Genomic DNA, 56,636 nt, shown 5'->3' with positions numbered 1-56,636 from the left:
CGGGGGGAGCGGCGCCGCCACAGGTTTCGGGCTGGCCCTGCTGACCGACCGCACGGTGCAGACGTGGGGCGCCAACGGGTCGGGGCAGCTCGGCGACGGCTCGGTGTTCAGCCACAACGCGCCCGGCCAGGTCGTCAACCTCTCCGATGCCACCGACGTCGCCGCGGGCGGAGTGCACAGCCTGGCACTGCTCGCCGACCGGACCGTGGTCGCCTGGGGGCGCAACAACTACGGCCAGCTCGGCAACGGCACCAACGCCGACAGCAGCGTCCCGGTCCGGGTCGAGGGACTCGACAAGGTGATCGCGATCGCCGCCGGACTCAACCACAGCCTGGCGCTGCGCGAGGACGGCACCGTGTGGGCCTGGGGCCACAACATCAACGGCCAGCTCGGGGACGGCACTTCGGCGAGCCGCAACGTGCCGTCCGCGGTGAACAACCTGACCGGTGTGACCCGGATCGCCGCCGGCGCCGACCACAACCTGGCCCTGGTCGGCCCGCCGAGCAGCTCCACCAAGCCCACCAGCGGCAACGCGGTGAAGGCATGGGGCTACAACTCCACCGGCCAGCTCGGCGACAACACCACCATCAGCCGCTTCACCCCGGTCGACACCCAGGGCAGCTGGCTCGGCGGGGTCTCCGGGATCGCGGCCGGAGCCCACCACAGCCTGGCCGTCACCGACAGCGGCAACCAGCTCAAGGCCTGGGGCCGGAACACCTCCGGCCAGATCGGCGACGGCACCACCGACTTCCGGGTCACCCCCGTCGCGGTCCCCGGCCTCACCGGCGTCCAGCTGATCGCCGGCGGCCGCGAACACACCATCGCCCTGCTCGGCGACAACACCGTCCGCTCCTGGGGCAACAACGGCTCCGGCCAACTCGGCAACGGCACCACCACCGACGCCAGCACCCCCGTCACCTCGCTCACCGCGCTGACCGGCGTCGACAAGATCGCCGCACCCCTCGGCGGCGACTTCAGCCTGGCCAACTGAACCCGGTGCGCGGCCCCGGCTCCCCGCCGAGGCCGCGCACGGCAGTTCGTCAACACGCTGCTGATCGATCGTCAATCCAGTCCTGGTGTCCTGGCCGCGTTCCGCTGTCGCATCCGCACGCGGTCCACCGACAACAGGAGATCCCCGTGTCCCACCCGTCCACCCGGACCCTCCGCCCCCGCCCGAGCGCCGGCACCCGCCGCCGCACCCGGCTGGCAGGCCTGGTGCTCGCCGTCTCCGCGATATCCGCGAGCAGCATCACGCTGCTCGCCGCGCCGGCGAACGCCGCCGTGGTCGAGCAGATGGTCACGATCCAGGACCACCAGAACCACAACTCGCTGGCCAGCTCCGACGGCGAGGGCTCCCGGATCGTCGCCCGCAACTACCAGAACGCCTCCACCTCGTTCTGGATCTCCAACAAGCCCGGCGACCGGGTCGACTTCGCCCGCAACGTCAACGGCACCGAGCGCGTGCTGGAGATGGACACCAACGACGGCCGGTCCACCCAGTTCATCCACTGGTGGGCGGGCGACAACCAGCAGTGGACCCTGGAGCCCGCCGCCGGCGGCGGCACCTACCTCCACAACGCCCGCGACAACCGCTGTCTGACCTACCACGGCCTCGACCGGGAGGTCACCGTCGAGAACTGCGACGGCAGCGTGGCCCAGCGGTTCGACCTGATCGGGTCGGGCACCGGCCCTGGCCCTGGCCCGGGTGCCTCCGTCGAGCAGCGCTTCCTGGACCGGCTCAACACCGTGCGCGCCCAGAACGGCAGGCCGGCGGTGCGCCTCAACCAGACGCTCTCCCAGGCCGCCAAGTGCAACGCCGACCAGATGGACCAGCGCCGCGTCTCCGGCCACTTCTGCGACTCGAACGGCATCGCGCACAACCTCGGCTACACCGGCAGGGGATTCGGCGAGATCGCCTTCTACGGCCCCACCGACATCGACGCCGCCGTCGACGGCTGGATCAGGTCGCCCCTTCACCTGGGGATCATGCTCGGCGACTACAACGAGGTCGGCCTGGCCCGCACCGGCAACGCCTCCTGGAACGCGGACTTCAGCACCCGCTGACCCTCGCCACGACCGCTCCGCCGGGGCCACCCACCCCGGCGGAGCGGTCGTGGGGGCGGCCCCGGCCAGAACCCCCGCCAGCGACGGCACTTCCGGGAGGCGGAGGCCGGAAACCGGGATGACCAGGATGGGGAGCGCTGTGAGACTGGGCGCCGTGACGCGACCTGAGCTTTCCGAGCTGGAGTACCTGAGGGAGATCGAGCGGCTCGCCCGTGCGGTGACGGGCGTCGCCTCGGTGGAGGGGTGGCTGTCGTACGGCCCCGAGGCGGAGGACGCGACGCGCCTGCAACGGGCGGTGAACGCGCTGGCCCGGGAGATCCGGCACTACCACTTCCCGGGGGACGGCTGCCTCGGCGAGGAGGTGGACCGGCCCGAGGTGAAGCTGGCCGGGGTGGCGATCCTGCGGCCCGGGGCGATGCCGGAGAGCATGGGGGAGAACTACGAGGAGGCGTGCTCACGCCTGGGGGTCGAGGCCAGGCCCGAAGGATGGGCCCTGTGGAACACCTGGGGTGACGGGAACCTCCAGGTGACGATGGTGGTTTCGGCGGTCGACACCACGGAGGGCCTGCTCGCGAACTGGTCGCGGGGCAGGGAGCTGTACCCGGTGATGCCGGTGCCCTCGCAGATCGCGCTGATCCACCGCGGCTGGGCCGCGCACATGGTCTTCTCCCCCTTCGGGGTGCGGAAGTTGGGGCTCGGCGGGCAACCGTGACACCACATGCCGACGCCGGCCAGCCCCTGGAGGGCATGGCCGGCGCCGGTGGAACCGAAATTGAGCGAATTCACGTCACAGAAAATTCGACGGCGATCAAAGCGCTGCGGGGACTTGCGGTGATACGGCCGGGCGAATTTCCGTTCGGGTCCCGCTCCGCCGGGTCGTCAGAGGATTTGGATGGAGTTGACCTTCGGCGGCCGGTTCGGGTACGTGATGTCGGTCCAGCGGTTGACCCTCACCGAGTCGCCGTTGGCGTCGGAGTAGACCAGGTCGTTGTTCCCCGTGGAGATCCGGTCGATCCACCACCCGCCGAAGCCGATCGTCCCCCCGTTCGCGTAGCAGTCGACGCTGTCACGGCCGTCGAGGTGCGACCAGATCTTCAGGAAGTCATTGCGGCTCCCGTCACACTGGACGTGGTCGATGGCGAAGGCGTTGCCGGACGGCACGGCCACGGTGAGCGTGGCCGCCGCGGCGAAGGCCATCGCCATCGAGCTCACGACCTTCTTCGCTTTCGAGATCATGGATTCTCCTCAACCGGATGAAATTTCGAATCGGAGTCCGCTTCGCAACGAGTTTCGGTTGCGTCGTGCTCGATCAGTATCCAGACCGACTTTGTGAGGGTCAATCGAACAAACCCCGACCTTACTCGTTCTCGGTCATTTCCATCCGAACTTTCGGCGAGGCGTGGGGCGCGTTGTTCTGGTGTGCCGCGAGTGGTTCCGGGGCCGGGCGGATGGGCCGTCGACCGAGATCGCCCACCGGCTGCTCTGACGTGGGGTGATGGCCCGACCGCCGACCGCGCGCGACCGGTGTGGGAGGCACCTGGCTGGGAGAGGGGGGTGGGGCTGGCGAGTTCGCGCATCACGTGTCGGGCGCTGCCGGGTGAGGGCGGAGTTGGCGTCCTCACGCCCCCGGCACGGTCCTGGGACCGGACTTCGCCGCCTACTCGCCGTGGGAACCCAACCAGAACCTCGGCCTCTACACGGGCATGGTCACCGGCGAATGGCGCACCCACGTCACCGCGTTCTCCATGGGCGAGTCCACCACCCGCACCATCATGGGCAGCCCCGTGGCCACGCCCGACTCGACCATCGCCGCACTGCACTTCTCCACCGGCATCACCCGCGAGTTCCACAGCCCGCTGCTCGACCGCCTGGTCCCCATGATCGTCATCACCCTGCTGGTCTTCGCCTCGCTGTTCGTCGTCACCACCGACTCCGACCGCTGTTCCCCGGGCGGCTGGTCCGAGGCAGGAGGTCTGGGCGAGGAATCTGCCGACCCGCACCGGGATGATCTCGTAGCCGACTCACTGACAGTCGGGCGGGAGCGTTGCGAAATCGCGGCTCCGATGGCGGGAATGCCGTGCTGTCCCTGCCACAAAGTGGCCAATCACCCGGACGAGTGACGCGAGTTCTGGGCCTCCTTGCGCATGATCCGCCCGAGGAGTTGGGAGAGCGGGCGCGTCAGTCGGCGAAGGCCCTCCCAGGATCGGCCGCAGCGACGGCTGGCGACGAAACACATGTAGCCGCTGTTGCGGACGGCGTGCCCAGCACATCGAGGAGTTGTCTGAGGATGTCCAAAATCACGACATCGGGAACCTGGACTGCCGTCACCCCTACCCCGGCCAACGTCTCGGGCCTCAACACCGGCCACATCACCTGGGGCGTCCCCGTCGCGGGCGGGAAGAGCGGCTACTTGTTCTCCGGCGGCACGATCGACGCGGAGACTGACGGTTCAGAGACGACGCTGGGAACCTTCACCCACCAGAACTTCCCCATCATGGGCGGCGGCATCAACCAGTTCGACGTCGACCTCGTGGTCCGCATCCGCTTCGAAGAGGACGACAAGGACCGCAACTTCAGCTTCAGGTTCCACCACTTCGAGACGCCCAACGACGGCCCCACACCCGACGACGAGGTCGATCTGCCCACGCGGGTGTCCCCGGAGAACGTGACCATCGACGGCGAGAAGTACGCCGCCGTGATCACCGGCTTCAAACGGAACGGAGAGATCGTCAACAAGTTCCTCAGCCCGGAGAACGGCGCCAACAGCGCCGACATCGTCGCCGTGCTCTCCCGCGTCGGCGTCTCGGACGTGGTCATCACCAACGTCCACCACAAGGGCGCTGTCAAGTACACCCAGGCCGACGAGTACGTCGAGATCGTCAACCAGGGCACGGCGCACGCGGACGTCTCCGGCTGGGTCCTCTACGCCGACGACCCCGGCCAGAACTTCACCTTCCCGCCCGGAACCACGCTCAAGGCCGGGCAGCGGATCCGTATCTACACCAATGAAGTCCATGCCGAGTGGGGCGGCTACTCCTACGGCAGCGGACGCGCCATCTGGAACGACAAGGGCGACACCGCGCACCTCTCCGACACCTCGGGCGCACTGGTCTCCGACTACAGCTAGGGCACTGCGGCTCGCTGAAATGCGGTCCCGGCCCAACCGGGGCCGGTCAAAATGCTTGCAAAGAACCAATGCTGAGACGATCTCGTAGGTCGACGCGCTGTCAGCCGGGCCAGAGCACAGCAAAGCCGGCTTCGGCCTGGGCAACGGCTTCGAGGCAGGCCTGGCACTTCTCGTGCCCAGCGAGCCCGCGGTAGGTGCCCGCTGGCCTGGCCGGGGTTCTGGTCCTCGCGCTCGCCGGTGGGGATGACCAGGGCCGGGGCGGACCTGCTCGACGTACTCACCATTGGCCCGGCAGCGGAGCACGGTGTCCAGCATGTCGACGGTGAGAACGGGTGCGGCCGCTGTCTTGACCGCGGGGGAGGAGGCGTCGAGTCCTTCGAGGGCGGCCTCGCGGATGTTCTCGCGCTCGGCCTCGGCCATGGTGGCGAGAGCCCGAAGCGGCCATGCTCGGATGGCGGTCGCCCAGGTCCTCGGTGTACGTGATCTGGAGGTAGTAGCGGCCTTCGGCGTACGGGGCCGGGAAGGCCGAGTTGCCTACCAGTCGTGGGGTTCGGATGCCGTTACGCCGCAACCACGAGCCGGTGCGGCCCAGGGGTGCGGCCCGGGCCCGTACGGCCGCCATGGGTCGGTGCGGTGGTGCGGGTGCTCGGTCGGCCGGGAGGGACGGCTCCTCCGGGGAAGGGGCCGGTGCGGCGGTTCTGCGGCGACGCGCTGCTCGCCGGTCGTGCGGCGCAGCAGCGCGAAAACCGGCTCGGAGGCGGGCGGCCTCGGGTGGAGGTGGTGGATGCCGTGGGCGGCGAGGGTGGGCAGCGCTGCGCCGCTATCCCTCTGCCGCCGCGAGCATCAGTTCGCCGTCGGTGGGGACCATGCTCGCCGCGTTGATGGCCAGGGCGGCCCGGATCAGGCCGTCGTGTGACAGGCCCTGTGGGTAGTTGCCGAGGTGGATTTCCTGGGCGGGGTCGTACTGTTCGGCGAGGAGGCCGAGGTCGCTGCGTACCGCGAGGAGGCGGTCGAGTAGGTCACGGGCGTCGGCGTCCCGTCCGATGAGGGCGAGGGCTTCGGCCATCCAGAACGCGGTGGCGAGGAATGCCCCCTCGTGGTCGGCGAGTCCGTCCACGTTGTCGGCGGCGTCGGTGTGGGTGGGGTAGCGCAGGAGCATGCCGCCACCGGCGGAGAGTTCGCGTCCCACTGCTTCGACGGTGCCGATCACTCGTTTGTCGTCCGGGGGAAGGAAGCGGACGCGGGCGATGTGCAGGAGGGAGGCGTCCAGGTCCTGGCTGCCGAAGTACTGGGTGAAGGTGTTGCGTTCAGCGTCGTAGCCCCGGGCGCACACCTCGGCGTGGATGGTCTCCGCGGTCGCCGCCAGCCGCACCAGGGTCTCCTTGTCGGCGGCACCGTGGCGTTCCAGCACGCGCACCGCACGGTCGAGGGCAACCCAGGCCCAGACCAGGGAGGAGACGTAGCGGCGGCGCGGGCCGCGGCTCTCCCACATTCCGTCGTCGGGCTGCTCCCACAGCGCCTCGACAGTGAGGGCGGTGGCGAGCAGCAGGCGGTCGGCGTCAGGGCACGGCGGGATGCCTGCGTCGTCCATCTGCGCGAGCAGGTCAGCGAGTTCGCCGTACACGTCGAGCTGGTGTTGTCCGGCGGCGGCGTTGCCGATCCGCACCGGCTTGGAGCCGCGGTAGCCCCTGAGGTGGGGCAGGGTCTCCTCGGCGGGGACGGGCTCGCCGTTGAGGCTGTACAGGGGTGTGGGGCCGCACGGGCCGACGTGGGCGGTCAGCCAGTCCCGGTAGGCGGTGGCCTCTTCCGTGTACCCCAGGGACAGGAGGGACTGCATGATCCAGGCGGTGTCGCGTGGCCAGGTGTAGCGGTAGTCCCAGTTGCGCACTCCGCCGATGGGTGCGGGAAGTGAGGTCGTCGGAGCCGCGACCGCCGCGCCGCCGGCGTCGCACAGGCCTTTGAGGGTGAGCGCCGACCGGACGACGGCGTCCCGGTCCCGGCCCTGGTAGGTGCAGGCGGATGCCCACTCGGTCCAGTACCGCTTCGTTGCCTCCAGTGCGGTGCTGTCCGTGATCGGGGGAGGCGCCGGGGTGCCGGTGCGCGTCCACGTCAGGGCGAAGACGATGCTCTGTCCGGCGCGCAGCGGCGTGTCGCAGGAGGCGGTACTGCCCAGGTTGATGCTGTGGCTCGGGCCGTCCAGCCAGTACGTGTCGCTCCCGGCCGTCGCGCGCAGCCGGGGTGTGCCGTAGTCGACTTCGTGCAGGGCGGGGGTGAGGGAGCCGTAGCCGGGGCGGGGCCGGAATTCGGAGGCGAGGCGGACCATGCCGCTGCGGCAGGTGGCGACGCGCACGACCATCGGCGGCTCGTACCCGGTGGCGTCCGGGGCGGGCAGGAAGTCGACCACCTCCAGCACGCCGCTTCCGGTGTCCCAGGTCTGCTCGACGGCGAGGGTGTCGCCGATGTAGCGGCGCTGGCTCACGGGTGGCGTGCTGGTGTAGGTCGCCGGGCCGACTCGCCAGTATCCGTTCGCGGAGGATCCGAGGAGGCTGGCGAAGACGGCGTTGGAGTCGAAGCCCGGCAGGCACAGCCAGGCGATCGTGCCGTCGGGCCGGGCGAGGGCGGCGGTGCGGGTGTTGCTGAGGAAGGCGTGCTCCTCGATGAGCGGATCGGGCATGGTGGAGCTCCTGTGGCGCGGTTGGGTGGTGGGAGTGCGGCCCTAACCCGGGCGGCCGCCATGGGTGGTGCGTGATGTGCGGATGCGCAGAAGCGCGGTGTTCTCGCTCCGGCGCGCTCGGCGGTCGACGGCGGGCCGCCGTCGGGGACGGGAGGGAGCCGGCCTCGGAGTCGGCTGTGCGGGAATTCGTCGGATGGCGGGCGGTGCTGCCGTGGGCCAGCGGATGGCAGGAATCCTCCGCTAGTCGGCCTATACGGCGGTCGGGTGGTACGGGGCACAGGAAGGGCAGTCTGGGTTGCGCGGGTGGGTGACGGGGCCCAGCGGCTGGTCGGCGGGGGCGATGAGACTGTGCCGCTGGACGGTGCCTGCCGGGTTCGTGCTGCGGGTGCCGGTGAGGTGGGCGAGAGCGGCGTGGGCGGCGTAGGCGCCCGCCAGGAGTGCGCTGGTGGAGATGACGGGGTTGCCGAGGGGGCGGGGCAGGGCGGTGGCCAGGACGTCACCGTGGACGCCGGGCAGTCCGTAGGCGGTGGCGTCGAAGTGGCGCAGGCACTCCCAGCACGGGCCGTCGCCGGTGCCGGGCGTGAACAGGGCGGTGCTGATGACGGGGCCGTGGTAGCCGGGGTCGATCCAGGCCCGGGAGGTGGTGAGGGCGGCGCGGTTGGCGGTCAGGCGCAGGTGGTCGGGTTCGTCGGCGGCGAGGATCAGCAGGTCGCACCTGCGCATCAGGCGCGTGAACTGCACCTGGCGGGTGATCTGTTCGGGCAGCAGGACGAGGTCGAGGTCGGGGTGGCGTTCCAGCAGTCGGTCGCGGGCGGCGTCGGCCTTGTGTCGGCCGAGGTCGGCGCGGGTGTAGAGGAACTGGCGGTTGAGGTTGGAGTCCTCGACGCGGTCGTGGTCGGCCAGGATCAGGCGGCCGACTCCCGCGGCGGCCAGCGCGGCCGCGGCGGTGGAGCCGACGCCGCCGATGCCGACGACGGCCACCGCAGAGCGGGCCAGGGCCTGTTGGATGTCCGCGCCGGTTCGGCGGGCGTTGCGGTCGACCATCTCCCAGTACTCGATACCGCGCCGGTGGAGTCGGACGGTGTCGGCGTTCAGGCGGGCGGCCGGGCCGGGTGGGGTGGCGTCCTGCACGTGCCCGGCCCGGGTCAGGTCGAGGAGCAGCCGGTCGACCTGGGCGGCCGGGACGTCGGGGTGGCGGCTGGTGACCGCCTGGATGGCCTGGTCTGCCGTCAGGGTGCCGTCCAGGAGCTGGAGGAGGTGCCGGCGCCAGCCGTCGGGGTCGGGGAGGGTGCTTGCGAGGCCGGGCAGCGAGCCGATCTGGATCCGGCCGTCCGGTCGGATCGTGGGCTGGTGCTCGGCGCGCAGGCGGGGGTGGCTCACGGTGGGTTCCTCGGGTCGAGGGCGGGGCGGGGCCCGGCGTGCTGCCGGGCCCGCCTTCGGTGGTGCCGGTGCGCTACTGGCCGGAGGCGGTGCAGCCCAGCAGCTCGTGGACGGCGGCCGGGCGCAGCCCGCTGTCCTGCGGCTGCTCGGTGTCCTGCGGGTCGACGGTGGCGGTGCCGATGGTGGCGTCCATGTTTCCTCCTGGGTTTTCTTGAACGGAATGGTGGCGAATCAGCCGGAACCCATGAAACCATTCACCGACTCTCCCTGGAAGGCCTTTTCGAGGATTTCTAGAAAGACTTTCTGCGCCCTTTTTTGGCAGCATTCAACCCCGCCCCGGAATAATTCCTGGGCGGCTTCGAGAAAGACTTTAGAAGTGGCTGATTTCCCTTCCGGCCTGGATGATGTGCTGGCCGGCTACGCGGAGATGGTGCCGGCCGTGGAGCTGGTGCCATCGGTGGAAGAGCTCACGCGGCGGCTTCGCGGCATCGCCCGGCGCGAGGCAGGGCTGTGCAGGATGCGGCGGATCGGCACGTCACGTGGGGGCCGGGCGCTGGAGGTGCTGTCGGTCGGGGCGGCGAGGCGGTCCGTGCTGGTGGTCGGCGGCCCGCACCCGAACGAGCCGGTGGGGTATGCGACCGTCGCTTTTCTGGCCGACCTGGTGACCGCACGGCCGGAGCTGCGCGACGGTGTTGCCTGGAATTTCCTGCCCTGCGTGGACCCCGACGGAGCAGCACGGAATTCCGAGTGGACAAGCATGCCGCTCGACCTCCACACCGAACACCGCTACTTCTACCGCCCGGCACTGGCGGAGCAGCCGGAATGGACATTTCCCATTCCCTGGCGAGGCCAGCTCCACCGGTTCGGACTGCCGGAGCAGCAGGCGCTGGCCGACCTGGTGGACGAACTGGAGCCGGCCGCCGTCGTCAGCCTGCACAACGCCGAGTTCGGCTCCCCGTTCTTCGTCGCGAGCCGGGCCGTGCCGGGCCTGGCCGCCCACCTGGCTGCGGTCGCCGAACGGCACGGTCTGCCGGTCGGCGACGCCGCGCCGTCCGACGTCGTCGGCTGGCCTGTGCTCGGCCCCGGGGTCTACCAGATGCCGCCGATCGAGGAGTTGATGATCCGGGACCACGGGCAGCAGGCTCCGGCCTACGGCGCGCACCTGGCCCACCATGCCGCCCGGCACGGCACGCTCACCCTGCTGCCGGAGGTTCCCCGCTGGCACGTCGCTACCCGGTTCGAGGACTCCCCCGCAGCGACGCTCGCCGTCCTGGCCGAGGCCCTGACGGGTGAAACCGCCGAGGTGCAGCGGCTGCTGGCGCAGGCCGGCCACCCTGGCGACGTGTTCGCTCGTGCGGCCGCCGACACCGCCGCCGTCACCGACGCCGTCACCCGCTCCTGGCAGCAGCGGGCCCAGGACGACACCCCGGTTCCGGGCACCGAACTCGCCGAGGCGCACTACGCGCGGGTCATGCTGACGCTGCGCTCGGCGGGGATGGCACTGCGCTCCGTGTGTGAGGAGCCGCCCGGTAAGGCCGTCCTGAGCACCCGAGCGCGCCTGGAGAAGCTGCTGTTCGAGCGGGCGCGGCAGTGTGAACGCCATCTGCGCGCGCGTCCGGTGGGGCTGCGGCGCCTGGTGGCGGTACAGGCCTGCGCCGCGTTGGCGGCCGCCGTTCTCGCTCGGTAGGCCGCAGGCCGGGCGCCGGCGGCCATCAACCATCAGCCGCGCCACACGCGGCAGGGTGTGGCTCACGATGCGCCGCCGGCAGCGCAGAACGGGCAGGGCGGGGTGGTGGCGTCCAGGACTGCGGGCACCACCCCGTGGGCCTGGTAGACCGCCGCCGGGTTCCACGCGGTACGCATCCGGGCGCGGATGGCCGCCAAGTGGTTGGCGACCGTGTTCTGCGAGATCTTCTTGCGGCGGGCGATCCACTCTCGGGTGCCGCCGTGTGCCAGAGCCTGGAACGAGGCGAGCGCGGTGACGGAGATCGCCGTCTTCAGCACGCCCCGGGGCGGGACCAGCAGTCCCGTCCGGCACGCGATGTCGGTGATCTGCGGCAGCGTGGTCGCCCCGAGCTTCTGTCCCAGCGTGCCGATGTGGGTCCGGACGGCGTAGTCGGACGCACCGGTGTGCTCGATGATCTGCACGACGTTCAGATCCGCGGCCAGCAGCGCCGTCACCTCGCGTTCTTCTTCCGTGAGGTCGGCGTAGTGCCCGCACAGGCGGACCCGGGGCTCCTGCACCACGGGAAGCCGGCGCTCGGGGGCACGCGCCGAAAGGCGCGCCCGGTCGTTGTCGGTCATCGCACGGTCCTCGGGAACGGGTCTGCGGACGAAGGGAACTGGAGGGATGTCAGACGACGGGCAGGATGGGGCCCATCAAGGAGGTGAGGACCCGCTGTTCCATGTCGTAGAGCTGGTCGCACAACAGCAGGACGAGCCGTTCGTCGGTCATCTCCCGGGCCTGGGCGCTCGGTCGGGTCTCGGCCCGCTCCGGCTGCGTGGAGGCGGGCCGCGACCGATGCGGCGGGCGCACGGGCGCGTTGTGGAGTAGCCGGAGCCGGTCGAAGGCCTCTCTGTCGGGGATCCCGTACCACTCGCACAGTTCGGCAACGGTCGCGCCCAGGTAGTAGGAGCGCAGGATCTCCGGGGCCCGGCCCGTCCAGCCGGTTCCGTCCTCGAGCCCGGGCGGGTCGGCCGTCTTCGTCGTCGGCCCGCGGGAGCTGGATCGCATCGTGGTTCCTTCCGGTCTGCGGGGTGCCGCAGGGCTTCGTGGTTGGTCTTGTGGAGATCGGAGCCGACCGTCCCCAGGGGGTGCAACGCGCCCGCCGGTGCGTGCGCCCAGCCCGGGAACGGTCAGTGCGGATCGGTTGCGGGGACAGCCGATCCGCCCCGGTCCGGCCGTTCAAGGGGGGATGAACGTCCGGGCCGGGTGCCCGTCGCGGCCTCAGAGCCGCCTTCGGCCGCGACGGGAGTTCATTGGTCGGTGCGCCGTAGCAGGTCGCGGGCGTGCCGCAGGGCCACGGCCAGGTCGCCCAGGTCGGTCGGCCTGCGCTCGCCGTCCGGGAGCACAAGCCAGCTCCTCCCGGAGAACCGCTGCATGCCGGGCGCTGGCATCGCGACCGTGTCGGGTGGATCACCGTCCGCGGGCCGGCCGATCAGCTCGGTGCTCGACATGCTCCACTGCACGGCGGCCCGGATCGTGACCAGGAACTCGACGCACTGGCCGGTCCGGTTGTGCAGCACCGGGCCGACCGGCCTGTCGGCCAGGCGCAGGCCCTTCAAGACGGCCATGCCGAGTTGTTCTCCGTTGACGCGCAGGACGTTGAACAGCTCGCCGGTTTCGATGTCGGCGAGCTGGCCTGCCCGCCATCGGTCGATGGCCGCTTCCGGCTCCCGGTTGGCGGAGGCGAGCCAGGTCGCGCCGAGGTTGAAGTCCGGTGCGGCCACTCGGAGTCGGCCGCGTCGCGTGTAGAACACGGAGCTCTCCCGTCAGGCCGAGATCAGGCTGCGGGTCGTTGATCGACGGCCCCGCCTCGGCGCCGACGGTCTCGGCGGCAGCCACGATATAGACGACGCCACCGTGGTTGAGGGTGATGGCGTGGGACCGGCCCGCAGCGAGGTCGTCGTAGGCCCTGGCCTCGGCGGCCGGGCTGCGCAACCACAGCCCCGGCGTGCTGTCTGCGGGGAGATCGAGTTCGCCCGTAAGCGCTTCGACGCGCTGGCGCAGTAGCTTGACCGCCAGCCGGACGCCGTGCGCGCCGCCGCTCCAGATCCGCATCGGCTGACCGGATCGGTAGTAGGCGGTGACCGTGCACCAAAACGGCGCAGGCGGCGTCCAAGGGCGCTCCCGAACGAACACGTCCTGGCCGGTCACGTGGCGGGCCGGCGGCGCGTAGGGTCGCGGACGAGGCATTTCAGCCCTGCGCCGACTGCCGGGCGCAGGCCGCCGACCGAACAACTGGGCAAGTTTGCTGAATTTCACCGCGTGGCTCCCGTGTCGTCGGCAAGAACGCTCGCCCATACCTTCTTCGTCGTCGCCGTAGTCACCACTCCCACGGCGAGCGCCAGGCGGTCGACGAGGATCAGTCCCCGGCCGTGCTCTCCACAGGCGGTTAAGGCCCCGGGGAGCAGCCGGTCGGGCCGGGAATCCTCGACCTCGACCCGGCAGGTGCCGCCGCTCTCGTCAAGCTGCACCACAACGGAGTCACCCGGGCTGCTGCCGTGCCGGATGGCGTTCGACACCAACTCCGTGAGGATGAGCAGTACATCGCCGACGCGCTCGCCGTTCACGTCCCATCCCCACTTCCCCAGCTCCGTCCGCACGTTGTGACGCACCATGGGGACCAGGTCCGTATCCGCCCTGTAGCGCCCCTTCCAGCGGCGTACGGTCGGGTGTTCGACGGCCACCATGTACATCGCTCCCAGCGGGCGAAGAGGCTGCGGGTCGTGGGTCAACGGACCTCGCGTCGAAGACACGACGCGCCCGATGCACTACCTACGGAATCACCATCAACTTCCGATCACCAGGCCGGATTTGGTGCGAATATGGTTCCCTTAGGGTTCAAAGTGGCCCGTGGCCTGCACTGTTGTTCGGCGTGGATCTTCGGGGGATTTATGGAGCAACGACAGCTTGTCCGATGGCGGAGAGCTGCCGGCCTTACGCAGGAGCAGCTGGCCGAACTGTTGACCGTGAGTCTCTCTACCGTGCGCAGGTGGGAGCGTGGGCACGACAAGCCCAGGCCATGGAGGTACCCGCCACTCGCCCGAGCGCTCAAGATCAAGGTCACTGACTTGAGTGTCTTCTTCGACGGTCCGTCGGCAACCGTGGAGCACAGTCAGGTGCCGAGCGCGCCGACAATCGCCGATCTGACCACGGTCCTTGAACTACGCGAGGCACACCTCGCTCTGTCGGCACGCTACGAGCTGGTCCCCGGCTCCGAACTCCTCGCGGAGGGAAGCGAACAACTCGCACACCTCAAACAGCTCGCCCAGCAATCCCACTCCAGTCGCCTCACACGGGACGTGCTCGCCTTGCAGGCCGAGACCGCCATCCTGATGGGAAAGCTTGTCTGGGACGCGAGCCAGCGCCGGGCTTCCGCCGCAGCCCGCACGTACTACGATCAGGCCGCCCGCATCGGTGAGCGCCTACGCGACCCGGCTGTGCAGGGCCATGCCCTCCTACGGTCGGCGTACGTCGAGTTGTACGGAACGCGGGATGCCGAAGCCGGCCTGGCCCTGGCCCAGTCCGCCGCCACGGTGGCCGCACCGATCAGCCCAGCGCTCGCGGGTCTCGCGCTGCTGCACGCTGGCGAGGCCCATGCGATGCTTCGCCAGGGCCGCGAGTGCGACCGTGCGCTTGGCGAGGCGATCAGCACCCTCGAAACAGTCGATGCCACCGATATCGCCAGCGACCTTGCCGCCGTCGACCAAGTCGAACGACTCGCTGGGTCGTGTTACCTCGAACTCGGGCAACACCGCACCGCGCGCAGACGGTTGGAAGCTGCGGCCGGCTCCGTCTCGATCGGCCCGAAGTCCCGGCCGATCGTGCTGGGCAACCTTGCCCGCGCTGCCATCGGGCAAGGCCAGCTCGACGGTGCTGTCTTCGCCATCAACCGGGCCATCGACGATCTTCAGACCATCATGAGCGGTGGCGGAATCGGCGTGGTCGTCACCGCAGTCAGGGAACTCAGGCCGTGGCGAACAGCCCAAGAGGTGCAGGATGTTCAGGACAGGCTGTTCGACCTGATGGCTGCGCCGTAGAAGGAGCCCCCTTGTCCAACAACATCGAGGCGGACAAGTCCGCGTTGCGAGAGCGCGTGTGGAGTGCGTTGGATGCCGCAGGGGCCGTGCGTGGACCTGTCCGCAACAGCATCCCCGACTTCCACGGCTCTCACGAGGCCGCAGAGCTGCTTGCCCAGCTTCCGGCGTGGCGTACCGCCTCGGTGGTGAAGTCGGTACCCGACACAGCGCAGGAGCCGGTTCGGGCAATAGCCCTGCGGGAGGGGCGTCTGGTCTACATGGCGGTCCCCCGGCTCGCCCTTCCGCACCCCTTCTTTGTCCTCGATCCGGCTGAACTGCCGAGTCCCGCTGAGGCCGCGGCGAACCGTCGCACGGCGGCGGCCATCGCACCGACGACCGACGTGGGCGGAATGCGGCCCGTCGACCTGATCGTTCTCGGGAGTGTCGCGGCCGATCGCTCCGGAGCCCGGATCGGCAAGGGCGCCGGCTACTCCGACCTGGAGTACGCGCTGCTCGCGGAGGCCGGACTGGTAGGGCCGGGCACCGTCATCGCGACGACGGTCCACCAGCTGCAACTGGTGGACAGCATCCCGACGTCGGAGCACGACGTCTACGTGGACCTGGTGGTCACGCCTACCGAGATCATCACGTGCCCGCCTCGACCTCGCCCGTCCGGCATTCTGTGGAACCACCTCACCGAGGCGAAGATCGCGTCAATTCCTGCTCTTGTGGACCGGCAGCTCCGTCAAGGCCGGACGGCCTAGTGTCCTGAGCCGGGCCAGATACGCGCCGGAGCCCGTCGCCTGAAGGCGACGGGCTCCATGACCTCGTGACAGCTGCCCCCGGCCAAGTGCCAGCCGCAGAAGCCCGAACTCGTCGCGCGGGATCGACTGGGCCGGCACGTACAGCAGCCACGTGACCGCCCGGCGGGTGCCGGGGTAGGTCCGGGACGTAGATCCGCTAGCGGGCGAAGGCGACGGGTCTGATCGGGGCGGGTGAGGTCGAACAACCGCTCCGAGTCGTCTTGGATGGAGCGCACCACAGCCAGGGCAGTTCTCCACCGTCTCGGGTGAGACTCAAGCTGCGAGGGCGCTGTGTGACGTGCCGGCGGCCCGCGGCTAGGCGGTGGGGGCTGCGGTGCGATCGAATCGCCCAGCCCTGGCGCCTTCAAGGAAGTCCTTCCACTCGGTCCACGCGAAGAGGAGAGGGTCCTTGTCAGGGTTCAAGGTGTCGCCCAACCCGACGAGTCCACGGTCGAGGAAGGCGACCTTCACGCAGTTGGTTCCACCGCTGCTGGCCGTCAGCCACTCCGCACGTTCGAACTGGTCCCTGACCCACGTCGGGTCGAGGAGGTTCTTCTCCTCAGCGGTGACGATGGTGTCAGCGTCAACATGGGAAGCGTGGGGCGCGAAGTCGTGGGTCACAAGAGGTCCTTGGCGATTCGAGCGAGCAGTTCCAGCGATTCCTTCGGCGGCAGGGCATCGGTCTTCAGGTGATCGCTGCAGGTGTGGTAGTCGGTGACGGTTGCGGGGTCGTTGAGGTGAAGGGCGGTCTTCATGCCCTCGATGGTGACCGAGTCATGGCCGGTCGGGAACGTCCAGGCCATGTAGGGCCCGTCCGTGCCGGCGTGCGCGCCGCGCGACAGCGGGACGACCTGGATGACGATGTCACGGTGGGCGCGGGCCAGTTCGATGAGATGAAGGACTTGAGCGCGAGCTGTGGCCCGACCACCGACTTCCTGACGGAGCTGGGCCTCGGTGAGTACTGCCCAGATCCGTAGCGGGGTCTTGCGGGACAGCGCGCTGAGGCGGGTGTTCCGCCGTACCGTGATGAAGCGCTCAATGTCCTCGCCACTCTTCCAGGCTCGGCTAGCGACGACTACGGCCCGCTCGTAGTCGTCGCACTGAAGGAGGCCGTGGACGACTACCGGGCACCAGATGAACAGGGTGTTGGCGATCTCCAGGTTGGCGAGGTAATCGCCGAGTGGGTCGTCTGCGACGCCGGGGTAGCGCTGGTGCCAGTCACGGTCGCGGGCGTTGCGCACCATCTCGCGCCAGGCTTCCTGGACGGCGGGGTCGGCGATCTGGAGGACATCGAAAAAGTGCGGGAGTTGCTGCGGCTTGATCCCCTGCGTGCCGTTCTCGATCTTCGAGATGGTGGACGCGGAGCCATACCCGAGTGCAGCGGCGGCCTGTTCGACGCTCCAGCCGAGTCGGGTCCGGGCAAGCCTGACTTCGCTCGCAAGGCGGCGTCGCCGCGGTGTCGGCTCGACAGCCACCTTCAGCACCTCCCCTTCTCTGGGACAGGCTAGCGGTTAGGCAGTATCTCGCATATGCCGGTTCGGCGAAAAGGACAGAGTGTCCTTTCCGACCCTCTTGCCGTTTGCCTGACGTAGCGTCATCATCGGTTCACGGTTGGGAACGGGGCCGTGCGCCACCCTGCGGTCGGCAGGCGCCTCCCGTAGCCCCCTCGAACTTCGTTACACCACAGCCCGATTGCCGCCTGTGGGCCCTCATCCCGGTGCTACGCCCGTCCAGCTCGCGACGGCCCGGGAAGGCCCTTCGCGGACGTTCGGGCAGATGGGAGGCAACAACATGGACCAAGCCACCGTCTTAGCGGCGCTCTCCTCGGGACCGGAGCGCAAGCCCTCACTCACGACCTTGGCCGAGGGCCCCCGGGCCATCGATTGTCCGGACCTGGGCAGCGGGCGGCTCGTCTTCCCACGTCATCGGGAAGTTCGCCACCTACTTCGGCACCCGGGCTTCGTGTGCGCGCCGACCGCCGCCGGCCTGTTGGACGAGATCAGCCCGGCGCTGCGGTCGGTACTCGAACCGGTCACATCGTGGGTGCTCTACGCGGACGCCCCAGAGCACCAGTGGTTGCGGGGCCTGCTGGCCAAGGCATTCGCACCTCGGCGGATCGCCGCCCTGGAGCCGCAGATCACAGCGACGGCGGACGCGCTCGTGTCCCGGTTCATGGCGGCCGACGGCGGCGACGCGGTGCGCAGTATCGCTGAACCCCTGCCGGTCCACACGATCTGCGCGCTGCTGGGCATCCCGGACAGCGACCAGGGCCTCGTCAAAAGGTGGTCCAACGAGGTCATCCTGCTCACCGAACCCGCTCTCACCGGCGACCAGGAGCAGCGGCTCGCCGCCGCCTGGGCCGGCCTATGGGACTACTTCACCGACCTCATCGGGCACCGCCGCGCCCGAGCGGTCGACGACATCGTCTCGGCCCTGGTCGAGGTGGAGGAGCAGGGGAAGCGCCTCACGCTGGAGGAGGCGGTGGCCAACCTGATCGCCCTGCTGATCGGCGGCCACGAGACCACGACGGGGCTGATCGGCGCGCTGCTCATCGCGATTGCGGACCACCCGGAACTGGCGGATGCGGCGGCCGGGTCGGCGGAGTCCATCGCCGGGTTCGTCGAGGAGGTCCTGCGCCTGGACGGGCCGGCGCTGATCACCGCCCGGACGGCTGCCGAGGACTGCGAGGTCTTCGGAGTGCCGGTGCCGGCGGGCCGACGGCTTGTACTACTCCAAGCATCGGCGAACCGCGACCCCGAGGTGTTCGAGGAACCGCAGGAGTTCCGGCCTGGCCGCCGCCCGAACCCGCACGTCGGCTTCGGCCACGGCCCGCACGCCTGCTTCGGTGCCGCACTGGCCCGCATGGAGGCGGCCGCCGTGATGCGCTCCGTCCTGCGGCGCGGCTGTCGGCTTCACGTGGAGGACGGGGTGACCTGGAAGGCATCGCAGGTGATCCGCTCCGCGACCTTCCTGCCGGTGTACGTCGAGCGGGAGGCGAAACGGTGATCCTCACCAGTGGAGCCATCCGGCGGTTCATCGCCCAAGGTGACATCGTCTTCTCCCCCTACGATCCGGCCGGAGTCAACCCCAACTCCGTCAACTACCACCTGGGCCGCGGGCTGAAGGTCTTCCAGGACCGCACCGGCACGTTTGTGGAGACGGAGCTGCCGGACGAGGGCTACGTGCTGGAGCCGCACCGGATGTACCTCGGGCACACCGAGGAGCAGATCGGCAGCAGCCTGTTCGCGATGCGGCTGATCGGATGCAGCAGCAACGGGCGGCGCGGGCTGTTCCTCCAGCTCTCGGCCGATCTGGGCCACACAACGTCCTGCCACCGCTGGACGCTGGAGATCGTTGCGGCACTGCCGATCCGGATCTACCCCGGCATGGTCGCCGGCCAGGTTTCCTTCTGGTGCAACACCGGGCTCATCCGGCCGACCTCGGCGACCTACGCCTGCTTCAACCACGCCTGCGAGTCCCAGCCGCTGATCGGAGCACCGTCATGATCCTCACCGGACCCCAGGTCGCTCGGGAGGTCGAACAAGGCCGCATCAAGATCGACCCGTTCAACCCCCGTCGCTGCACCACCAACAGCTACGATCTGGCGCTGGGCAGCCGCGTGGGCGTCTACCTGGACGACATCCTCGACCCGACGCGTGAGCCCGAGGTCGAGTACCGCGAGATCCCGTCGACCGGGTACCTCCTCGAACGCGGCGACTTCGTCTTGGGCCACACCGTCGAACGGTTCGGCAGCGACGCGCTCGTCCCCATCATGCACGCCAAGTCCGGGTTCGCCCGCCTGGGATGCTTCGTTCACTGCACCGCGGACCTCATCGACCTCGGCTTCTACGGGCGCTCGACCCTGCAGATGTACGCGACACTCCCCATTGTCCTGTACCCCGGCATGCCGGTGGCGCAGGTCAGCTGGTGGGAGACCTTCGGCGAGATCGACCAGCTGTACAGCGGCAAGTACCAGGGGGCGGATGGCCCGATGCCCTCGCGCAGCCACCTCGACGCCTGGGCGGTGGCCGCCCGTGGCTGACGGCGCCTTCGCCCCCATCCGGCGCGGATCCGCATGCCCGTTCGCCGCCCGGGCCCGCATCGAGGCCGCTCCCGCCCACCCGGGGGCCGAACCGTACGAGGCCGGCTTGGAGGCAGGGCCCGTCCTGACCGACTTCGCGCGCCGCGTCGAAGACGAGGAACTCGACGGCCTGGTCCTCCAGCTCACCGACCCCGGTCTCGGAGCCACCCTCGAAGCCGTCGCCACCACCGTCCGGAGAACCGTCATCGGCCTACTGGCCGCGACCGGCGCCGACCCGGCCGCCGAACTCGCGCACGCGGGCGCCGATGGTTGGTGGCTGCGGCTGGCCGACATCCGCTGGTTCCTCGTCGTCTTCGCCCCCTGCTACCCCGACACCTCCCCCCGCTCCACCCACGGCTCGGACTCCACCTTCCTCCTCTTCCAGCCCGTCCACTCCTTCGACCGGCACGCCACCCCCAAGGGCACAGTCATCGCGCCCGCCGTCCGGGAGCGCATCCGCGACGCCCACCACGCCGCCGGCACCCCCTACGACTCCGACCTTGCCCAAGGGACCACCGAGGCAGCCAAGTTCGTCGCCGCACTCAACCCTGGTGACCCGCCCGTCGCCTGGTGGCGCCCCGGCCCCACCGAACCGGAGGCGACATGACCACCACCGGCCTCGCCACCCTGGCCGACGCCATCGCCGCCACGCACAACTCCACCGAACCCACGACGTGGGACGCGCCCACCGAACTGCTCGGCGCCGCCGCCGTGCTGTTCACCACCCACCCCGCCGACGGCGCCGATGAACTCCTGGCAGGCATCGCCCGCCTTCTCGGCCACGGCCCCCACCCCGCCGTCACCCTCCACGCCGGCTCGCCCGCCCGGGGCCCGCGCGAGCTCGACATCCTGTACCACGCCCTCGCGACCGCCGCTGAACCCGGACGACCGCCCTGGCCCCACGGTCCCGCCGATCCTGCCCGGCTGGCGGCCGCCACCCACGCGCTCACCGCCACCATCCCCTGCCGCCTGACTGCCCTGCGTGCCGCCGCGGTCCTCCACCTCCTGCACCTGCTTCCCGACACCGACGGCCACCTGCACCGCGACCTGATCCGCCGCACCACGTGGCTCCTCGACCCCCGCACCGACGACCCGGTCACCCTGCTGCTGACCCTCACCGCCCCCGACGACCCGCTCGCCCCGGCCCCTCGAAGCCACACCCACACCCTCAAACGCCACCCCGAACCGCTCCCACTCGCCGACTGGGACCTCTGGCCGGCCCCCGACCAAGTCCTCACCCTGTCCGGGCGCATCACCGCGGTCCGCACTCACAGCCACATCGCCTTCGCCGACGTCGCTTGGGACCGCCACGACGCCCAGTTCGCCTTCGACCCCACCATCGCCACCGACCTGCACGCCGGCGACCTCGTCACCGCCCGGGGCACCTGCTCCACCAGCCGCACCGGCCGCCCGACCCTGTTCGTCCGCCACCTGGAGTACCACGAACCCGGAGTCCCACCGCCGTTACCTGGCAGCGCCCTCCTCACCCCGCTCCTCGGCCCGCTGCGCGCGCACCTCGCCGCGGGCGGCTTCCGCGAGACGATCAGCCCCGTCCTCACCGACGGCTACTTCGGCGGCGCCGCACGGCCGTTCACCACCTGGGCGTACGCCGCCGGACGCCGCCAGTACCTGCGCGTCACCACCGAACTCGACCTGCTCGCCGCCATCGCGGCTGGCACCGCCCGCTGCTACGAGATCGGCCCGAGTTTCCGCAACGAGGGCCAACGCGGCCGTCCTACCGTCGAGTTCGTGATGTTGGAGGCGTACGCCGCCGACCTCACCCTCAACCAGGCCACCACCTACCTCGCCGACCTCGTCACCGCCACCACCGGCCTCACCGCCCCGCTGACCCACCAGAGCTTCGACGACGCCTTCCACGAGATCACCGGCATCGACTCGACCGACGCCACCGCCGTCCGGGCCCTGGCCGCCGAGCGCACCCCGTACACCGCCGAGCACACCGACGACCCCGACCGCCTCGCCCGGCGCCTGTGGCGCCACAGCGCCCGCCGGCAACTGCGCGGCCTGACCGCGATCACCGACATCCCCGGCCCGGCCTCACCCCTGATCGCCGGCACCGGCCACCAAGCCCAGCGCATCTGGCTCTACGCCGACGGCCTCGAACTCGCCGAGATCGCCGCCAACGAACGCGACCCCCACCGACTGGCCGACGCCTTCGCCGCCCAGTTCGCGGCTGACCGCCACCCGGCCCACCGCACCTACCAGCAGGTCATCGACCTGTACGACAGCGGACTTCCCCCATGCGTCGGTTTCGGCATGAGCGTTACCCGCCTGGCCGGCCTCCGTCCCACCCCCGTACCGGCCCAGGGCCGAACCCCGGCGGGCGAAGGTCAGGCACACGATGATGTCGTGCGCCCACCAGGGGTCCTGCGTGGTCATCGTCGCGATCCTCTTTCTGCTGGGCCGTTCGTTGTCGGGGCTCCGCGGCCGCGCCCGGGGGCCTGTCCCCCCGGGCGCGGCCACGGTGTCGTTCGGGCCGGGACCCGTGGACGTCAGGTCGTCCAGGAGACGGTGAACGCCTCGGTGTCGATCAGGCGCTGCGTCTGGACGAAGCTGCCGTACTTCCCGCCGGCCGCCTTGTTGACCGGGAGCGGGACGTGGCCCCGCACGCACGACTCCTTGTACGTGACCGGGTGTCCGGTCGTCTCACGGAACGTCCAGTTGCCGTTGGTGAGTTGGGGGACGATCTCGGCGCACAGCCCGCCGTTCGTGCTGCCCTGGTACGTCCCGGCGAAGGGGAACTCGTCGCAACTGTCGTCCGGGAACGCGACCGGGTCCAGCTGGGCGAACGGCACCGTGCTCTGCGCGCCGCAGGTGCGCTTGCGGTTCGGCCCGCTGTCGCCCTTCAGTCGCGTGAACTGCTTGGGCATGTTGGGCAGGTAGTTCAGTGCGAAGGCGTAGGTCGCGGCCGTCGCACCGTAGTCCGTCAGGGGCGTTGGAGCGGTTCGGCGAGACGTTGGACGACGACGACCAGGGTGATGCGGACGAGCTCTGAGGTGTCAGTACCCTCTGGCGGCGACTGTCGAATGCGCTGGGCCTGTCATGGGCTGCGCGTACAAAAGCCCATGTGCGTCGGCTCGGGGCGAAGCGTGATGCTGGTCGCGGTTTCTACCCGGATGGCGAGGTCAGCAAGCGCCTTGGCGAATCCCGTGGCTGTCGCGTTGCCGTGAGCGGTGATTGTGAGGGTTCGGCGTTCCGAGCAGCGCACGCCTTCGGTGATCGTCTGGCCGGGGCGGCAGCCGACGAACTCCAGCAGCCATCCGGCGCTGGCGCGGAGTTGGCCGTCGCTGTCCCGGTGGACGGGGCAGCCGAGGCCTGACCAGTGTGTGGCCTGGGCGTCGGTGACTCGTGGGTTGAGGAAGACCGAACCGACCTGGCGGGCGTCTGGGCCGCTTGGGTCGAGGAGGAGGCCGCGACGGTGTCGGTTGGCGAGTACGGCTGCGGTGACCTCCGGCACGGTCGGTCGGGTGCCGACGGGGACGTCGAGTTCGTCGGCGAGCGGGCGGTAGGTGATCGGCGCCGCCGGGGCGTGGGTCAGGTGGAGGGTGGCGGTGAGGATGGTCCAGCGCCCGGGGTTCTCCTTGAAGCGGCTGTTGCGGTAGCGCAGGCGGCAGGCCTGGATTGGGAAGGACCGCAGGCAGCTCATGTTCCAGTCCCAGACCGAGACGCTGTGGAGCGTGTCGGAGATCTGCTGGCCGTAGGCGCCGGCGTTCTGGACCGGTGCGGCGCCGACGGTGCCGGGGATTCCGGCGAGGCATTCGATGCCGGCCAGTCGCTCGGCGGCGGCCCACTGGACGAGGTCGGTGAGCGGGTGGCCGGCCTGGACGGTGACGGACACCGTGGTGTCGTCGAGCTTCTGTGCGGTGATGCCGCGGGTGTTCATGACCATGACGGTGCCGGGGTGGCCGGCGTCCGCCGCGATCACGTTGCTGCCGTGCCCCAGGACGACAGGGTCGTTTTCCTTGCTGTGGCCGACCACGCGGGTGGCGTCGGGCCAGTGGGCGGGGTCGGAGACGGTCAGGACGGTCCCAGCTGGTCCGCCGAGCCGGAGGGTGGTCAGCGACGCGAGCGTGTCCTGGGGCACGGCGGTGGTCCTCTCAGTCGGCGGTCACGGCCTTGAGTGCGAGGTTGCGGAGCGGGGCGAGGCGGGTGCGGTTGTCCTGGTGGTGGTAGACGGCGTTGGTGCAGAGGGCGAGGTAGCGGCCGGTGCCGGGGGAGAGGTAGAGACTGGTGCCGGTGAAGCCGTGGTGGTAGGCGACCCGGGCGTCGTCGGCGAGGATCCAGGCCAGGCCGCGGTGGAGACCGGGTTCGATCTCGGCCTGCGGTTCCATGCTGGTGCGGAGCCAGGAGCCCAGTCCGCTTCCGTCGGCGTGCACGGTGAGGAGCCGGTCCGCGAAGGCCGCGAGGTCGGCCGGGGTGGTGAACACCCCGGCGTGGCCGGCGACGCCGCCGAGCAGGGCGGCGTTGTCGTCGTGCGGGATGCCCCACAGGCGCGGGCCGCCGGGGAGGCGCTGCTCAGTCGGGGCGACCTCGGAGGATCGGCTGACAGGCCCGTAGATGGTGCGGGTCATGCCGAGGGACTGCCAGAGGTCGACGGCAAGTTCATCCAGGCGGCGGCCGTGGACATGGGCGAGCGCGAGACCGAGGAGGATGAAGCCGCGGTTGATGTACCGGTGGCCGGCGCCGGGTTCGGCGATCAGCGGCTCGCCGCAGATCAGCGCGGCCAGGGGCTCGGTGCGGTTCCGGTACTGGTCGAGACGTGTGTCGGCCCGCAGCCCGGAGGTGTGCGCGAGGATCTGCCCGACCGTCACCTTCCCACCGGGCGCCTGGTCCGGAAGGTCGGGAAGCAGATCGCGTACCGGGGTGTCCGCGGAGATGCCGTCGGCCAGGCCGATCAGCGGCCAGGTGGACAGGACCTTGGTCAGCGACGCGGCGTCGTAGACCGTGTCCGGGCCGGGCCGCTCACTCCCGCACTCGGGCGCGACGATGCCGGAGGCAGCGAACTCGGGCTTGCTGTCGCGCGTGCCGTACGCGATGACGCCGCCGGGCAGGGCGCCGTCGTTGACCAACAGGTCGAGACACTGCTGCAGTTCGGTGACGGTGTCCGACGTCCACGGTCGGGTGCTGCTCACGGAAGCTCCTGGATGATCGTCAGGTCGGCTCCCAGCGCGGACAGTTTGGCCAGCAGGTCGCCGTATCCGCGCCGGAGGTGGTACATGCCCCGGATCGTAGAGGTTCCCTCGGCCGCCAGGGCGGCGAGCACGAGCGCGGTCACCGCCCGGATGTCCTCGCCCGCCACGTCAGCGGCGAGGAGCCTGGACGGGCCCTAGACAGTGATCACCGGGCCGTCGGCGTTGACGACGGCGCCGAACTGCCGCAGCGCCGCGAGGTGGCTGTCGCGTCGGCTGTAGATCCGCTCGTCGATCCGGGACGTTCCGGCGGCGCGGGTGAGGGCGGCGGTCAGCTGGGGCTGGACGTCGGTCGGGTAGCCCGGGTGAGGGCCGGTCGCCGCCTCCACCGCGCGCAGTCCCCTCGGCACGCTGACGGTCGTCCCGGCGTGCTCGGCGGTCAGGAGGATCCCGACGTCGGCGAAGACCGACACCAGGCCCGTCGGGAAGCCGCTGGGCGGAAAGGCGTCGAGGTGGACGTCCCCACCCGTGATCGCGGCGGCGAGTGCCAGGGTGGCGGCCTCCAAGCGGTCGAACGGAACCGGGAAGACGCCACCGGCGATGCGGTCGGTGCCGGTGACGTGCAGCGCTTCGGTGCCCTGCCACGTGATGCCGACGCCGGAGCGGGCGAGCAGTTCCGCGGTGACGGTGACCTCGGGCTCGATGCTCGGCCCGAGGATCGACGAGGTGCCGGGGGTGCGGGCGGCCAGCAGCATCGCGGTGACTGTCGCGCCCAGGCTCGGACCCCACTTCCTGGTGCTGACCGTGGTGATGAACGGCAACCGCTTCGAACCGGGGAAACGGGCACGTACGCGCCCCCGGTTCACTTCGACGTCGGCGCCGGCGGCCTCCATGGCGGCCAGGTGCAGGTCGATGTGGCGGGCGCAGAAGGCGTCACCGCCGGGCAACGGAAAGGTGACCTTGCCGCAGCGGGTCAGCAGGGCAGCGGCCATGACCGCGGTGGTGCGGATGCGACGGCCGAGGTCGTCCGGGATGACCGGGAAGTAGGAGTCGGCTGGCCGGGTCTCGAACTCGCCGTCGGTCACGGTGGCGTGGGTGCCGGTGCGGTGGAGGATCTCCGCGCACACTCCGGTGTCGAGGATCGCGGGGGCGCCGGTGAGGGTGAGCGGCTGGTCGGCGAGGATCGCGGCCGCGTACAGGTGCAGGGCGATGTTCTTGCTGCCCTGAACGGTCGTGCTGCCGTGCAGCGGGCGGCCGCCGGTGATCCGCAGGGTGAGCCGGTCGGAGGTCGTGGTGGAGGTCATGGTCACCTTCCCTGGCTTCCGGCGGGGAAGAACCCGCCGATCTGGGTGCGGGGGTAGAGGGTGGTGTGGGCGCCGATGAGCGTGGCGGGCTGGAGCACGGTGCCGGCGGGGACGATCACGCCGTCGCCGATCACGGCGCCGAACTTGGTCTGGCCGGTGGGGACGCGGTGCCCGTCGAGGCGCGCGCAGACCTCGTCGGTGGCCGGTTCCGTGACCGGTCCGCTGGTGACGCGCAGACCGGTGGTGGACACGAACGCGCCGATGTTGACGCCGATGCCGAGGACGGAGTCGCCGACGAAGCTGGTGTGTTTCATGAAGACCCCGCCGGTCAGCAGGGAGCGGGTGATCTCGGCTCCCCAGCCGATCCGGCAGCCGGGGCCGATGACGGTGTGGTCCCGGACCCGGGCGTCGGCGTCGATCACGGCACCGGGGCAGACCAGCACCGGGCCGGTGACGACCGCACCCTCGGCGATGACGGCCCCGGCGGCCACGGTCACCATGCCGCGGACGACGGCACCGGGCTCGATCGTCCCGCTGGTCTCGGGCATCTCGATGTCCAACTGCCCGGTCAGCAGGTCGGCGATGGCCTTCTTGAGCCCGAAGACGGTCGGGCAGCGGCCGAGCAGGTGTGCGACGACGGGGTCGGTGACCTGCTCGGTGTCGATGTAGTACTCAGGGGTGGTGCGGTAGTCGATGCGGTCCAGTTCGGTGTTCAGCGGGGACGCGACGGACAGCCGGTGCATGGCCGGTTCTCCTCTCGGACGAGCGAGTGGAAGAAGGGGGTGGAGCCGATGAGAACGCCGACGCCTACGGGGCGGCGGGCAGGTCCGGGGCGGTGTCCGCAGCCACCGGACGGGCGTCGACCTGGTGCTGTACAGCGACGCCCAACAGGACGAGCACGGGCACGTGCAGGGTGGCCCAGGAGGCCGTCAGGAAGACACCGAACCGGTCGCGGTTCGACGGCGCGGCGTGCCGGGGGCCGGTGGAGAGCGGGGAGGTGCTGGGTGTCGGCATGGCGGGAGCCTCCGCAGCCTGGGACGGGTTGACTGTCCCAGTGAACTACCGGTTCGCTGCCGCGATCCGTAGTCGGATTACGGCCCGTAGTCCGACTACGGGTCAGATCAGCTGCACACCTGCCCGAGCGGCGAAGTCGCGCACTCCCGGAAGCCGGCGGTCGTACCGCAGCAGACCGACAGCGAGGTCACGGACGGCACCCCGGCGAACCTCCTGCGGGGCCGTCTCCTCGGCGGCGAGCAGGGCCCGGTAGCACTGCTCGTGCTTGCCCCACTGGTCGAAGGCGCGGGCCACGTCCGTGAAGAACCTGGCCTGCCGTTCGGCGGTCGGCAGCGCGGCCGGGGCGATCGTCCTGGCGAGCTCGATCGCCCGGCCGGCGTCGCCGAGTTCGTAATGCACCGACAGCTCGTGGAGGGCGACACCCTGGACACCGTCCGCGCGGCCGGACGTCCGGCTGGCAGCAGTGGCGCTGTCGTTGGCCTCCCTGATGAGGGCGTGAGCGTACGACCGGTCGCCGGACTTGGCCGCGGTGTAGGCGGCGGTGGCGTACAGGTCACCGCGCACGGCCAGGCGGGCGGCCTCGCCTACCGAGGCGTCGGTGAGCAGATCCTCGGCGGCGAGCACCACGATGTCGGTCGCCCGGGCCAGGCTGCCCTGGCGGCGCCAGGAACTGGAGACCATCCGCTGGGCCTCGGCGGTGATCAGCGGGTCGCCACCCAGCCGTGCGGCGGTCAGGGCGCGGTCCGACGTCACCGCCACCAGGTTGTTGTCACCGATCTTGATGCTCAACCTGGCGGCGACGTTGTAGAAGCGGGCGACGTTCCGGGCTCGTTCCTCCGCCGTACCGACCATGCCGGCGGCCACGATCCGGCCGGGCAGCGCCTGCGCGAGGACGTCGTACCGGGCCGACCTGAACTCCTGGCGGGAAGAGGTGAGCGAAGCGTCGACGGACCCCAGGGTCGGCTCGATGGGAGGAGCCGGGATCCTGCCCGGCCCGTACACCAGCAGGTCCTCCAGGCCGGACAGCGGTGAGGGCGCCTCGGCACGGGCGACTTGCAGGCCGGCGACCGGGGCGGCGAGGGCGGCCACCGCCAGGGTCAGGAACGGGCGGCGACGCACATCGTCCTCCTCGGCACCGGAAGTCGTCGCCAGCGTAGCCGAGCTGACACGCCGGCGCGGTGATCTCGGCCGCTTCGCGGCCGGTTGTGGCAGCGCCAGGAGCTGGTCGATCCCGACGCCCAAGGCCGAGGCCATCCGTCGTAAGAGTTGCAGGTCGTGGACCTGCTGGACATCCCGCTCGACCTGCGACATCCAGTCCTCGCTGCGGTCGAGCTCCGCCGCCAGGCGGAGCTGTGTCCAGCCGAGCACCGAACGACGCAGCGAGACGAACCTGCCGAACGTGGCGTCGCCGTCGGTCACTGTTCCCCCTGGCCCTGTCCCGTGATCACGGTTCACCTGCCGGCGCGGAGACACCGGCCTGGCCGTCCACGGTCTCCGGCTCCGCCCAGACCAGCGGGTGGCCTCCGGCATACCGGTCGAAGACGTTCTTGCCCTGGTGCAGCACAAGCAGGAGGCGGCAGATCGGCGCCATGGCGACGATGTCGAGCACGCCGAGGTGCAGCGGCCGTGCGACCAGGTTGCCGCCGAGTCGCAGGGCGTCGCGGACGAGGACCCGCATCGGGGTCCGGGGCGCCGAGTGCCGGTACTTCTCCTCGGTCGCGGCGAGCAGGAGCGCGAGATGGGCGGTCAGCTCCTCGTACAACGCGTAGAGGAGGTCCAATTGGGGTCCGGTGAGTTCCTCGCCGGCCAGGGCTCGTTCCGAGAGGGCGTCCGCCTGGCCCACCGCGCGCAGAACTCCGGCCACGTCGATGTCGAGCAGGGGCTCAGCCACAGGTCGCTCCCCGGCGTCGGCCGGCCAGGATGAGGTGGGCGACGAGGTTGGGCTGGCACAGCAGGGCGGGGGAGTCCATCTGGACGGACCAGAAGGCGCGGGTGCCGTCCTCGCGGGTCAGGCCTGGCCGCGGCACGGCGACGGTCTGTCCCCGGCCCAGGCAGGGCACGTCCGAGAGGTTCCAGTGCCGCGCCGTGCCGGCCGGGACCAGCGCGAAGTAGGCGTCGTACGAGTCGTAGCAGAACACCGGGCCGCCCAGCACGCGGCTGAGGTAGCGGTCCACCTGCCGACGTTGGTCGGTACGAGCAGCCGCGTGGACCTCGGCGGCCGGAACGGGCACCACGGCGAACAGCACGCCGGCGGGCAGCAGCGCCAGACCGTCCTTCTTCCAGTCGTTGAAGGCGAGTCGAGGCACCAGGGCCGCGCAGGCGAGCCAGTGCGCGACTGCGCGCTGCCGCTCGGCCGCGGTGGTGAGGTGCGGGATCACTCGACCCCCTCCTTCGACGTCGGCCCGCTTTCCAGGTGGGTCGCGCAGAAAACCGGGTCGAAGTCGCGCTCGGCGCCGGCCTCGTCCACGACGCTGCTCCTACCCGCCGGACGCAGCGGCGCTTCGGTGCTGTTGCACCTGAGGCACGCCTTGCCCTCCACCTGGGCCTCACCGGCCAGCACCTGTAACTGCTGACCGCTGCTCACGTGGAGGGTGACCCAGCGGGATTCGACCGCGCGCCTGAGAAAGTGTTGGGTAATCGGGTGATCACTCGTTCTTGAGGTCGTCGGCGAGGCGGCGGGCTGCTTCGGTCTCGATGGGGCCGCGTGGTTCGACCTCCTCGCCGGCGAGGCGGGCGGCCATGAGCCGGATCATGGCGACCTTGATCATTGCTTCGGCGTGCGCGGTCTTGCGCTCGTAGTCCCGTGCCAACCGTCTGCACCGTCCCAGCCAGGAGAATGTCCGCTCGACCACCCACCTGCGGGGCAGCACCTGGAAGCCTTTCACATCAGCATTGCGCGGCACCGCGACGATCTCCAGGTTCTCGCGGTCCGCCGCCCAGCCGACCAGGCCCGCATCGACGATGTTGACGTAGCCGCCGTCGACCCAGACGAGCCCGACCTGCGGGAACAGCTCCCGGATACCGGAAAGGACGAGCTTCGCGCCCGCCCGGTCCTGCACCGAGGCCGAGTGCACCACCGCCCGCAGGACCAGCCCGCAGGTGTCCACGAGCAGGTGCCGCTTGCGGCCCCGCACGCGCTTTCCCGCGTCGTAGCCGATCGCCTCGCCGCCCTGGTGGCTGCGGGCCGACTGCGAGTCCAGCACCGCCGCCGAGGGCTGCGGATCCCGCCCGTCCGCCACCCGGACCCGCTCGCGCAGCGTCTCGTGGACCCGGTTCCACGTGCCGTCGGCCGTCCAGGCGCGGAACCACCGGTAGGCCACGTCCCACGGCGCGAGGTCATGCGGCACCAGGCGCCACGCACATCCGCTGACCAGCACGTACAACACGGTGTCCACGACCAGCCTGCGCGGGAACTTCAACGGCCGCCCTCCCCGACGCGGATCCCGCTCGGGCAGCAGAGGCTCGATCACCAGCCACTGGGCATCCGTCAACGACGAGTCGTAGGAAGGCTTGCACGCGCAGACACACATGGCGGTGATCGTCGCGGATGCCTCGACCGCGACGATCACCGCCAGTGCATCACGCCACGAAGTTGATCAATTACCCAACACTTTCTGAGGGCGGAGGCGAGGAGCACCGGGTCGACGAGCCGATCCGGATGGCCGGGATCCGGCGGTACGAGCCAGTGGGGACCGGGCGGTCCGATGACCAGGATGCCCGGACCCGCGACGTAGTCGCCGAAGCTGAGCAGACGACCCCCGGGCAAGTCGGCCTCGATGCCGCTTCGCGGCGGCACCAGGAAGTAGATCCGGGGCTCACGGCGGCTGCCCCAGATCACCGGCCCGGGACGGTGCACGGTGACGCCTTCGAGGATCGAGAGGGCTTCCAGACCGAGCTTCTGGCCGACGGCGACAGCGTCCCAGAACGTGCCGCCCTCGACGGCGACGACCGTGTCGCCGGGAGGGGCCCATGTGCTGGCGGGGCCGAACGAGCGGGGCATGCGGTAACTCCTGTCATGTCGGTGAATCCGTCACGAACAAGGTCGAGCCGCTGGAAGTCGAGAACTCACACAACCGTGTGTTAGTCCACGGTCACATTCCGATCCACGAGGCGTAGTTCGCCATCGACTCGGGGAGCCGACGCTGTGCCCGGAGCAGACCGGCCACCGTTTCGCGGACGGTGGAGCTGTGCCGGGACTGCTGCGGGGCGAGGCGGCGGGCGTCGAGGAGACGGCGGAAGGCGGCGTCGCCCTTGCCGGTCCAGAGCAGAGCCCGGGCGATCTCTGCGTGATGGTGCGCGGCACGGCTGGCGGGCCAGGAGTCGGGGATCTCGATGGCCCGCGCGACTATCAGGGCCTCGTGGTAGAGCATCTGGTCGATCAGGCAACTCGCCCGGTGGGCAGCGACGTTGGTCGGACCGAAGGCCAGCCAGAGGAGCTCCGGGACCTCACCGGTTCGCACCGAGATGGACTCGGCCTCGGCGAGGTTGCCGGTGATCGCCTCGGCGTCCCCGTTCCGGGCAGCGAGCACCGCGATGCCGAGGTGCACCTGACCGGCCACGGCCTCCCGCTCGATACCCGGATCGGCCTGCGCAGCGGTCTGCCGGGCCAGTTCCGCGATACGGATGCCGGTCCGGTACTGGCCGGCTCGTAGGTAGGCCAGTGCCCGGTTGTACTGCCTGATCGCTCCGGTCACGGCGTCGGAGGCCCGCTCGGCCGCCCAGCCCATGCGATCGAGGGAGATGGACGCGAGGTCCTGGAACCCGAGCTTGCTGGCGAGGTCGTAGCCGGAGCGGTACTGCATGGCGAGGGCCTGCCAGGCGCGCCGGTCACCGGTGCTGTGTGCCGCGGTCGTGGTCTCGGTGATCAAGCCGGGCAGTTCTGCGGCCGCGCTCCGCAGGTCCGACGCGCGGATCAGGCGGCACACCCGGTCGGTGTGCGCGACGAGGTCCTCGATCGGGCGCGGGGCGACGTCCGGGTCGGCGCCCAGGTCGAAGACGTCGAGCGACTCGCGGATGGGCTGGATCAGCCCGTCGAGCTGGTCGCGCCGCAACTCCTCGATGTACGGGCGTCCTTCGAGATCGGCGACGGGCACGGACAGCGCTCGGGCGATGGACGCGACGACTGCCGGGCTGGCCTGTCGCTTGCCCTGCTCGATCTGAGCCATGTGGGATGCCGAGATCGCCGCTTTCAGGGCGAGTTCGGTCTGGGTCATGTGCCGAAGCTTGCGGGTCTGTTTGATCCGTTTGCCGATGGTGTCGGGCGTGAAGTCGGTCACGGTGCGCCCCTTGCGAGTCGGGCCCGGTGATCCGACGGTAGCGCCAAGTAGCCGTAGACCTCAGGCAATTCGGCCGGGTTGCCGAAGCCTGTTCCCGCAGGGTTCGATGACCTTCATGTCCGCCACGCGCCCGGTCCTGTACCTCTTCGGCTCCGCCGCCCCGCCCGTCCTGGACGTCGCGCACGTCGTGCGCCAGGCGCAGGACAGGGGGTGGGACGTGGCACTCGGGCTCACGCCGACAGCGGCGAGCTGGCTCCAGGCCGAACTGCCCGAGCTGGAGCGCCTGACCGGTTACCCGGTGAAGTCCGCCTACCGTCGGCCAGGCGACCCGGACGTGCTTCCGCCCGCCGACGCCGTCCTCTTTGCTCCCGGAACGATGAACAGCATCAACAGCCTCGCGCTCGGCATCACGACCTCCTGGGTCATCGGGTACGCGGCTGAGGCGATCGGCAAGGGCATCCCGCTGACGGTGATGCCGTGCACGAACACGGCGCTCACTGGGCATCCCCAGTTCTTGCGCAGCGTCACGACGTTGCGCGACGCCGGGGTCCGGGTGCTGCTCGGGGAAGGGGGCTTCGTCCCGAACATCCCGGGGCAGGGGAAGCCGGAAGCGTACCCGTGGGAGGCCGCGCTCGCGGCGGCCGGAGAATCCGTTCGGCGTTGATCTTCTGAGGCGCGGGGCCCGGCCAGGCCCCGCGCTGGAGGCGTCTGCGGTCGACCGGCTCGAAGCTGACCCGGGTGGTCATCTGTACCCGAGCACCACGAACGGAGAGCCCGTGACCAGAACCACCGAGCACACCAACAGCGCCCCGGCCCCGATCACCACCCCGGTTCCGGCCGGCTCCGACCCGCTCCTGCAGCTGGAGTACGAGACCCAGACCCCAGCGGCCCGGAGGCAGTCCGCGGCCTGCTGCACCCAGCCGAACTCGCGCTGCGCGGCATGCCGGTGACGTGCTCCGCCTGCCGGGCCCGCCGCGACTGGCTGCTGCTCAACCACCGCCGCAACGTCTGGGTGCGGCGGGGCTGCGGAGACGAGTGGCTGGAGCCGGAGATCACCCGCAAGGACTTCGACGCGATGATCGCCAACCCGACCTGGACCCACCACCCCGACACCGACCCCGCGCGGGTGGCCCTCGGCTTCGACGGCACCTTCGCCGGCAGCTACCTGGATCAGGGCGGTCCTTCTCGTTCTGGTGTGACTGAGCACTTCATTCGGCGGTTGAGCAGCCCAGTCGCGGAACTCAAGGCCCGGCTCGGACGGCACCTGGGACTGTTCGGATCTTTGTCACCTGGTCGCGATACCGCAGTGCGTGGCCCCGCCCCGCAGCGGGGCCGACGCTTCTGCGGCGTTCTCAGGCCGTCACCGTTACCGTGGTGGTCTCAGGGCTGGTGCTGTTGCCCTGGTAGACGGTGTCGCCGCTGTAGACGGCGGTGATGACGTGCGCACCAGCGGTCCGGAAGAAGACGACGCGCCCTGCGGCGGCGCAGTTTCGGAGATTGAGGATCAGGCGTGCCGTGCCCAGGGTCGTGCCGGTCGTGGTGTCGGTGAACGTCACGGTGCCGGTGGGCGGGGTCGTGGCGCCCGTACCGGCCGGGCAGACCAGGTCGTCGAGCACTACCGGCAGGCCGAGCCGGACCTGCTGGGGCAACGCGATCAGGCGCGTTTTCACGGGCTTGCCCGGGGTGGTGTAGCTGATGGTGATGCTCGGGGTGGCGCTGGTGGCGGTGGGGCCGGTGCCGCCGGCGGGGACGAGCGACGAGCCTCCGCCGCCGCCGCCCCCGCCGCCGCTCGGGCTGATGAAGGGGTTGATGTTGCCGCCGCCGCCTCCGCCGTAGTAGCCGCCGCCGCCGGCACCGCCGGTCAGGGAGGCGCCCGGGCCGCCTCCGGTGCCGCCGGTACCGAGCGTGCCGGTCCCACCGCCGAACACCCCGCCCCCGCCGGTGCCGCCGGCCCCGCCCTGGGTGGACGTCCCCGCCCCGCCGCCGTTTCCTCCGTTGCAGGTCGCGTTCGTGCCCGGCTGGCCGGCGTCTCCGCCCGGGCTTCCGGTGCACTGGCCGGCCCAGCCGGCTCCGCCGCCGCCCGCGGCCACGATGAGGCGGGAGTCGGTGGTGGTGAGGGGCGTGGTGCCGGGCTGGGTGCGGACGTCGGAGGCGCCGCCGCCGCCTCCGCCGAAGTGGGTGCTGCCACCGCCGTTGAACCCGCCGGTGCACTGCGCGCTACCAGCGCACGGGGCGCCGCCGGTGGCGGTGCCGCCGACTTCGACGTAGAGGGTCTGTCCCCCGGAGAGCCCGGTGAGGGTGCCGGACACCTGGGCGCCCCGGCCGCCGCCGACGCCGTTGTCCTCCACGCCGCCGGCCCCGCCGATCGCCGTGACGTCGACCTGCGTGACACCGCCGGGCACGGTGAACGTCTGCTCGGCGCCGGTGGAGGCGAACGTACAGGTGGTGGTGGGGCCGGACACCGTGCAGGTGCCCTGTGCGTGGGCGGGCGCGGGCAGCGCCAGCGGGGCGACGGCCGTAGCGCAGAACACGGCGGCCGCCACGGCTGACACCCGGCTCCGCCGCCCGGACGAACCGGCGTGGTGCCCGTGCGTCGAGCTTGGCCGGTCGGCGACCTCCGACAGTGGGTATGTCACGATCAACTCCAGAAAAGGGAAGAGGGTCTCTCGGCGAGGGATCGCCTTCCGTCACTGTCGATCACACGGGCGGGGTCGCGGTTGCCCACCGAGCTGACACACCGCCGGTTCACACCGGCGGCCCCTGGCCGGGTGTTCGGCAGCACCCGAGTCCGAAAGTGCGATCACAGCCCCGAAGGAAGCGCACGGGTGCCGGGCCCTGATTCGCCACCAAGCGCTCAGCCTCGCCAACTGGGGCACTCGGTCACATCTGGTCAGCATCCCGAATCGGGAAGGGCTGTTGGGGGAGCCGGCGGGCGGTGGCCAGCTGGTGAAGGCTGAGCCGGACGGCGGCCGGGCGCAGGCCGAGGTCGGCGGCGAGCCCCTCAGGGGCGAGATCGGGTTCGCGCCGCAGGCGTTCGAGGACGGCTTGGTCGGCCTGGTTCTCGGTGGAGCGCACGGTGCGGTAGGCGGCCAGCGCGCCGCAGCCGAGGGCGAACAGCCCTGCGGCGCACACCGCGTACGTGCCGGTCACCGCAGCGCCGATCGCAGCGACGGAGCACGATCCTCCCTGTGAAGCCGAGGACACCGACGACCCTCTCTCACCGGACTCCGCCCGATGAACGCCCCGGAGTGGTACCTCGGAGCCCGGACGGGCGGGGCCGGCGCCAACGCGTTCACCGGGCGTAGTCGACCTCGGGGAAGTCGGGGGAGGGACCGTCGAGCAGTCGCCCCTGGCCGCGGAGGTGGAGGTCGAAGAAGGCGCGCGGGTAGGCGCGTTGGAACGCCTGTGCCCGGTGCCCGGGAATCGTCCCGACCTCGTCCTCCAGATCGGGCGGTGACATGCCCAGGAGAGGGGCGATCAGTGGTAGGAGCAGCACATCGTCGCCGAACGACTGGTGCGCGGCTCCCCGTACGGTCAGGTGCAGGCGCCAGCCGCGTAGATGCGACCAGAACGCGCGCAGGGCGGGGTTGCTCTCCATGCCGCCCTTGCCGGGGGTGTCCACGACCAGGAACGGACGGTCGAGCCCGGCGTCCACCACCGGGCCCGCCGCGCCCCCGTCCAGGCTCATTCCCGCCGTGACCCGCCCGTCGGTGAGCATCGTCGCGGCGGTGGTGGCGCCGCCCAGGGAGTGGCCGAGCATCCCGACGCGCCGGGGGTCGAGCGCCCCGCGGATGCCTGTGGGCAGCGGGGTGCGGCAGACGCCGGGGTGGCCACCCGAGCGGAGGACGGCGAGCCGGTCCAGGACGAAGCGGATGTCGGCGGTACGGACCGCGAGGGCCTTGGCGTAGTCGCTGATCCCGCCCAGCGGATTCGTCTCGACGCGTCCACCGGGGAAGGCGACCGCCGCCGCGTCGTAGGTGTGGTCGACGGTGACCACCACGAAGCCGTGACTGGCGAGGTCTTCCGCGATGCCGGTGCCGAACGACCGTGACGCGTCGGCGCCGGGAGAGTAGAGCACGACGGGCAGGGGGCCGGGTGGGCCGCCGACGGGAGCGCCCTCGTGGCCGTGGGTGCCTCCCAGCCGTACCCGGCCGGGAGGCAGGCCGAGGAGGCTCAGGTACCGGTCGGCCGCCGCCGGAGGCATCCAGGGAACGGTGGGGCGGTCCGCGCAGCCGCTGGCGGGGTACCAGATGCTGATCATCAGCTCACGGCAGGGGCGGGAGGGCACCCAGGGGTCCGGCCGCGTGGTGTCGGCCAGGTGCAGCGCGATCGTACCCAGCGGGTACGGTCCGTTCGGGGCGGGCAGTTGGAACCGCACGGGTTCCTCCTGCCCCGGTCGTGCGACGGCCACCGGCGCGAGCGGACCCGGGATCAGGGCGGCGGCCAGTGCGGCGGACGAGGACAGCAGTGTTCTCCGATTCATGGCTCCACTGTTCCGCCCGGTGAGCCCGGCGGCTTCGCCCCCGGGGAGGAACCCGGTGTCAGCCCAGGAGGGTACGACGGGCATCAGCCGTGCGGATGACTCAGCCCAGGAGATGACGTCCTCCGGGCTGACAGGCCCCGGGCGCCTGTGTGGATAGCGTGGCCGGCATGGGCGACGGGGAGTCACGGCCGCTGGTGGCCAGACGTCTGCGGGACGGACAGTGGCACGGCGTGGACACGGTCGCGGCCGTGTTCCTCGCCTTGGGGTTCGGCGCGAGCGAGACGCGGAGCGGTGGCTGGGGCGCGGGAGCCGTGGCGGCGGTGGTCTGGCTGCCGGTCGCGGTGCGGCGTAGACGGCCCGTCCGGGTTCTGTACACGGTCCTGGCCGGAGCGGTCTTCGCCATGGCGTTCACCGGATGGGAGGAGTCCTGGGTCCCCGTCGGGGTCGCCCTGTACTCGGTGGCGGTGCGGGAACCGCCGCGCCGGTCCGCGGCGGCGCTCGGCTGCTCGCTGGGCGCCGTCGCGGCGGCCATGGCCCTCGTACCGCGACCGGTCCCGGCCTCCGGGGTCGCATGGGGCGTCGTCTTCGCGTCCTTGATGATGACCCTGCCCTGGCTGGTGGGCACCGCGCTGAGAGAGCAGCGTTCGTACGCGGAACTCGCCGCCCGGCAGGCCGTGACGGACGAGCGCCTGCGGATCGCCCGCGAGCTCCACGACGTGGTGGCCCACCATCTGACTGTCATCGCGGTCCGGGCCGAGGTGGCCTGTGCGGTGGCCTCCACCAACCCGCAGGAGGCCGAGCGGACCCTCGCACTGGTCGGGACAGCGGGCCGGACGGCGCTCACCGAGATGCGCCGGATGCTCGGCGTTCTGCGATCACCCGGTGACGGAGCCGAGTTGGGGTCCGCCCCCGGTCTGGCGGACCTGCCCGTGCTCGCGGACGGCGCAGGCCCGCGCGTGGAGCTGTCCGTCGACCCGGATCCACCGCTCCCCCCGGGTGTGGAACTGGCGGTCTACCGGATCGTTCAGGAAGCCCTCACCAATGTCGTCAGGCACGCGGGATCGGCGGACTGCCGGGTGAACCTGTCCCGGGTGGGTCCCGAGGCGGTCGAGATCGAGGTCGTCAACGACGCGCCTCCCCGGCTCCCGTCCCGGCGTCCTGGCAGCGGGCACGGACTCATCGGGATGCGGGAGCGGGCGGCCATGTGCGGCGGGACCCTCTCCGCCGGCCCCCTGCCGACGGGCGGATTCCGGGTGCATGCGCGGCTGCGCTGCGGATCGGAGACAGCATGGTGAACCGGCCGGTCCGGGTTCTGATCGCCGATGACCAGGCGCTGTTGCGGGCGGGCTTCCGCCTGCTCATCGAGAGCGTGCCGGACCTCGCCGTCGCGGGCGAGGCCGTCAGCGGCGAGCAGGCCGTCGAACTCGCCCTGCGGCTACGGCCCGACGTCGTGCTGATGGACATCCGGATGCCGGGCATGGACGGTCTGGAGGCCACCCGGCGCATCTGCGCGGACCCGGACGCCGACGGCACCCGCGTGCTGGTCCTGACCACGTTCGACCTGGACGAGTACGTGTACGCGGCACTCCGCGGCGGAGCCAGCGGATTCCTCCTGAAGGACATCCTCCCCGCCGACCTGCTGACAGCCCTGCGGGTGGTCGCCTCCGGCGACGCCCTGCTCGCGCCCTCGGTCACCCGCCGTCTGATCCGCGAGTTCGCCGGACGCCACGAGCCGCGCCCGCGGCTTGCCCGGGAGCTGGCGGGCCTGACCCCGCGGGAACGGGAAGTTCTCCGACTGGTGGCCCGGGGACTGCCCAACCGCGTGATCGCCGAGCATCTGGGGCTGAGCATCGCGACCGTCAAGACACATGTCCGGCGGCTGCTGGCCAAGCTCCAGGCCCATGACCGGGCCCAGATGGTCGTCATCGCCTATGAGACCGGCGTGGTCACTGCGGGTGGGGGCCTCCCGTCCACGGGCTGACGCCTCCCCGGCTGGGACGGTGGATCCGACTTGAGCAGCGTGATCAGCGGGCAGGTTCGTGGCTGGTGCAGGTCGATCCAGTGGCGAGGCGCGCGTTGTCCGTCCGTCCCCGCGGAACAGGCACATCGCAAGGACGAAGCCCGTGCCGGCAGCCGGCTCCTTCGTAACTCCCGCCGACCCGTCGCATCGACCACCTCATCCGCCAACTCCGGTGGAAACACCCTCGTCAACACACCCAGCGCGATCTGGTCCACCAACCGCACACCCGAACTCGACTGATTCCCACCCACACCGATTCAACGAGCCAGGAGCCCCAAGGTCAGCAGCATTGCGCCTACGTCGCCAACAACAACGACCACACCGTCTCCGTCATCGACATGTTCGTGTCGAACCTGATGGCACTGGTCTTCGCCGGGATGGTCGTCTTCGCCTCCCTCGCCCGGGGCGAGGACCACAGGGCCGGGGCGAGGGGCCGCGCGTACGCGGCCACCACCTGGCTGTCCGCCACACCCGGCGCCCCGCCCGTCGACGCCCAGGCACACGCCCGCACCCTCTACGTCACCGTCTGCACCCCCGCCGCCCTGCCGCCCGTCGACGTTCTGCTCGCCGACCTCGGCGGGCAGGTACCGGACGGCGTGCCAGTGGTGGTGACCGCCGGATCGAGGTCGGCCGGGTCGGTGGCTGACAGCGCGAACCATCCGGGTCGCACGGCGGACGGGGTGGTGGCCGCCGCCCGTACGCTTCGCGCCTGACCCGGATGTACCGGCCCGACGGGATTGCCCCGGGCGCGCCCTGGGCAGGGATCGCCGAGTTGACTGATCGTCATCATGCCCGGGCCGCGCACCCGCGCGCGCACCGCCCGGTGGGAACGGTGCCGGGCGGGATGAGGGGAAGGGGCAGTGTGATGTCGTCGTCGGAGCCGGGTTTCCGGAACTACGTGGAGATCGTCCTGGAGGGGCTGGCCGAGGAGCCGGCCGACGTGGTGGTGAGCGGGGAGCGCCGGATCGGCGCACGGGAGTTCCGGTCCCTGGTGTACCGGCTGGCACGCGCCCTGCGCGAGCGCGGGGTGGGGCCGGGGCGGACCGTGACGCTACTGTGCGGGAACCTGCCCGAGACCATCGCGGCGCGCTACGCCGTCAACCTGCTCGGCGCGCACTACAACCACCTCTACAACCGGCTGGCGGTGGACGTGCAGGCCGCGATGACGGCCGACGTCGAGACCTACGCCCTCATCGTCGACCCGCGACTGGCCGCCCGCGCCGGCGAGCTGCTCAAGGCGATGCCCCCGGTGGAGCACGTCCTGGTCCTCGGCGACGGCGGCGGCCTGGGGGAGGACCTGCTCGCACTTGCCGGCAGGCAGTCCGGCGAACCGCTGGCGAGCGCGGCCCGGCCCGAGGACCTGTGCTTCATCCGGCACTCCGGCGGCACCACCGGCCACCCCAAGGGCGTGCGCAGCACCTTCGGCCGGATGCAGGACAGCACCGCCACCATGCGTGAGCTGTTCAGCGGCGCCGGCCGCCGTGACCTGGTCTGCATGCCGCTTTCGCATGCCGCCGGTTTCATCGCGGACGGCACCCTCGCCGGGGGCGGCACGGTGTTCCTGCACCACGCCTTCGACCCCGCCGAAGTGCTCGCCACCATCGCCCGCGAGCGGATCACCACGATGATGCTGCTCCCGCCGCTGCTCTACCAGGTGCTCGACCACCCGGACGCCGAGCGCACCGACTTCTCCAGCCTGCGGGAGATCACCTACGGGGGCACGCCGTCCTCGCCGACCCGGATCGCCGAGGCGGTGCGCCGCTTCGGCCCCGTTCTCCAGCAGGGGTACGGCCAGTTCGAGGCCGGCGCGATCAGCTTCCTGCCCGCCTCCGAGCACGACCCCGACCGCCTCGACGTCCTGCGCACGGCCGGGCGGCCGGTGCCCGGGGTGGAGGTCGAGATCCGCGACGAGGCCGGCCGCGTGCTGCCGGTAGGCGTGGTGGGCGAGATCTGTGCCCGCTCGAGCCAGGTCATGGAGGGCTACTGGAAGAACCCCGAGCTGACCGCCCAGGTGCTGCGGGACGGCTGGGTGCTCACCGGCGACCTCGGGACGCTGGACGAGCGGGGCTACCTGACGGTCGTCGACCGGGCCAAGGACATGATCGCGGTGGTCGGCGGCCACGTGTACACCACCGAACTGGAGGACTTCCTCCACACCCACCCCGCCGTACGCCACAGTGCCGTCTACGGGGTGAAGGGCGACGGCGGCCATGAACGCGTCCACGCCACCGTCGTCACCACCCCCGGCGCCGACGTCACCGCTGAAGAACTGCGGACCTGGGTGCGGCAGGGCCGGGGCGAGATGTACGAACCCGACCATGTCCACTTCACCGACGCCCTCCCGCTCACCGACGCCGGCAAACCCGACAAGAAGCTCCTGCGCCGGCGGGCCTCGACACCCGGTGAAACGGTCTGAACCCCGCAGCCTGAGCCGGCCGGTACCCCGGCAGCCCGGACAGGGGGGCGCACTTGTCAGGCCCCGACCCAGGCGTCACAGTGTGACTCCGTGGACACCATCAGTGAGTGCGGCAGAGGCGGAGCGCAGGACGGGCGGCGGGACTCGCGGCGGAGCGGGCTCCCGACGGGGGGCGGCCCGGCGAACACCTCCCTGACCCTGCCGGCCGAGTCGGTGACCGCCCTGGGCCGCCGGGTCTGGGACATCGTCTCGGGACACCTCGGGGGCGGGCACCCGGGTCTTCCGGTGGCCTCGCCGGGCTCGGCCGCCGACGCGGCCCGGCTGCGTGTGGAGCCCTTGCCCGAGGCTCCCGTGGACGATCCGCTCGCACTGGTGGACGAGGTGGGCCGGCTGCTGCGCGAGGGCAACGCGCACCCGGACCATCCGGACTTCCTCGCGTTCGTACCCGCCCCGGGGACCGTCACCGGGGTGCTGGGATCGGCTCTGGCCGCCGGCTTCGCCGTGCCGACCGGATGGCGATTCACCGGGCGGGTCTCCAGTGCGATCGAGTCGGCCACCGTCCGCTGGCTGGCCGAGCTGCTGGGCCTGGCCCCCGGTACGTCCGGACTGTTCGTCTCGGGCGGCTCGGCCGCCAACCTGACCGCGCTGACGGCGGCACGCGACGCGCTCGTCGGGACCGAGGCCCGCGGTGCCACCGCCTACTTCTCCGACCAGACCCATGTGTCCGTCCCCCGGGCCCTGCACGTCCTGGGCATCGGCGAGGAGCGGGTCCGGGCCCTGCCCGCCGACGTCCACCGCAGGATCCCGTTGGACGGCCTCGCGCGGCAGGTGGCCCAGGACCGCCGCGACGGTCTGCGGCCCTTCCTGGTGGTGGCCAACGCGGGCACCACGGCCACCGGCGACATCGACCCGCTGCCCGAGCTCGCCGCCTTCTGCCGCGACGAGGGCCTGTGGCTGCACGTGGACGGCGCGTTCGGCGCGCCCGCGGCGCTGACCGAGCGCGGACGCGGCCCGCTCGAAGGCCTGGACCAGGCGGACTCGGTGAGCGTCGATCCGCACAAGTGGCTGTTCCAGCCCGCCGGGACGGGATGCGTGCTGCTGCGTGACCCCGCCCGCCTGACGCGCGCGTTCGGCATCGGGCTCCCCGGGTACCTGGACGCGGGCGCCACCGGCCATGACGAGGGCGAGGTGGACTACCTCCAGTGGGGGGTGGAGCAGACGCGGGAGTTCCGGGCGCTGCGCCTGTGGCTGTCGCTGAAGGTGTTCGGCGCGGACGCCTTCCGCGCCGCGGTGGAGCGGGGACTGACGATGGCCGAGGACATCGCCGCGTACATCGGCTCCCGGCCCGGCCTGGAGGTGGTGACCGGTCCTTCCCTGGCCGTCGTCACCTTCCGAGCACTGCCACCCGCCGCCGCGCCCGACCCGTCCCCGGAGGACGCCGACCGAACAGTGGACGAGGTCTGCCGTGACCTGCGCGAGGAGGGGCGGGCCATGGTCGTCGGCGTCACCGTGGCCGGCCGCAGGGCCTTCCGGCTCTGTGTGATCAACCCGCGAGTGCAGCGCGACGGGCTCCGCGCCGTGGTCGACCGGGTCGCTGAGCTGTGGACCGCTCGAACCGGATGCCCGGATCGGCCCGGAGCCGCGCGGTGAACGCGGGGCGGTCGCCCCGCCCCGGACTCCCCGGCCGCAGGGACGGCGGCGGGGCCGCACCGGTCGGGCGGCTCGACGCCGACGGGCTGCGGGCCGAGGCGGTACGCCTCACCGGCCTCACGGACTTCGGCGCACCCGGTCACGGACCGGCCCTGGACCTGCTCGTCGCGGCCCTGGAGGCCGAGGCCCGCCTCAGCCCGGCCGGCCGCGCCGAGGCACGCGACACCCTGCTCCGCGCTCTCCGCACCCGGCTGTGGGTGCACGCCCTGCCCGCACCGCCGGTGGCGTCGGAGCCTCCCGTCGTCCTGGTCGGCCTGCCACGGACCGGCAGCACCCTGCTGCACAGGCTCCTGGCCCACCATCCGGCGCTGCGGGCACCCCGCCTGTGGGAGCTGCTGGCACCGGTCACCCCGCCGGGAGCCGGGACGGAGGACCTGGTCGCCGAGGCCGAGCGGCACGTGGCCGAGCTGACCCGGACCGCGCCCGAGCTGGCCCGCGTCCACCCCACCGGGGCGAATGAACCGGAGGAGTGCGAACACCTGATGAACACGGACTTCCGCAACAGCGTCCTCGGCCTGCTCAGTTACCGGGTCCCGGGCTACGCGTCCTGGCTCGCCGAGCAGGACCTGACGGCCGCCTACACGCTCCACCGGGTCCAGCTCGCCCACATCCTCGCCCGGCGCCCGGCCCCGGCCGGATCCCGGCTCGTCCTGAAGAGCCCTTCCCATCTGTGGCACCTGCCGGATCTGGACCGCGCTCACCCCGGCGCGAGGTTCGTCGTCCTCGAACGCGACCTCGACGAGGCGATCGGCTCCGTCTGCGGCCTCGTGTCCGCGGCCCGCCGCAAACGCAGTGACGCCGTCGACACCGTGGAGATCGGACGGGACATGACCGCCGCCACGCACACCGCACTGTCGAGGATGTACGCCTTCACCACCGACCCGTCGGTCGCCGACCGATGCCTGACGGTCCACTTCACGGACCTGGTGGCCGATTCCGACGGCACCGCCCGGCGCGTACTGGACTGGCTGGGGCTGACCGCCGGCGACGCCCTGCGCCGACAGTGGCACGACCACCTCGGGCGCAACCCACGTCCCGACCACGCCCATCCCCGCGCGGCCTGCGGCCTGCCGCCGACCGGTCCCCAGCACGTGTCCCACGCCTCGGAGGCAGGGTCATGACGACGGCCACCCCGCACCCCCGCCGGCTGCCCTACCCGTTCGACCGCGCCCACTGCCTGTCGCCCATGCCGCACACCGGGCTCCTGACCCTGCCCGGCCTGGCCCGCATCACCCTGCCCAGTGGCGATCCGGCCCACCTCGCGGTCCGCCACGCCGACGTGGTGCGCGTCCTCGCCGACCGCCGATTCAGCCGCAGGGCCATGTTCGCCACCCCCGGCGGCCCCCGGTGGACCCTGGCGGACCGGGACGAGCCGAGCCTGCTCGGCCTGGACCCTCCGGACCACACCCGGGTCCGCCGGCTCTGCGCACCCGCGTTCCGCCGCGACAGCGTCGACCGCCTCGCGCCCGCGGTGGACGCCCACGTGCACCGTCTCCTGGACACGCTGCTGGCCGCCGGAACGGGCTCCGAACCGGTCGACCTGCACGGTGCGTTCGCCCTTCCGCTGGCCGACGCCGTCGTGTGCGACGTCCTCGGGGTGAGCTCCGCGCACCGTGCCCCGCCGGCCGAGTGGGCGCGGCGCAAGCTCTCGCTGACCTCGCTGCCGCCACAGCAGGCCCGGGCCGGCCACGAGGCGCTGCGCGCCCACTACGACCGGCTGCTCTTCTCTCCGCAGGCCGCCGACGCCCTGCTGCCGGGCGGGCTGCTCGGCCGGCTCCGGGACGCCCATACCGCCGGACACCTGAGCCGTCCGGAACTGCTCGCCACCACCGTCAACCTGTTCGTGGCCGGACACGCCACCACGGCCGCCACTCTCACCAACGGTGTCCTGGCCCTGCTCAACCACCCGGACCAGTGGCAGGCTCTCCGTACCGACCGGGCCCTCCTCCGACCGGCCATCGAGGAGATCCTCCGCTTCGACACCATCGCCGACGTCGGACTGCCCCGCCTGGCCGTGGCGGACGTCACGGTCGGGGCGACCACGATCAGGGCCGGCGAGGCGGTCGTCCCGTCCCACGCGCACGCCGGACGCGACCCCGCCGTCTTCGACCGCCCCCACACCTTCGACATCACCCGCGTGCCGGGTCCCCACCTCGCATTCGGACACGGCCCCCACCGCTGCATCGGCGCCGACCTCGCGCTGCTGGAACTGCGGGCCGCGCTCGGCGCACTCGCCGACCGCGCACCAGGCCTGCGCCTCGCCGAGCCCGCCACCACGCTCGCCTTCCCCGGCGGATCCCTGATCGGCGGAGTCAGCCGCCTGCCCGTCCACACCCACACCCCCTGACACGCCCCGACGGGAAGCGCCTGCCCGCAGCGCGAGGTGGGCACGACCGCACGGTGCGCAGCGGTGGCTTCCCCACGCCACCGCGACTGCCCCACCGCTGCTGCTTCAGACGGGGCCTCGGCCTGTCCCTGGAAGTCCGGCCAATCCGAGTCGGAGCCGGTTCCGAAGGTTCTGTGCAACGACAATGCGGGCCGCGTCGCGGCCCCGTCGGGAGGGACTCTCGTGACCGTGTTCGACACCGTCTCCACCACCCGGGCCGTCGGCGCAGCCGACGGTGCACGTCCGCGCAGGGTGGCGGTGGTGGGGGCCGGCGTCGCCGGACTCACCGCGGCGTACGAGCTCTCCCGAGCTGGGCTGGCGGTCGAACTGTTCGAGGCCGACGGGCGCCTCGGCGGCCACGCCCACACCCAGGACGCGACTGCTCGGGACGGGCGGGCACTGGCGCTGGACACCGGGTTCCTGGTGCACAACGAGCGGACCTACCCCCATCTGGTGCGCCTGTTCGCCGAACTCGGCGTCCGCACCCAGGACAGCGAGATGAGCATGTCCGTGCGCTGCGACGGGTGCGGCCTGGAGTACGCGGGGGCGAAGGGAGCGGTCGGCTTGCTCGCCCGGCCCGGCGCTCTGGTCCGCGGCCGGTACCTGCGGATGCTCGCCGAGGTACCGCGTTTCCACCGGCTCGCCCGCCGCCTGCTCGCCGACCCCGCTGCCGGTGACCCGAGCCTGCGCGAATTCCTCGCCGCCGAAGGCTTCTCGCCGTACTTCGTGAGCCACTTCATGACCCCGGTGGTCTCCGCCGTGTGGTCCTGCGCCCCCGACCTGGCGGGCGACTACCCGGCCCGCTACCTGTTCGCCTTCCTCGACAACCACGGCATGCTCTCCGTGACGGGCTCACCGCTCTGGCGCACCGTCGTCGGCGGCTCGCGCACCTACGTCGAGAAGATCGCCGAGCGGCTCACAACCGTCCACCGCTCCGCCCCCGTGCGTGCGGTGCACCGCCACCTCGACGGCGTCACCGTGGTCACCGCCGACGGACACCGCACCGGGGCCGACGCCGTCGTCGTCGCCACCCACGCGGACCAGGCCGTGCACCTGCTCGCCGACCCGACCGACGCCGAACTCGAAGTCCTCGGCGCCTTCACCTACTCGCACAACCCGACCGTGCTCCACCGCGATGCCACCGTCCTGCCCAGCGCACGCTCGGCACGCGGATCGTGGAACTACCGGATGCCCCACTGCACCGCCTCCTCCGACCGGGTCCGGATCAGCTACCACCTCAACCGGCTCCTGCGGCTGGACACCGCCGAGGACTACCTGGTCACCCTCAACGAAGACCGTCAGCAGCCGATCCCCGACGACATGGTGGTCTCCCGCACCCTCTACGAACACCCGGTCTACACCGCGCGCACGGTCGCCGCCCAGCGCCGGCTGCCCGAACTCGCCACCGGCCGCACCGCGTTCGCCGGCGCCTACCACGGCTGGGGCTTCCACGAGGACGGCTGCCGCTCCGGCGTCGAGGCGGCACGGTCCCTGCTGGGGGTGAGCGCGCCGTGACCGCCCTGCCCGGGCCCTGGGGCGCGGTCCTCTACGACACCCGCACCACCCACGTGCGCACCACGCCCCGGCGGTCCTTCCGCCACCGCGGCTACCTGTGGCTGGTGGACCTGGACCACCTTCCCCGGCTGCCGTGGCCGCTGCGGCCACTGGCCGCCTTCCGGGCCCGGGACCACGAGCTCGACCAGAGCGGCAGCCCTGACCGGGCAGGCGGCCACGACCGGGCCGCCGACGATCCAGGGATCCGTCAGGACCTGGCGCGGTACCTGGAGGCGCACGGTGTCCAACTCGGCGGGGGCCGGGTGCTGATGCTGACCCAGGCCCGCTCACTCGGGTACGTGTTCAACCCGCTGACCGTGTACTGGTGCCACGACGAGGCTGGCCGGTCGCTGTGTACGGTCGCCGAGGTCCACAACACCTACGGCGGCCGGCACCGCTACCTGCTGCCGCCCGATCCCGAGGGCCATGGCGAGAGCGTCAAGGACTTCTACGTCTCACCGTTCTTCCCCGTCGACGGCCGCTACCGGATGGTCCTGCCCGAACCCGGCGAGCGGCTCCACCTGACCATCCATCTGGAACGCCAGGGCGTGCGCGCTTTCACCGCGACCGTCCACGGCACCGCGCGACCGGCCGGCCCCGCGGCCCTGCTGCGCGCCGCGCTCACTCACCCGTTCGCCACCTGGGCCGTCAACCTGCACATCCGCTACCAGGGCATCCGTCTGTGGATGAGCGGACTGCCCGTCAACCCCCGCCCGACCGCCGGCCCGTCGCGGCGCGCAGAGAAGCGCACGCCCACGGAAGAGGTGCCCACCCCATGACGACCAGCACTTCCCTGGCAGCGACGCCGACACCCCTCGTCGACCCGACCCGCTGGCCGGACGTCGCCCGGGTGCCGCACGCGCCGCTGCGCGCGACCGTCGCCGGGCGCCTGCTGCACCGGATCGCCGCCCGTCGGGGCCTGCGCGTCGAACTCCACGGCGGCCGCCTGCTGCGCCCGGCACCGCCCGGCGCCCCCGTCCTGCGCCTGCACCGGCCGCACGCCTTCCTCCACCGAATCGGCAAAAGCGGCCTGATCGGTTTCGGAGAGTCCTACCAGGCCGGCGACTGGGACAGCCCCGACCTGGTCGCGCTGCTCACCGAGCTCGCCACCGCCCCCGGGACCCTGGTACCGGCCGGCGCGCAGTGGCTGCGCCGGCTCTACGTCCAGCGACCGCCCGTGCAGGAGCTGTCCACCGCGGCGAACGCGCGGCGCAACGTCCACCGGCACTACGACCTGTCGAACGACCTGTTCGCGCTGTTCCTCGACCCGACGATGACCTACTCCTCGGCCCTCTTCCCGACCGGCCCCGGCCACGCACCGGTCGCCACCCGGGACAGCCTGCCCGCCGCCCAGCACCGCAAGATCGACCGGCTGCTCGACCTGGCCCGCGTCGGCCCCGGCACCCGGCTGCTGGAGATCGGCACCGGCTGGGGCGAACTCGCCCTGCGCGCCGCCGCCCGCGGTGCCCACGTCGTCAGCCTGACCCTCTCGGAGGAACAGCTCGTCCTCGCCCGGCGGCGGATCGCCGAGGCCGGGCAGGCGGACCGGGCGTCGGTCTGGCTGTGCGACTACCGCGCCGCCGGAGGCGAGTACGACGCCGTGGTGAGCGTGGAGATGATCGAGGCCGTCGGGCGCCCGTTCTGGCCGGACTACTTCCGCACCCTCGACCGGGTCCTGGCGCCCGGCGGGCGGGTCGCGCTGCAGGCGATCACCATGCCCCACGACCGGATGCTGGCCAGCAGCCACACCTACACGTGGATCCTCAAGTACATCTTCCCCGGCGGCCTCATCCCGTCCGTGCGGGCGATCGAGGAGACCGCCATCCGCCATACGCGGCTGCGGCTGACCGGCTCCGACGCGTACGGGCCGCACTACGCCGAGACCCTGCGCCTGTGGCGCGAACGCTTCACCGAACGGTCACCGCAGGTCGCGGCCCTCGGCTTCGACGAGGTCTTCCGGCGCACGTGGGAGCTCTACCTCGCCTACTCCGAGGCCGGGTTCCGCACCGGCTACCTCGACGTCCACCAGATCCTCCTCACCCGCGACGAGGTGACGGCATGAACGCGGCGGCCCTGATCGGCACGACCCTCGGCCACCTGCTCCCCGGCCCGCTGCCCTTCCGGCTCAAGGCCTGGGACGGCTCCGCCACCGGCCCCGCGCGCGGCCCTGTCGTCGTCCTGCGCCACCCCAGGGCGGTGCGGCGCCTGCTGTGGCAGCCCGGCGAACTCGGCCCGGCCATGGCCTACTCCTGCGCCTACTACACCCGCGACGGCCAGGATCTCCAGGCCGCCCAGGAAGCCAAGTTCGGCCTGATCTGCCGCAAGCTCGCGCTCGGACCCGGATCCCGGCTGCTCGACGTCGGCTGCGGCTGGGGCGCACTCGCCCGCCATGCCGCACGCCACTACGGGGCCCGCGTCACGGCCGTCACCCTCTCCGAACGCCAGCACCACTGGGCCACCGAGAGCACCACCCGGGCAGGCGTGGCGGACCTGGTCGACGTCCAACTGCGCGACTACCGGGACATCGAACCCACCGCCTACGACGCGATCAGCTGCGTGGAGATGGGCGAGCACGTCGGCAAGGACCAGTACCCCGCGTTCACCGCGCGACTGCGAGGCCTGCTGCGACCAGGCGGGCGCCTGCTCGTCCAGCAGATGTCACGCGGCGCCACCGCACCGGGCGGCGGGGCCTTCATCGAGACCTACATCGCTCCCGACATGCACATGCGCCCCGCAGGCCAGACCGTGGACCTCATCGAGGGCGCCGGACTGGAGGTCCTCCACGTGGAGACGATGCGCGAGCACTACGCCCGCACGATCGACGCCTGGCACGACACCTTGCGTTCGCGTCGGGCCGAGTTCGTCTCCCTGGTCGGGCGTCCCACCGTGCGGCTGTGGGAGCTGTACACGGCCGGCAGCTCGCTCGCGTTCGCCGAAGGCCGGATGGGCGTGGACCAGATCCTCGCCCGACGTCCCGGCGGCCGGGCGTCCGGCATCCGGCCCGCCCAGTGGTACGAGGACCTGACGTGAACGCCGCCGCCTTCGCCGTCAGCCTCGCCGTCACCGCCGCCGCAGCCCTCGCCGTCCTGCTCACCGCATTCGCCGTCGGCCTGCGCACCGGCCGCCACCGCGGCGTGGACGTCGCCTGGGGGCTCGCGTTCACCGCCGTCGCGCTGAGCGGCTACGCCCTCTCGAACGGCCATGGCGACTCCGGGCGCCGGCTGCTGGCCACCGTCCTCGTCACCGTCTGGGGCCTGCGGCTGTCCGCGCACATCCGGTGGCGCGCCCGGGGCGCGCCCGAAGACCCGCGTTACGCCCGGATGCTCTCCCGCGTCCCCGAAGGCCCCGCCCGCACCCGGTACGCGCTGCGGATGGTCTACCTGCTCCAGGCCGTCCTCGTGTGGTTCGTCTCCCTGCCCGTCCAAGCCGCCCAGTACATCCCCCACCCGCCCGGACCGCTCGCCTGGACGGGCACCGCGCTGTGGACGGTCGGCCTGTTCTTCGAAGCGGTGGGGGACCGGCAGCTCGCCCGCTTCAAGGCCGATCCCGCCAACCGCGGCCGGATCATGGACCGTGGCCTCTGGCGCTACACCCGCCACCCCAACTACTTCGGCGACGCCTGCGTCTGGTGGGGCCTGTTCCTGCTCGCCGCCGATGCCCCCGTCGGCTGGGCCTTCGTCCTCAGCCCGCTGCTGATGACCTGGCTGCTCGCCTTCGGCAGCGGCAAACCGATGCTGGAACGCCAGCTCGCCGCGAACCGGCCCGGCTGGGCCGAATACGCCTCCCGCACCAGCGGCTTCCTGCCCCTGCCACCACGCCGACACCCGGCACCCGACACCGCACCCCCCGCGAGGCCCCACCCGTGACCGTCTCCATCGCGCCGTTCACCAGCCCTGGATCCTCGACGGCGACTACCCGGCCCCGATTGTCGCGCCCGAGGAACTGACTGCCAGGTTCCGGCGCGGGCAGCCTGAAAGCGGTCGCTGCTGCCCGTGGCCCGGGACGATCTCGCGTGCCGGGTCCGTTGCCCCGTGGCGGCCACCGGCCTCGCGGCCGACGCGGCCATCCACGCGCGGCCATCCTCGCCCGACCGGCCGGTCAGCACGAGGCCGTCTCGGCGGTGATCAGCGAGGTCGGCCTGTTCTGTATTGCCCGTTCTTGCGACCCTGCCCACGGGCCCACGTGTCACTGCGAGTTGAACACCCGCTCGTGCCCGTGGAGCACACGAACCGTCACGGAACGCGTCATCACGGACGGCGCCGCACTGCCGTCGTCCACCGGGCTGCTGCCCGGTCCGCCTCGCCCCGCTTGCTTGCCTACCCGCCCCCAGGGCCGCCCTCCGCCGGGGCGCCGGCCCCTCCCCAGCGCGTGCAAGGGACCTCCCCAGGGCAGGCCCCCCATCGTGTGAGCACTCGTGAGTTCCGAAGCACCACCGGACTCCGCGCCTGCGGGCGTCAGGCGTTTCCCTTCTCCGGGTGCAGACCGAGTGCGATGTGGGGGGCGAGCGCGCGTAGGAAGTCGGGGGCGTCGAAGATCTCGCCGGCGGAGGCGACACCGGCGGTCCTGGTGCGGCCGGTCAGGACGCGGTCGAGGGCTTCGACGACCAGGGGTGCGGTGACGGCGTAGATGTCCTGGCCGCTGGCTGTGGCCCGGCGTTCGGCTGTGCCCGAGCGGACGACGACGTCGACGAGGAAGGTCTGGTCGGAGCGCCCGCTCCCGTCCGCGGCGGCCGGGGCCGGGGTGTGGGGGGCGACGACGTCGCGGGCCGCCTCGGCGGTCATGTAGGTGGTCACGTCGGAGATGGACAGGTGCTGGGGGACGGTCACGACGTCCGCCATCGTGAACTCCCCGATCACCGGCCGGCGTCCCACCGGCTCCGGGAAGGCCCACTCCAGGGTGGGCGCGGCATCGGTGCGCCGCTCCCACCGCCCGCCGCGGTAGCGCAGGCGGTGGTCGCCGCGCCGCTCGCGGGAGACCGCGCCCGACAGCCGGGTGCCGGCGGTGGGGTGCCAACTGCTGAGTGCGTAGGCGATGTGCGCCTCGTCGGCCTCGGCCCAGTCGCCCATCGCCGCGGTGGCCAGCAGGTCGCCGAGGCCGCCGAAGAAGGCCATCGCCGGGACGATCACAGCTGCCGACTCCCGGGCCCGTTCGCGGTAGTGCGCGAAGGTGTCGAGGTTGGCCTCGATCTCGGCCGCCACGTCCAGGTACGGGATCCTCGCGCGAAGCGCGGCCTCGATCACGGGGCCGGTGGTCGAGGCGAAGGGGCCCGCGCAGTTGATCACCGCCACCGTGCCCGCCAGGGCACGGTCCAGCGAGGCCGGATCGTCCACCGACGCCACCCGGCCCTGCAGCCCGTGCTCACCGGCAAGTTCCTCCAGCGCCCGCGCGTTGCGCCCGGAGGGAACCGGGACGAACCCGCGCGCGGCCAGCTCCGCGACCACGAACCGCCCGGTGTGACCGTACGCGCCGAACACCGCCACCAGCTGGCCTGACCCCATGAGACTGCTCCCCGTGCACTCGGACGTCCGCGGGGATGTCGATCCGCCGCGGCCTGACACCCACATCCTGTCCGCGCGCCCGCACCCCGCACGAGTGTCGGAAACGACACGCCACGTACACTTTCGGACATGCATCGCGTCGCGCTGGCCGTCACCGACGGCATGCTCCACTACGAACTGTCCGTTGCCGTCGAGATCTTCGGAGCGGACCTGACCCACGTCGTGGACCCCTGGTACGACTTCTCCCTCTGCGGAACCGGCCCGGTCCGCGTCGACCGCTTCCGTCTGGAACCCGACCACGGACTCGACCACCTCCCGCACGCCGACACCGTGATCGTCCCCGGCTGGGCCGACACCGACCGCGAACCGCCCGCTGAACTGGTCGACGCGGTGCGTGCGGCCCACGAGGCCGGCGCCCGCGTCGTCTCGCTGTGCACCGGCGCCTTCGTCCTGGGAGCGGCCGGCCTGCTCGACGGCAGACGCGCCACCACCCACTGGGCCCACACCCGGGAACTGGCCCGGCGCCACCCGGCCGCCACCGTCGACCCGGACGTCCTCTACGTCGACAACGGCGACGTCCTCACCTCTGCAGGCAAGGCCGCGGCCATGGACCTGTGCCTGCACCTGGTGCGTCTCGACCACGGCTCGGCCAACGCCAACAAGATCGCCCGCCGCCTGGTCATCCCACCGCACCGGGACGGCGGCCAGGCCCAGTTCATCTCCACGCCCCTGCCCGCCCCGGGCAACCACCCGTTGGGCGAGCTCTTCCCCTGGGCGCTGGAGCGGCTGGACCAACCGCTCACCGTCGAGGACCTGGCCCGCCGGGCCCGCATGAGCTCGCGCCACCTCGGCCGCCACTTCAAGCACCTCACCGGCACCACGCCGCTGCAGTGGCTCCACACCCAGCGCATCCGCCACGCCCAGGAACTGCTGGAGACCACCAACGCCACCGTCGACACCATTGCCACGGCCACCGGCATGGGCACCGCCACCACCCTGCGCCGCCACTTCCACCGCAGCGTCGGCGTCCCGCCCGACACCTACCGCCGCACCTTCCGTCCCTAGAGACGAAGGCGTGGCCGGGAACCGTCCGTATGCGGCAACCGGCGCGCCTGGATCCCTGCGGCGGCCGTGGCGCGATCGCGCCCGAAGACCGGGGGACAGGAGCCGCCCGACCGGTGTTCGAAGACCACCGAGCCGTGTGACACCGGTCCCGTAGCCGACTTCGGCGCTCCGGCGGGCTACCCGCACCGCTGCTCAGCGGTTGTGCGGGGGCGTGTCCACGCTGTGCAGCTGCGGTTCGGACGGCCGGGCGATGACGTTCAGGTCTTCACGGAGCTGCTGTTCGATTGGCTGCGCGGCCTCGCGGATTTCTTTGTCGAGGCTCGACATCTCCGGGGGCGGAGGTGACGGCGCCGAAGATCATGACCGCCAACGCCATCAGTACGACGATCTTGACGAGGCTCAGGTCGAACGCGGTGAGTTCCTCTTGGAGGGCGATGAAGTGACGGGACGTGGTCGGCGGGAAGCGGCGGGTGCGCGGTACTCAGCGGTCGGCGTCGGCGAGATCGTCCGAGTCGATCGGCAGCGCGGTGGGCTGCTGCCTTCAGCGCGTTCGTCTCGGCCTTGAGAATGCGCAGCGACTTGCCCAGCGCCCGCGCGGAATCCGGGAGCCGTTTGGCTCCGAACAACGCCAAGGCGACCAGGCCGATGATGACGATTTCCAAGCCGCGGGTCTGGAACATTCACGGCACCTCAGATCTCTCGCGCAGGCCGATGGCCGGTCGACGATGCCCGTTGAATGCCGGAACGGCGAACGCGGGAACGTCCTGTCACATCGTCTTCGTGCCCGGGTGGCTGCGGGATGGGTCTCCGGAGGGCTCAACTTCCCCGTTTCACTCGCGCGGGTGAGCAGATAGGCGTTGAGCTGCGGCGCAGCTGCTCCGGCCGGGTGAGAAGCGGTCGCGCGCGGTCGCGTGCCGCCTTGACTGCGGCATTCCGGGGCCACTTCACTTCCCGGTGACCGCCTAGCAGCGCCTGGGGCCATGGCCGTCATCTTCCATTCTTTTTTTCCGACTCTGCGCGTCGCCGAGGCCGGTTCCTCCACCGGCGTGGGCGGCAGATCAGGCCGAGCCGGCGGCCCCCTTCTCCGTCCACATCAATTCGCAGGAGAATCCATGTCCCTGGAAACCCCCGCGGCCGACACGCCGCCTGACGGCCTGTCCCGCCGCAGTCTGATGCGCCAGGCCGCAGCCGTTGGCGCCGCCGGCCTCGCCGCGACCCTGGTCACCGGCACCGGCCCGGCGAGCGCTGCCACAGACGGCGCGCCCACCGCGCCCCCGGCTGACGCACCGGCCCCTGACCACGACCACGACCACGACCAGCCCATGATCGTGCACGTGCGCGACATCCGCTCCGGCCACCTCGACCTGTACAGCGGCGACCGCCACCAGCGCGTCCAAGACCCCAAGCTGGCCGCAGCACTCGCCCGCGCCCTCAACTGAGAGCCGTCCCAGCACCGGCCGGCCCCTGACCGCCGCTCCCCGCAGGGGCCGGCGGGCCCTCCACCCTGCCCGCACACCGACTTTCAGCGAGGTTCCTGTGTCCTCCCACCGCGAAGCCCCCGAGATCTCCAAGGACCCGGTCGCCGACAGCACCGACGTCTACGCCTTCGTCAGCCCCGACAACTGCGACACCGTCACCCTGATCGCCAACTACATCCCCCTCCAGGGACCGGCCGGCGGACCCAACTTCTACGAGTTCGGCGACGACGTCCTCTACGCGATCCACATCGACAACGACAACGACGGCCGCGCCGACGTCACCTACGAGTTCCGCTTCAAGGTCGAGGTCCGCAACCCCGACTCCTTCCTGTACAACACCGGGCCGATCACCTCACTGGACTCCCCGAACTGGAACCGCCGCCAGACCTACACCGTCACCCGCGTCGAGGCCGACGACCGTCGCCGCGTCCTGGCCGAGAACCTCACCTGCCCGCCGTGCAACATCGGCCCGCTCTCCACCCCCGACTACGCCTCGCTCGCAGGGGCGGCCGTCCACCAGCTCGAAAGCGGGCGAAACGTCTTCGCCGGCCAGCGCGCGGAGGGCTTCTACGTCGACCTCGGCTCGATCTTCGACCTCGGCACCCTGCGTCCCTTCCAGCAGCTGCACGTCATGCCCGCCTTCACCCAGCCCGCCCCCGGTGTGAACACCACCAAGACGCTCAACGTCCACAGCATCGCCTTGCAGGTCCCGATCACCGACCTGACCCGCGGTGGACGCAAGCCCGGCGACGTGCTGGACCCCCACGCCACCATCGGCGTCTGGACCACCGCCTCTCGTCGTCAGGCCCGCATCATCAACACCACCGGACGTGACACCGAGTCCGGCCCCTTCGTCCAGGTCTCCCGCCTGGGCAACCCCCTGTTCAACGAGGTCATCGTCCCCATGGGGAAGAAGGACCTCTGGAACTCCCAGCCCCCGGCCGACGACAAGAACTTCGCCCAGTACGTCGCCACGCCCGAACTGGCCAAGCTCCTCCCCGCCCTCTACCCCGGCGTCTTCCCCAACCTCGCCGCCTACACGAAGCCCCGCGCCGACCTCCTCGCCATCCTCCTCACCGGCATCCCCACCGGTGTCGTCCCCGGCTTCCAGAACTACACCGGCGATACCCAGGCCGACATGCTGCGCCTGAACGTCGCCGTCCCCCCGGCCACCAGCCCCAACATCCTCGGCCTCGTCGCGGGCGACGCGGCCGGCTTCCCCAACGGGCGCCGCGTCTTCGACGACGTCGTCACCGTCGAACTGCGCGCCGTCGCCGGCCTGACGCTGCCGCTGGTCGATCCCTCCTTCACCCCCGACGCCGCGACCAGCGCCATCACCGACGGCCTCACCCCCTCCGACGTCAAGAACCCCTACCTCACCACCTTCCCCTACCTCGGCCTGCCCTACGAC

At 71.5% G+C, this 56,636-nt stretch carries 56 protein-coding genes and 3 pseudogenes (2 of these 59 cut by a window edge); 31 read left to right on the top strand and 28 right to left on the bottom strand.

All coding sequences use genetic code 11. The features are described 5' to 3' along the window. From OG556_RS35465 to OG556_RS35455, 3 genes are all read left to right on the top strand, one after another. On the top strand, window positions 1-991 hold the 3' portion of the coding sequence (locus OG556_RS35465) for a hypothetical protein (RefSeq protein WP_331743572.1). Its footprint begins 134 nt before the window's first position; the window shows 991 of its 1,125 coding nt (coding positions 135-1,125); the start codon falls outside the window, past its left edge; its stop codon occupies window positions 989-991. 146 nt (window positions 992-1,137) lie between these two features. Then, complete coding sequence (locus OG556_RS35460; protein WP_331743569.1) at window positions 1,138-2,064, top strand: CAP domain-containing protein; 927 nt, start codon at window positions 1,138-1,140, stop codon at window positions 2,062-2,064. Window positions 2,065-2,218: 154 nt separating this feature from the next. Continuing rightward, the gene (locus OG556_RS35455; protein WP_371523086.1) at window positions 2,219-2,776 is read left to right on the top strand and encodes a hypothetical protein; all 558 of its coding nucleotides are present in this window, start codon (window positions 2,219-2,221) and stop codon (window positions 2,774-2,776) included. A 167-nt stretch (window positions 2,777-2,943) separates the two neighbouring features. Here the strand turns inward: OG556_RS35455 and OG556_RS35450 are convergent, their stop codons facing one another. Beyond that, the gene (locus OG556_RS35450; RefSeq protein WP_331743564.1) at window positions 2,944-3,300 is read right to left on the bottom strand and encodes a beta/gamma crystallin domain-containing protein; all 357 of its coding nucleotides are present in this window, start codon (window positions 3,298-3,300) and stop codon (window positions 2,944-2,946) included. A 467-nt stretch (window positions 3,301-3,767) separates the two neighbouring features. On the opposite strand from OG556_RS35450, the gene OG556_RS35445 reads away from it, so the two are divergent. Beyond that, the gene (locus OG556_RS35445; RefSeq protein WP_331743562.1) at window positions 3,768-4,184 is read left to right on the top strand and encodes a hypothetical protein; all 417 of its coding nucleotides are present in this window, start codon (window positions 3,768-3,770) and stop codon (window positions 4,182-4,184) included. Between the two features lie 167 nt (window positions 4,185-4,351). After that, window positions 4,352-5,191 carry a lamin tail domain-containing protein gene (locus tag OG556_RS35440; RefSeq protein WP_331743560.1) on the top strand — a complete coding sequence of 280 codons (840 nt, stop codon included), beginning with the start codon at window positions 4,352-4,354 and terminating at the stop codon, window positions 5,189-5,191. 820 nt (window positions 5,192-6,011) lie between these two features. Here the strand turns inward: OG556_RS35440 and OG556_RS35435 are convergent. Then, the gene (locus tag OG556_RS35435; RefSeq protein ID WP_331743557.1) at window positions 6,012-7,865 is read right to left on the bottom strand and encodes a glycoside hydrolase family 15 protein; all 1,854 of its coding nucleotides are present in this window, start codon (window positions 7,863-7,865) and stop codon (window positions 6,012-6,014) included. A gap of 249 nt (window positions 7,866-8,114) precedes the next feature. After that, window positions 8,115-9,245 (bottom strand): ThiF family adenylyltransferase, encoded by a 1,131-nt coding sequence (locus OG556_RS35430; protein ID WP_331743554.1) that lies wholly within the window; start codon window positions 9,243-9,245, stop codon window positions 8,115-8,117. A 220-nt stretch (window positions 9,246-9,465) separates the two neighbouring features. Here OG556_RS35430 and OG556_RS35425 point away from each other — a divergent pair, with 220 nt between their 5' ends. After that, entirely contained in the window at window positions 9,466-10,932 is a 1,467-nt protein-coding gene (locus OG556_RS35425; protein WP_371523085.1) for a M14 family zinc carboxypeptidase, read from the top strand. 62 nt (window positions 10,933-10,994) lie between these two features. Here the strand turns inward: OG556_RS35425 and OG556_RS35420 are convergent, their stop codons facing one another. The 4 genes from OG556_RS35420 to OG556_RS35405 form a co-directional block, all read right to left on the bottom strand. Beyond that, on the bottom strand, window positions 10,995-11,549 hold the full coding sequence (locus tag OG556_RS35420; protein ID WP_331743548.1) for a LuxR C-terminal-related transcriptional regulator: 555 nt from the start codon (window positions 11,547-11,549) through the stop codon (window positions 10,995-10,997). 49 nt (window positions 11,550-11,598) lie between these two features. Further along, a complete protein-coding gene (locus OG556_RS35415; protein ID WP_331743545.1) occupies window positions 11,599-11,979 on the bottom strand; it encodes a hypothetical protein in 381 nt (126 codons plus the stop codon). Window positions 11,980-12,221: 242 nt separating this feature from the next. Then, on the bottom strand, window positions 12,222-12,725 hold the full coding sequence (locus OG556_RS35410; protein ID WP_331743542.1) for a hypothetical protein: 504 nt from the start codon (window positions 12,723-12,725) through the stop codon (window positions 12,222-12,224). Window positions 12,726-13,226: 501 nt separating this feature from the next. Next, the gene (locus OG556_RS35405; protein WP_331743539.1) at window positions 13,227-13,658 is read right to left on the bottom strand and encodes an ATP-binding protein; all 432 of its coding nucleotides are present in this window, start codon (window positions 13,656-13,658) and stop codon (window positions 13,227-13,229) included. A 135-nt stretch (window positions 13,659-13,793) separates the two neighbouring features. Here OG556_RS35405 and OG556_RS35400 point away from each other — a divergent pair. From OG556_RS35400 to OG556_RS35390, 3 genes and pseudogenes are all read left to right on the top strand, one after another. Then, window positions 13,794-14,027 (top strand): annotated as a pseudogene (locus tag OG556_RS35400) (helix-turn-helix domain-containing protein); the annotation flags it as partial. A gap of 12 nt (window positions 14,028-14,039) precedes the next feature. Continuing rightward, the gene (locus OG556_RS35395; protein ID WP_331743536.1) at window positions 14,040-15,008 is read left to right on the top strand and encodes a transcriptional regulator; all 969 of its coding nucleotides are present in this window, start codon (window positions 14,040-14,042) and stop codon (window positions 15,006-15,008) included. 11 nt (window positions 15,009-15,019) lie between these two features. Then, window positions 15,020-15,751 carry a 5-formyltetrahydrofolate cyclo-ligase gene (locus tag OG556_RS35390; RefSeq protein ID WP_331743534.1) on the top strand — a complete coding sequence of 244 codons (732 nt, stop codon included), beginning with the start codon at window positions 15,020-15,022 and terminating at the stop codon, window positions 15,749-15,751. A 354-nt stretch (window positions 15,752-16,105) separates the two neighbouring features. On the opposite strand, the gene OG556_RS35385 is transcribed toward OG556_RS35390, so the two are convergent. Together OG556_RS35385 and OG556_RS35380 are read right to left on the bottom strand one after the other, a co-directional pair. Further along, window positions 16,106-16,411 carry a DUF397 domain-containing protein gene (locus OG556_RS35385; RefSeq protein ID WP_331743531.1) on the bottom strand — a complete coding sequence of 102 codons (306 nt, stop codon included), beginning with the start codon at window positions 16,409-16,411 and terminating at the stop codon, window positions 16,106-16,108. Next, window positions 16,408-17,274 (bottom strand): helix-turn-helix domain-containing protein, encoded by an 867-nt coding sequence (locus OG556_RS35380; protein ID WP_371517690.1) that lies wholly within the window; start codon window positions 17,272-17,274, stop codon window positions 16,408-16,410. Before OG556_RS35380 ends, OG556_RS35385 begins: the two co-directional genes overlap by 4 nt. A gap of 292 nt (window positions 17,275-17,566) precedes the next feature. On the opposite strand from OG556_RS35380, the gene OG556_RS35375 reads away from it, so the two are divergent. The 5 genes from OG556_RS35375 to OG556_RS35355 are packed head-to-tail and all read left to right on the top strand — an operon-like array spanning window position 17,567 to window position 22,775. Next, window positions 17,567-18,796, top strand: coding sequence for a cytochrome P450 (locus OG556_RS35375; RefSeq protein WP_371523084.1), 1,230 nt, complete (start codon window positions 17,567-17,569; stop codon window positions 18,794-18,796). Beyond that, on the top strand, window positions 18,793-19,296 hold the full coding sequence (locus OG556_RS35370) for a deoxycytidine deaminase (RefSeq protein ID WP_331743524.1): 504 nt from the start codon (window positions 18,793-18,795) through the stop codon (window positions 19,294-19,296). Before OG556_RS35375 ends, OG556_RS35370 begins: the two co-directional genes overlap by 4 nt. Further along, window positions 19,293-19,832 (top strand): dCTP deaminase, encoded by a 540-nt coding sequence (dcd, locus tag OG556_RS35365; protein WP_331743521.1) that lies wholly within the window; start codon window positions 19,293-19,295, stop codon window positions 19,830-19,832. The genes OG556_RS35370 and dcd overlap by 4 nt, the downstream gene beginning before the upstream one ends. Then, window positions 19,825-20,478: a hypothetical protein gene (locus OG556_RS35360; RefSeq protein WP_331743518.1), complete on the top strand. Its 654-nt coding sequence runs from the start codon at window positions 19,825-19,827 to the stop codon at window positions 20,476-20,478. Before dcd ends, OG556_RS35360 begins: the two co-directional genes overlap by 8 nt. Then, window positions 20,475-22,775, top strand: a complete 2,301-nt coding sequence (locus OG556_RS35355; RefSeq protein WP_331743515.1) for an amino acid--tRNA ligase-related protein — start codon at window positions 20,475-20,477, stop codon at window positions 22,773-22,775. The genes OG556_RS35360 and OG556_RS35355 overlap by 4 nt, the downstream gene beginning before the upstream one ends. 157 nt (window positions 22,776-22,932) lie before the next feature. Here the strand turns inward: OG556_RS35355 and OG556_RS35350 are convergent, their stop codons facing one another. The 12 genes and pseudogenes from OG556_RS35350 to OG556_RS35295 form a co-directional block, all read right to left on the bottom strand. After that, window positions 22,933-23,976 carry a UDP-N-acetylmuramate dehydrogenase gene (locus tag OG556_RS35350; protein WP_331743512.1) on the bottom strand — a complete coding sequence of 348 codons (1,044 nt, stop codon included), beginning with the start codon at window positions 23,974-23,976 and terminating at the stop codon, window positions 22,933-22,935. A gap of 13 nt (window positions 23,977-23,989) precedes the next feature. Beyond that, window positions 23,990-25,024 carry a serine hydrolase domain-containing protein gene (locus tag OG556_RS35345; RefSeq protein WP_331743509.1) on the bottom strand — a complete coding sequence of 345 codons (1,035 nt, stop codon included), beginning with the start codon at window positions 25,022-25,024 and terminating at the stop codon, window positions 23,990-23,992. Further along, window positions 25,021-26,325, bottom strand: a pseudogene (locus OG556_RS35340) (UDP-N-acetylglucosamine 1-carboxyvinyltransferase). Before OG556_RS35340 ends, OG556_RS35345 begins: the two are co-directional and overlap by 4 nt. A gap of 2 nt (window positions 26,326-26,327) precedes the next feature. Beyond that, window positions 26,328-27,068, bottom strand: coding sequence for a hypothetical protein (locus tag OG556_RS35335; RefSeq protein WP_331743507.1), 741 nt, complete (start codon window positions 27,066-27,068; stop codon window positions 26,328-26,330). A gap of 64 nt (window positions 27,069-27,132) precedes the next feature. Then, window positions 27,133-27,339, bottom strand: coding sequence for a hypothetical protein (locus tag OG556_RS35330; protein WP_331743504.1), 207 nt, complete (start codon window positions 27,337-27,339; stop codon window positions 27,133-27,135). A gap of 102 nt (window positions 27,340-27,441) precedes the next feature. Beyond that, a complete protein-coding gene (locus OG556_RS35325) occupies window positions 27,442-28,758 on the bottom strand; it encodes a helix-turn-helix domain-containing protein (protein ID WP_331743501.1) in 1,317 nt (438 codons plus the stop codon). Between the two features lie 25 nt (window positions 28,759-28,783). Next, the gene (locus OG556_RS35320; protein WP_331743498.1) at window positions 28,784-29,230 is read right to left on the bottom strand and encodes a hypothetical protein; all 447 of its coding nucleotides are present in this window, start codon (window positions 29,228-29,230) and stop codon (window positions 28,784-28,786) included. Next, the gene (locus tag OG556_RS35315; protein ID WP_331743495.1) at window positions 29,223-29,717 is read right to left on the bottom strand and encodes a hypothetical protein; all 495 of its coding nucleotides are present in this window, start codon (window positions 29,715-29,717) and stop codon (window positions 29,223-29,225) included. Before OG556_RS35315 ends, OG556_RS35320 begins: the two co-directional genes overlap by 8 nt. Beyond that, window positions 29,714-29,923 (bottom strand): hypothetical protein, encoded by a 210-nt coding sequence (locus OG556_RS35310; RefSeq protein WP_331743492.1) that lies wholly within the window; start codon window positions 29,921-29,923, stop codon window positions 29,714-29,716. Before OG556_RS35310 ends, OG556_RS35315 begins: the two co-directional genes overlap by 4 nt. Before the next feature lie 61 nt (window positions 29,924-29,984). Then, a complete protein-coding gene (locus OG556_RS35305) occupies window positions 29,985-30,869 on the bottom strand; it encodes an IS5 family transposase (protein WP_331743490.1) in 885 nt (294 codons plus the stop codon). Between the two features lie 35 nt (window positions 30,870-30,904). After that, a complete protein-coding gene (locus tag OG556_RS35300; RefSeq protein ID WP_331743487.1) occupies window positions 30,905-31,339 on the bottom strand; it encodes a hypothetical protein in 435 nt (144 codons plus the stop codon). Window positions 31,340-31,430: 91 nt separating this feature from the next. Next, window positions 31,431-32,615, bottom strand: coding sequence for a helix-turn-helix transcriptional regulator (locus OG556_RS35295; RefSeq protein ID WP_331743484.1), 1,185 nt, complete (start codon window positions 32,613-32,615; stop codon window positions 31,431-31,433). 115 nt (window positions 32,616-32,730) lie between these two features. On the opposite strand from OG556_RS35295, the gene OG556_RS35290 reads away from it, so the two are divergent. Together OG556_RS35290 and OG556_RS35285 are read left to right on the top strand one after the other, a co-directional pair. Continuing rightward, on the top strand, window positions 32,731-33,279 hold the full coding sequence (locus tag OG556_RS35290; RefSeq protein WP_331743482.1) for a flavoprotein: 549 nt from the start codon (window positions 32,731-32,733) through the stop codon (window positions 33,277-33,279). 112 nt (window positions 33,280-33,391) lie between these two features. After that, a complete protein-coding gene (locus OG556_RS35285; protein WP_331743481.1) occupies window positions 33,392-33,565 on the top strand; it encodes a hypothetical protein in 174 nt (57 codons plus the stop codon). Between the two features lie 402 nt (window positions 33,566-33,967). Here the strand turns inward: OG556_RS35285 and OG556_RS35280 are convergent, their stop codons facing one another. The 3 genes from OG556_RS35280 to OG556_RS35270 all read right to left on the bottom strand — a co-directional run bounded on the left by OG556_RS35280 (window position 33,968) and on the right by OG556_RS35270 (window position 37,098). Then, window positions 33,968-35,251 (bottom strand): Ig-like domain repeat protein, encoded by a 1,284-nt coding sequence (locus OG556_RS35280; RefSeq protein ID WP_331743479.1) that lies wholly within the window; start codon window positions 35,249-35,251, stop codon window positions 33,968-33,970. A gap of 244 nt (window positions 35,252-35,495) precedes the next feature. Next, the gene (locus OG556_RS35275) at window positions 35,496-35,765 is read right to left on the bottom strand and encodes a hypothetical protein (protein ID WP_331743477.1); all 270 of its coding nucleotides are present in this window, start codon (window positions 35,763-35,765) and stop codon (window positions 35,496-35,498) included. A 142-nt stretch (window positions 35,766-35,907) separates the two neighbouring features. Then, window positions 35,908-37,098, bottom strand: a complete 1,191-nt coding sequence (locus OG556_RS35270) for a lipase (RefSeq protein WP_331743475.1) — start codon at window positions 37,096-37,098, stop codon at window positions 35,908-35,910. Between the two features lie 194 nt (window positions 37,099-37,292). Between OG556_RS35270 and OG556_RS35265 the strand changes: the two genes are divergently transcribed. Both OG556_RS35265 and OG556_RS35260 read left to right on the top strand, forming a co-directional pair. Then, window positions 37,293-38,393, top strand: a complete 1,101-nt coding sequence (locus OG556_RS35265) for a sensor histidine kinase (protein ID WP_371523083.1) — start codon at window positions 37,293-37,295, stop codon at window positions 38,391-38,393. Continuing rightward, window positions 38,387-39,079: a response regulator transcription factor gene (locus tag OG556_RS35260; protein WP_331743469.1), complete on the top strand. Its 693-nt coding sequence runs from the start codon at window positions 38,387-38,389 to the stop codon at window positions 39,077-39,079. Before OG556_RS35265 ends, OG556_RS35260 begins: the two co-directional genes overlap by 7 nt. Here OG556_RS35260 and OG556_RS35255 read toward each other — a convergent pair. Further along, entirely contained in the window at window positions 39,028-39,273 is a 246-nt protein-coding gene (locus OG556_RS35255) for a hypothetical protein (RefSeq protein ID WP_371523194.1), read from the bottom strand. The genes OG556_RS35260 and OG556_RS35255 overlap by 52 nt on opposite strands. Before the next feature lie 183 nt (window positions 39,274-39,456). On the opposite strand from OG556_RS35255, the gene OG556_RS35250 reads away from it, so the two are divergent. The 10 genes from OG556_RS35250 (at window position 39,457) to OG556_RS35205 (ending at window position 51,050) form a co-directional block, all read left to right on the top strand. Then, a complete protein-coding gene (locus OG556_RS35250) occupies window positions 39,457-39,831 on the top strand; it encodes a hypothetical protein (protein WP_371523082.1) in 375 nt (124 codons plus the stop codon). A 152-nt stretch (window positions 39,832-39,983) separates the two neighbouring features. Beyond that, window positions 39,984-41,534 carry an AMP-binding protein gene (locus OG556_RS35245; RefSeq protein ID WP_331743463.1) on the top strand — a complete coding sequence of 517 codons (1,551 nt, stop codon included), beginning with the start codon at window positions 39,984-39,986 and terminating at the stop codon, window positions 41,532-41,534. A 90-nt stretch (window positions 41,535-41,624) separates the two neighbouring features. Further along, entirely contained in the window at window positions 41,625-43,184 is a 1,560-nt protein-coding gene (locus tag OG556_RS35240; RefSeq protein WP_331743460.1) for an aminotransferase class V-fold PLP-dependent enzyme, read from the top strand. Next, window positions 43,181-44,365, top strand: coding sequence for a sulfotransferase (locus OG556_RS35235; RefSeq protein WP_331743458.1), 1,185 nt, complete (start codon window positions 43,181-43,183; stop codon window positions 44,363-44,365). The genes OG556_RS35240 and OG556_RS35235 overlap by 4 nt, the downstream gene beginning before the upstream one ends. Further along, a complete protein-coding gene (locus tag OG556_RS35230; protein ID WP_331743455.1) occupies window positions 44,362-45,591 on the top strand; it encodes a cytochrome P450 in 1,230 nt (409 codons plus the stop codon). The genes OG556_RS35235 and OG556_RS35230 overlap by 4 nt, the downstream gene beginning before the upstream one ends. Window positions 45,592-45,819: 228 nt before the next feature. Further along, complete coding sequence (locus tag OG556_RS35225; RefSeq protein ID WP_331745390.1) at window positions 45,820-47,145, top strand: FAD-dependent oxidoreductase; 1,326 nt, start codon at window positions 45,820-45,822, stop codon at window positions 47,143-47,145. Between the two features lie 5 nt (window positions 47,146-47,150). After that, the gene (locus OG556_RS35220; protein ID WP_331745387.1) at window positions 47,151-47,963 is read left to right on the top strand and encodes a DUF1365 domain-containing protein; all 813 of its coding nucleotides are present in this window, start codon (window positions 47,151-47,153) and stop codon (window positions 47,961-47,963) included. After that, window positions 47,960-49,246 (top strand): class I SAM-dependent methyltransferase, encoded by a 1,287-nt coding sequence (locus tag OG556_RS35215; RefSeq protein ID WP_331743452.1) that lies wholly within the window; start codon window positions 47,960-47,962, stop codon window positions 49,244-49,246. The genes OG556_RS35220 and OG556_RS35215 overlap by 4 nt, the downstream gene beginning before the upstream one ends. After that, window positions 49,243-50,214, top strand: coding sequence for a cyclopropane-fatty-acyl-phospholipid synthase family protein (locus OG556_RS35210; RefSeq protein WP_331743449.1), 972 nt, complete (start codon window positions 49,243-49,245; stop codon window positions 50,212-50,214). The genes OG556_RS35215 and OG556_RS35210 overlap by 4 nt, the downstream gene beginning before the upstream one ends. After that, entirely contained in the window at window positions 50,211-51,050 is an 840-nt protein-coding gene (locus tag OG556_RS35205) for a DUF1295 domain-containing protein (protein ID WP_331743446.1), read from the top strand. The genes OG556_RS35210 and OG556_RS35205 overlap by 4 nt, the downstream gene beginning before the upstream one ends. 588 nt (window positions 51,051-51,638) lie before the next feature. On the opposite strand, the gene OG556_RS35200 is transcribed toward OG556_RS35205, so the two are convergent. Beyond that, window positions 51,639-52,682 (bottom strand): saccharopine dehydrogenase NADP-binding domain-containing protein, encoded by a 1,044-nt coding sequence (locus OG556_RS35200; RefSeq protein ID WP_331743443.1) that lies wholly within the window; start codon window positions 52,680-52,682, stop codon window positions 51,639-51,641. Between the two features lie 129 nt (window positions 52,683-52,811). Here OG556_RS35200 and OG556_RS35195 point away from each other — a divergent pair, with 129 nt between their 5' ends. Next, window positions 52,812-53,747: a helix-turn-helix domain-containing protein gene (locus OG556_RS35195; protein WP_331743440.1), complete on the top strand. Its 936-nt coding sequence runs from the start codon at window positions 52,812-52,814 to the stop codon at window positions 53,745-53,747. A gap of 192 nt (window positions 53,748-53,939) precedes the next feature. Here OG556_RS35195 and OG556_RS35190 read toward each other — a convergent pair whose 3' ends face one another. Next, window positions 53,940-54,074 (bottom strand): hypothetical protein, encoded by a 135-nt coding sequence (locus tag OG556_RS35190; protein ID WP_331745501.1) that lies wholly within the window; start codon window positions 54,072-54,074, stop codon window positions 53,940-53,942. Between the two features lie 212 nt (window positions 54,075-54,286). After that, window positions 54,287-54,427: pseudogene (locus OG556_RS35185) on the bottom strand (twin-arginine translocase TatA/TatE family subunit); the annotation flags it as partial. A 432-nt stretch (window positions 54,428-54,859) separates the two neighbouring features. On the opposite strand from OG556_RS35185, the gene OG556_RS35180 reads away from it, so the two are divergent. Both OG556_RS35180 and OG556_RS35175 read left to right on the top strand, forming a co-directional pair. Then, on the top strand, window positions 54,860-55,186 hold the full coding sequence (locus tag OG556_RS35180; protein WP_331743437.1) for a hypothetical protein: 327 nt from the start codon (window positions 54,860-54,862) through the stop codon (window positions 55,184-55,186). Window positions 55,187-55,283: 97 nt separating this feature from the next. After that, on the top strand, window positions 55,284-56,636 hold the 5' portion of the coding sequence (locus tag OG556_RS35175) for a DUF4331 domain-containing protein (protein WP_331743435.1). Its footprint extends 24 nt past the window's final position; the window shows 1,353 of its 1,377 coding nt (coding positions 1-1,353); it begins with the start codon at window positions 55,284-55,286; the stop codon falls past the right edge of the window.

This window comes from Kitasatospora sp. NBC_01300, assembly GCF_041435235.1.
In the GTDB taxonomy this organism is placed as follows: Bacteria; Actinomycetota; Actinomycetes; order Streptomycetales; family Streptomycetaceae; genus Kitasatospora.
The sequence above is the reverse complement of the archived record's forward strand: the minus strand, read 5'-3'. Positions and strand labels throughout refer to the sequence as shown.

Excerpts from the sequence above, each read along its gene's own strand:
- OG556_RS35450 (WP_331743564.1), bottom strand. The coding sequence starts at position 3,300 with ATGATCTCGAAAGCGAAGAAGGTCGTGAGCTCGATGGCGATGGCCTTC.
- OG556_RS35445 (WP_331743562.1), top strand. The coding sequence starts at position 3,768 with ATGGTCACCGGCGAATGGCGCACCCACGTCACCGCGTTCTCCATGGGC.
- OG556_RS35440 (WP_331743560.1), top strand. The coding sequence starts at position 4,352 with ATGTCCAAAATCACGACATCGGGAACCTGGACTGCCGTCACCCCTACC.
- OG556_RS35435 (WP_331743557.1), bottom strand. The coding sequence starts at position 7,865 with ATGCCCGATCCGCTCATCGAGGAGCACGCCTTCCTCAGCAACACCCGC.
- OG556_RS35425 (WP_371523085.1), top strand. The coding sequence starts at position 9,466 with ATGGTGGCGAATCAGCCGGAACCCATGAAACCATTCACCGACTCTCCC.
- OG556_RS35420 (WP_331743548.1), bottom strand. The coding sequence starts at position 11,549 with ATGACCGACAACGACCGGGCGCGCCTTTCGGCGCGTGCCCCCGAGCGC.
- OG556_RS35415 (WP_331743545.1), bottom strand. The coding sequence starts at position 11,979 with ATGCGATCCAGCTCCCGCGGGCCGACGACGAAGACGGCCGACCCGCCC.
- OG556_RS35405 (WP_331743539.1), bottom strand. The coding sequence starts at position 13,658 with ATGGTGGCCGTCGAACACCCGACCGTACGCCGCTGGAAGGGGCGCTAC.
- OG556_RS35375 (WP_371523084.1), top strand. The coding sequence starts at position 17,567 with ATGGGAGGCAACAACATGGACCAAGCCACCGTCTTAGCGGCGCTCTCC.
- dcd (WP_331743521.1), top strand. The coding sequence starts at position 19,293 with ATGATCCTCACCGGACCCCAGGTCGCTCGGGAGGTCGAACAAGGCCGC.
- OG556_RS35355 (WP_331743515.1), top strand. The coding sequence starts at position 20,475 with ATGACCACCACCGGCCTCGCCACCCTGGCCGACGCCATCGCCGCCACG.
- OG556_RS35335 (WP_331743507.1), bottom strand. The coding sequence starts at position 27,068 with ATGCACCGGCTGTCCGTCGCGTCCCCGCTGAACACCGAACTGGACCGC.
- OG556_RS35330 (WP_331743504.1), bottom strand. The coding sequence starts at position 27,339 with ATGCCGACACCCAGCACCTCCCCGCTCTCCACCGGCCCCCGGCACGCC.
- OG556_RS35305 (WP_331743490.1), bottom strand. The coding sequence starts at position 30,869 with ATGTGTGTCTGCGCGTGCAAGCCTTCCTACGACTCGTCGTTGACGGAT.
- OG556_RS35300 (WP_331743487.1), bottom strand. The coding sequence starts at position 31,339 with ATGCCCCGCTCGTTCGGCCCCGCCAGCACATGGGCCCCTCCCGGCGAC.
- OG556_RS35290 (WP_331743482.1), top strand. The coding sequence starts at position 32,731 with ATGTCCGCCACGCGCCCGGTCCTGTACCTCTTCGGCTCCGCCGCCCCG.
- OG556_RS35270 (WP_331743475.1), bottom strand. The coding sequence starts at position 37,098 with ATGAATCGGAGAACACTGCTGTCCTCGTCCGCCGCACTGGCCGCCGCC.
- OG556_RS35260 (WP_331743469.1), top strand. The coding sequence starts at position 38,387 with ATGGTGAACCGGCCGGTCCGGGTTCTGATCGCCGATGACCAGGCGCTG.
- OG556_RS35250 (WP_371523082.1), top strand. The coding sequence starts at position 39,457 with ATGTTCGTGTCGAACCTGATGGCACTGGTCTTCGCCGGGATGGTCGTC.
- OG556_RS35245 (WP_331743463.1), top strand. The coding sequence starts at position 39,984 with ATGTCGTCGTCGGAGCCGGGTTTCCGGAACTACGTGGAGATCGTCCTG.
- OG556_RS35230 (WP_331743455.1), top strand. The coding sequence starts at position 44,362 with ATGACGACGGCCACCCCGCACCCCCGCCGGCTGCCCTACCCGTTCGAC.
- OG556_RS35215 (WP_331743452.1), top strand. The coding sequence starts at position 47,960 with ATGACGACCAGCACTTCCCTGGCAGCGACGCCGACACCCCTCGTCGAC.
- OG556_RS35210 (WP_331743449.1), top strand. The coding sequence starts at position 49,243 with ATGAACGCGGCGGCCCTGATCGGCACGACCCTCGGCCACCTGCTCCCC.
- OG556_RS35200 (WP_331743443.1), bottom strand. The coding sequence starts at position 52,682 with ATGGGGTCAGGCCAGCTGGTGGCGGTGTTCGGCGCGTACGGTCACACC.
- OG556_RS35195 (WP_331743440.1), top strand. The coding sequence starts at position 52,812 with ATGCATCGCGTCGCGCTGGCCGTCACCGACGGCATGCTCCACTACGAA.
- OG556_RS35190 (WP_331745501.1), bottom strand. The coding sequence starts at position 54,074 with ATGTCGAGCCTCGACAAAGAAATCCGCGAGGCCGCGCAGCCAATCGAA.
- OG556_RS35180 (WP_331743437.1), top strand. The coding sequence starts at position 54,860 with ATGTCCCTGGAAACCCCCGCGGCCGACACGCCGCCTGACGGCCTGTCC.